Source organism: Achromobacter sp. 2789STDY5608621 (assembly GCF_001299375.1).
GTDB classification, from domain to species: domain Bacteria; phylum Pseudomonadota; class Gammaproteobacteria; order Burkholderiales; family Burkholderiaceae_B; genus Achromobacter; species Achromobacter insuavis.
Map to the genome: position 1 here is coordinate 1 of NZ_CYTU01000029.1, position 55,631 is coordinate 55,631.

Annotated in this window: 49 protein-coding genes and 1 tRNA gene; 18 read left to right on the forward strand and 32 right to left on the reverse strand. The window is 67.7% G+C overall.

From position 1 onward, the window contains the following. Window positions 1–458: 458 nt before the first annotated feature. On the reverse strand, window positions 459–884 hold the full coding sequence (locus AOZ53_RS22540) for an Lrp/AsnC family transcriptional regulator (RefSeq protein ID WP_054489441.1): 426 nt from the start codon (window positions 882–884) through the stop codon (window positions 459–461). Between the two features lie 299 nt (window positions 885–1,183). Here AOZ53_RS22540 and AOZ53_RS22545 point away from each other — a divergent pair, with 299 nt between their 5' ends. Next, window positions 1,184–1,492: a DUF1272 domain-containing protein gene (locus AOZ53_RS22545; protein ID WP_054489443.1), complete on the forward strand. Its 309-nt coding sequence runs from the start codon at window positions 1,184–1,186 to the stop codon at window positions 1,490–1,492. On the opposite strand, the gene ytfE is transcribed toward AOZ53_RS22545, so the two are convergent. Then, window positions 1,489–2,169 carry an iron-sulfur cluster repair protein YtfE gene (ytfE, locus tag AOZ53_RS22550; RefSeq protein ID WP_054433396.1) on the reverse strand — a complete coding sequence of 227 codons (681 nt, stop codon included), beginning with the start codon at window positions 2,167–2,169 and terminating at the stop codon, window positions 1,489–1,491. The genes AOZ53_RS22545 and ytfE overlap by 4 nt on opposite strands. A 150-nt stretch (window positions 2,170–2,319) precedes the next feature. Between ytfE and norR the strand changes: the two genes are divergently transcribed. After that, a complete protein-coding gene (norR, locus tag AOZ53_RS22555) occupies window positions 2,320–3,840 on the forward strand; it encodes a nitric oxide reductase transcriptional regulator NorR (RefSeq protein WP_054489445.1) in 1,521 nt (506 codons plus the stop codon). Between the two features lie 21 nt (window positions 3,841–3,861). Here norR and AOZ53_RS22560 read toward each other — a convergent pair whose 3' ends face one another. Next, window positions 3,862–4,206 carry a gamma-glutamylcyclotransferase family protein gene (locus AOZ53_RS22560; RefSeq protein WP_054433398.1) on the reverse strand — a complete coding sequence of 115 codons (345 nt, stop codon included), beginning with the start codon at window positions 4,204–4,206 and terminating at the stop codon, window positions 3,862–3,864. A gap of 239 nt (window positions 4,207–4,445) precedes the next feature. On the opposite strand from AOZ53_RS22560, the gene AOZ53_RS34785 reads away from it, so the two are divergent. Further along, window positions 4,446–4,616, forward strand: coding sequence for a hypothetical protein (locus AOZ53_RS34785; protein ID WP_180179996.1), 171 nt, complete (start codon window positions 4,446–4,448; stop codon window positions 4,614–4,616). A 168-nt stretch (window positions 4,617–4,784) separates the two neighbouring features. Here the strand turns inward: AOZ53_RS34785 and AOZ53_RS22565 are convergent, their stop codons facing one another. Then, on the reverse strand, window positions 4,785–5,144 hold the full coding sequence (locus AOZ53_RS22565; protein ID WP_231690664.1) for a hypothetical protein: 360 nt from the start codon (window positions 5,142–5,144) through the stop codon (window positions 4,785–4,787). Window positions 5,145–5,350: 206 nt separating this feature from the next. Between AOZ53_RS22565 and AOZ53_RS22570 the strand changes: the two genes are divergently transcribed. Then, window positions 5,351–6,115: an SDR family oxidoreductase gene (locus tag AOZ53_RS22570; RefSeq protein ID WP_054433399.1), complete on the forward strand. Its 765-nt coding sequence runs from the start codon at window positions 5,351–5,353 to the stop codon at window positions 6,113–6,115. A gap of 10 nt (window positions 6,116–6,125) precedes the next feature. Here the strand turns inward: AOZ53_RS22570 and phbB are convergent, their stop codons facing one another. Together phbB and AOZ53_RS22580 are read right to left on the reverse strand one after the other, a co-directional pair. Next, the gene (gene phbB, locus AOZ53_RS22575) at window positions 6,126–6,866 is read right to left on the reverse strand and encodes an acetoacetyl-CoA reductase (protein ID WP_006393355.1); all 741 of its coding nucleotides are present in this window, start codon (window positions 6,864–6,866) and stop codon (window positions 6,126–6,128) included. Window positions 6,867–6,905: 39 nt separating this feature from the next. Further along, entirely contained in the window at window positions 6,906–8,246 is a 1,341-nt protein-coding gene (locus AOZ53_RS22580; RefSeq protein WP_054489447.1) for a CitMHS family transporter, read from the reverse strand. A 538-nt stretch (window positions 8,247–8,784) separates the two neighbouring features. Here AOZ53_RS22580 and AOZ53_RS22585 point away from each other — a divergent pair. From AOZ53_RS22585 to AOZ53_RS22595, 3 genes are read left to right on the forward strand one after another with little or no spacing between them, the layout of a single operon-like run. Further along, complete coding sequence (locus tag AOZ53_RS22585; RefSeq protein WP_054433403.1) at window positions 8,785–9,483, forward strand: response regulator transcription factor; 699 nt, start codon at window positions 8,785–8,787, stop codon at window positions 9,481–9,483. Further along, entirely contained in the window at window positions 9,452–10,894 is a 1,443-nt protein-coding gene (locus tag AOZ53_RS22590; RefSeq protein ID WP_054489449.1) for a sensor histidine kinase, read from the forward strand. The genes AOZ53_RS22585 and AOZ53_RS22590 overlap by 32 nt, the downstream gene beginning before the upstream one ends. Beyond that, complete coding sequence (locus tag AOZ53_RS22595; RefSeq protein ID WP_054474908.1) at window positions 10,884–11,966, forward strand: ABC transporter substrate-binding protein; 1,083 nt, start codon at window positions 10,884–10,886, stop codon at window positions 11,964–11,966. The genes AOZ53_RS22590 and AOZ53_RS22595 overlap by 11 nt, the downstream gene beginning before the upstream one ends. Window positions 11,967–12,096: 130 nt before the next feature. On the opposite strand, the gene AOZ53_RS22600 is transcribed toward AOZ53_RS22595, so the two are convergent. The 8 genes from AOZ53_RS22600 to AOZ53_RS22630 all read right to left on the reverse strand — a co-directional run bounded on the left by AOZ53_RS22600 (window position 12,097) and on the right by AOZ53_RS22630 (window position 22,050). Next, window positions 12,097–12,720, reverse strand: coding sequence for a response regulator transcription factor (locus tag AOZ53_RS22600; protein WP_054433406.1), 624 nt, complete (start codon window positions 12,718–12,720; stop codon window positions 12,097–12,099). Further along, window positions 12,717–13,796: a sensor histidine kinase gene (locus AOZ53_RS22605; RefSeq protein ID WP_082385737.1), complete on the reverse strand. Its 1,080-nt coding sequence runs from the start codon at window positions 13,794–13,796 to the stop codon at window positions 12,717–12,719. The genes AOZ53_RS22600 and AOZ53_RS22605 overlap by 4 nt, the downstream gene beginning before the upstream one ends. 389 nt (window positions 13,797–14,185) lie before the next feature. Next, a complete protein-coding gene (locus tag AOZ53_RS22610; protein ID WP_054489451.1) occupies window positions 14,186–14,380 on the reverse strand; it encodes a hypothetical protein in 195 nt (64 codons plus the stop codon). 18 nt (window positions 14,381–14,398) lie between these two features. After that, window positions 14,399–17,170 carry a magnesium-translocating P-type ATPase gene (mgtA, locus tag AOZ53_RS22615; RefSeq protein ID WP_054489453.1) on the reverse strand — a complete coding sequence of 924 codons (2,772 nt, stop codon included), beginning with the start codon at window positions 17,168–17,170 and terminating at the stop codon, window positions 14,399–14,401. A 116-nt stretch (window positions 17,171–17,286) separates the two neighbouring features. Continuing rightward, window positions 17,287–17,628, reverse strand: coding sequence for a hypothetical protein (locus tag AOZ53_RS22620; RefSeq protein WP_054433408.1), 342 nt, complete (start codon window positions 17,626–17,628; stop codon window positions 17,287–17,289). 312 nt (window positions 17,629–17,940) lie between these two features. Further along, window positions 17,941–19,596, reverse strand: coding sequence for a TonB-dependent receptor domain-containing protein (locus AOZ53_RS34790; protein ID WP_231690666.1), 1,656 nt, complete (start codon window positions 19,594–19,596; stop codon window positions 17,941–17,943). Further along, entirely contained in the window at window positions 19,526–20,830 is a 1,305-nt protein-coding gene (locus AOZ53_RS35095; protein ID WP_231690665.1) for an STN domain-containing protein, read from the reverse strand. Before AOZ53_RS35095 ends, AOZ53_RS34790 begins: the two co-directional genes overlap by 71 nt. A gap of 164 nt (window positions 20,831–20,994) precedes the next feature. After that, a complete protein-coding gene (locus AOZ53_RS22630; RefSeq protein ID WP_054489455.1) occupies window positions 20,995–22,050 on the reverse strand; it encodes a hypothetical protein in 1,056 nt (351 codons plus the stop codon). A gap of 246 nt (window positions 22,051–22,296) precedes the next feature. On the opposite strand from AOZ53_RS22630, the gene AOZ53_RS22635 reads away from it, so the two are divergent. Next, entirely contained in the window at window positions 22,297–22,803 is a 507-nt protein-coding gene (locus tag AOZ53_RS22635; RefSeq protein WP_054433411.1) for a sigma-70 family RNA polymerase sigma factor, read from the forward strand. A gap of 27 nt (window positions 22,804–22,830) precedes the next feature. Next, window positions 22,831–23,757, forward strand: coding sequence for a FecR domain-containing protein (locus AOZ53_RS22640; RefSeq protein WP_054489457.1), 927 nt, complete (start codon window positions 22,831–22,833; stop codon window positions 23,755–23,757). Window positions 23,758–23,788: 31 nt separating this feature from the next. On the opposite strand, the gene AOZ53_RS22645 is transcribed toward AOZ53_RS22640, so the two are convergent. The 7 genes from AOZ53_RS22645 to AOZ53_RS22675 form a co-directional block, all read right to left on the reverse strand. Continuing rightward, on the reverse strand, window positions 23,789–26,203 hold the full coding sequence (locus tag AOZ53_RS22645; protein WP_054489458.1) for a TonB-dependent siderophore receptor: 2,415 nt from the start codon (window positions 26,201–26,203) through the stop codon (window positions 23,789–23,791). Between the two features lie 99 nt (window positions 26,204–26,302). Next, the gene (locus AOZ53_RS22650; RefSeq protein ID WP_054489460.1) at window positions 26,303–28,747 is read right to left on the reverse strand and encodes a TonB-dependent siderophore receptor; all 2,445 of its coding nucleotides are present in this window, start codon (window positions 28,745–28,747) and stop codon (window positions 26,303–26,305) included. 86 nt (window positions 28,748–28,833) lie between these two features. Beyond that, on the reverse strand, window positions 28,834–29,784 hold the full coding sequence (locus tag AOZ53_RS22655; protein WP_054489462.1) for a FecR domain-containing protein: 951 nt from the start codon (window positions 29,782–29,784) through the stop codon (window positions 28,834–28,836). A 6-nt stretch (window positions 29,785–29,790) separates the two neighbouring features. Continuing rightward, window positions 29,791–30,318, reverse strand: a complete 528-nt coding sequence (locus AOZ53_RS22660; protein ID WP_054433416.1) for a sigma-70 family RNA polymerase sigma factor — start codon at window positions 30,316–30,318, stop codon at window positions 29,791–29,793. Between the two features lie 117 nt (window positions 30,319–30,435). Continuing rightward, on the reverse strand, window positions 30,436–32,865 hold the full coding sequence (locus AOZ53_RS22665) for a TonB-dependent siderophore receptor (protein ID WP_054489464.1): 2,430 nt from the start codon (window positions 32,863–32,865) through the stop codon (window positions 30,436–30,438). A gap of 68 nt (window positions 32,866–32,933) precedes the next feature. Further along, window positions 32,934–33,923, reverse strand: a complete 990-nt coding sequence (locus AOZ53_RS22670) for a FecR domain-containing protein (RefSeq protein WP_054489466.1) — start codon at window positions 33,921–33,923, stop codon at window positions 32,934–32,936. Next, entirely contained in the window at window positions 33,920–34,426 is a 507-nt protein-coding gene (locus AOZ53_RS22675) for a sigma-70 family RNA polymerase sigma factor (RefSeq protein WP_054489468.1), read from the reverse strand. The genes AOZ53_RS22670 and AOZ53_RS22675 overlap by 4 nt, the downstream gene beginning before the upstream one ends. Before the next feature lie 304 nt (window positions 34,427–34,730). Here AOZ53_RS22675 and hxsB point away from each other — a divergent pair, with 304 nt between their 5' ends. The 3 genes from hxsB to hxsA are packed head-to-tail and all read left to right on the forward strand — an operon-like array spanning window position 34,731 to window position 37,956. Then, entirely contained in the window at window positions 34,731–36,179 is a 1,449-nt protein-coding gene (hxsB, locus tag AOZ53_RS22680) for a His-Xaa-Ser system radical SAM maturase HxsB (RefSeq protein ID WP_054489471.1), read from the forward strand. Beyond that, window positions 36,167–37,306 carry a His-Xaa-Ser system radical SAM maturase HxsC gene (hxsC, locus tag AOZ53_RS33715; protein WP_082385738.1) on the forward strand — a complete coding sequence of 380 codons (1,140 nt, stop codon included), beginning with the start codon at window positions 36,167–36,169 and terminating at the stop codon, window positions 37,304–37,306. Before hxsB ends, hxsC begins: the two co-directional genes overlap by 13 nt. Continuing rightward, the gene (hxsA, locus tag AOZ53_RS33720) at window positions 37,303–37,956 is read left to right on the forward strand and encodes a His-Xaa-Ser repeat protein HxsA (RefSeq protein ID WP_082380370.1); all 654 of its coding nucleotides are present in this window, start codon (window positions 37,303–37,305) and stop codon (window positions 37,954–37,956) included. The genes hxsC and hxsA overlap by 4 nt, the downstream gene beginning before the upstream one ends. Window positions 37,957–37,995: 39 nt before the next feature. On the opposite strand, the gene AOZ53_RS22685 is transcribed toward hxsA, so the two are convergent. The 5 genes from AOZ53_RS22685 to AOZ53_RS22705 all read right to left on the reverse strand — a co-directional run bounded on the left by AOZ53_RS22685 (window position 37,996) and on the right by AOZ53_RS22705 (window position 43,145). Beyond that, the gene (locus AOZ53_RS22685) at window positions 37,996–38,439 is read right to left on the reverse strand and encodes a CopD family copper resistance protein (RefSeq protein ID WP_054474899.1); all 444 of its coding nucleotides are present in this window, start codon (window positions 38,437–38,439) and stop codon (window positions 37,996–37,998) included. Between the two features lie 20 nt (window positions 38,440–38,459). After that, entirely contained in the window at window positions 38,460–40,589 is a 2,130-nt protein-coding gene (locus AOZ53_RS22690; RefSeq protein ID WP_054489473.1) for a TonB-dependent receptor family protein, read from the reverse strand. A 93-nt stretch (window positions 40,590–40,682) separates the two neighbouring features. After that, window positions 40,683–41,366, reverse strand: coding sequence for an ABC transporter ATP-binding protein (locus AOZ53_RS22695; protein WP_054489474.1), 684 nt, complete (start codon window positions 41,364–41,366; stop codon window positions 40,683–40,685). Next, window positions 41,359–42,153, reverse strand: coding sequence for an ABC transporter permease (locus AOZ53_RS22700; protein ID WP_054479569.1), 795 nt, complete (start codon window positions 42,151–42,153; stop codon window positions 41,359–41,361). The genes AOZ53_RS22695 and AOZ53_RS22700 overlap by 8 nt, the downstream gene beginning before the upstream one ends. After that, window positions 42,150–43,145 (reverse strand): ABC transporter substrate-binding protein, encoded by a 996-nt coding sequence (locus AOZ53_RS22705; protein WP_054489477.1) that lies wholly within the window; start codon window positions 43,143–43,145, stop codon window positions 42,150–42,152. The genes AOZ53_RS22700 and AOZ53_RS22705 overlap by 4 nt, the downstream gene beginning before the upstream one ends. A gap of 61 nt (window positions 43,146–43,206) precedes the next feature. On the opposite strand from AOZ53_RS22705, the gene AOZ53_RS22710 reads away from it, so the two are divergent. Beyond that, window positions 43,207–43,926, forward strand: coding sequence for a Crp/Fnr family transcriptional regulator (locus AOZ53_RS22710; protein ID WP_054489478.1), 720 nt, complete (start codon window positions 43,207–43,209; stop codon window positions 43,924–43,926). A 128-nt stretch (window positions 43,927–44,054) separates the two neighbouring features. After that, window positions 44,055–44,786, forward strand: coding sequence for a TehB-like domain-containing protein (locus AOZ53_RS22715; protein ID WP_054479575.1), 732 nt, complete (start codon window positions 44,055–44,057; stop codon window positions 44,784–44,786). Window positions 44,787–44,816: 30 nt separating this feature from the next. Here the strand turns inward: AOZ53_RS22715 and AOZ53_RS22720 are convergent, their stop codons facing one another. Further along, window positions 44,817–45,542, reverse strand: coding sequence for an META and DUF4377 domain-containing protein (locus AOZ53_RS22720; RefSeq protein WP_054489480.1), 726 nt, complete (start codon window positions 45,540–45,542; stop codon window positions 44,817–44,819). 566 nt (window positions 45,543–46,108) lie between these two features. Between AOZ53_RS22720 and AOZ53_RS22725 the strand changes: the two genes are divergently transcribed. Together AOZ53_RS22725 and AOZ53_RS22730 are read left to right on the forward strand one after the other, a co-directional pair. Further along, window positions 46,109–46,879: an extracellular solute-binding protein gene (locus AOZ53_RS22725; RefSeq protein ID WP_054489482.1), complete on the forward strand. Its 771-nt coding sequence runs from the start codon at window positions 46,109–46,111 to the stop codon at window positions 46,877–46,879. Window positions 46,880–46,958: 79 nt separating this feature from the next. Next, window positions 46,959–47,891, forward strand: coding sequence for a hypothetical protein (locus tag AOZ53_RS22730; protein ID WP_054433429.1), 933 nt, complete (start codon window positions 46,959–46,961; stop codon window positions 47,889–47,891). A gap of 5 nt (window positions 47,892–47,896) precedes the next feature. Here the strand turns inward: AOZ53_RS22730 and AOZ53_RS22735 are convergent, their stop codons facing one another. Next, window positions 47,897–48,511 carry a hypothetical protein gene (locus AOZ53_RS22735; protein ID WP_054479581.1) on the reverse strand — a complete coding sequence of 205 codons (615 nt, stop codon included), beginning with the start codon at window positions 48,509–48,511 and terminating at the stop codon, window positions 47,897–47,899. A 199-nt stretch (window positions 48,512–48,710) separates the two neighbouring features. Continuing rightward, complete coding sequence (locus AOZ53_RS22740; RefSeq protein WP_006393323.1) at window positions 48,711–49,310, reverse strand: nitroreductase family protein; 600 nt, start codon at window positions 49,308–49,310, stop codon at window positions 48,711–48,713. A gap of 372 nt (window positions 49,311–49,682) precedes the next feature. Between AOZ53_RS22740 and AOZ53_RS22745 the strand changes: the two genes are divergently transcribed. Beyond that, the gene (locus tag AOZ53_RS22745; RefSeq protein WP_054489484.1) at window positions 49,683–50,498 is read left to right on the forward strand and encodes an aminotransferase class IV family protein; all 816 of its coding nucleotides are present in this window, start codon (window positions 49,683–49,685) and stop codon (window positions 50,496–50,498) included. 36 nt (window positions 50,499–50,534) lie between these two features. Here AOZ53_RS22745 and AOZ53_RS22750 read toward each other — a convergent pair whose 3' ends face one another. Then, window positions 50,535–52,178 carry a methyl-accepting chemotaxis protein gene (locus AOZ53_RS22750; RefSeq protein ID WP_054489486.1) on the reverse strand — a complete coding sequence of 548 codons (1,644 nt, stop codon included), beginning with the start codon at window positions 52,176–52,178 and terminating at the stop codon, window positions 50,535–50,537. A 357-nt stretch (window positions 52,179–52,535) separates the two neighbouring features. On the opposite strand from AOZ53_RS22750, the gene AOZ53_RS22755 reads away from it, so the two are divergent. Further along, window positions 52,536–52,841 (forward strand): hypothetical protein, encoded by a 306-nt coding sequence (locus tag AOZ53_RS22755; protein WP_054433434.1) that lies wholly within the window; start codon window positions 52,536–52,538, stop codon window positions 52,839–52,841. Window positions 52,842–52,982: 141 nt separating this feature from the next. Here AOZ53_RS22755 and AOZ53_RS22760 read toward each other — a convergent pair whose 3' ends face one another. Together AOZ53_RS22760 and AOZ53_RS22765 are read right to left on the reverse strand one after the other, a co-directional pair. Then, window positions 52,983–55,079 carry a PhoX family protein gene (locus AOZ53_RS22760; protein WP_054433435.1) on the reverse strand — a complete coding sequence of 699 codons (2,097 nt, stop codon included), beginning with the start codon at window positions 55,077–55,079 and terminating at the stop codon, window positions 52,983–52,985. Window positions 55,080–55,291: 212 nt separating this feature from the next. Then, window positions 55,292–55,376, reverse strand: a tRNA-Leu gene (locus AOZ53_RS22765). Window positions 55,377–55,631: the final 255 nt, after the last annotated feature.

Here is a 55,631-nt window from a genome sequence, read left to right on the forward strand (position 1 = left end):
TACGGGGTCTGGCGCACCGGGCAAGCCTTCGATCCCGGGAGGTTGAACCTGAAAACAGCTTGATCCGGACCATAGAATCTCGTCTGCCTTCGGCTCCCTACGGATTCCCTCGGGCGCATCTACACGCCCCGCCCTCCCGCCCGGCCCGTCCGCCCCGCTGCGTCAGCGTGAATTTGGGCGCCGCTGGGGAGTAGCGGGTGCTTGGGCTTCGTGGCGGGCGGGTTCGTTGGATGGAAGGTCTTGCGGGGTTGCCCAAAGGCGGCCGCGCGGGCGGCCTGTTTGGGCGTTTGGGCGTTTGGGCGTGCCAGGGGGAGCGTTGAAGGGGGGCCTTCAACGGGACAGGGGTGGCGATTGGGCGCTTTCGACGGAAGGGTGGGCGCGGGGGCCGGGGTCGGAAGGTGTGGCGCGGGCGACATGTTCCGGGGCGGACCAGCTGACTGGCTTGGTCGCGCGGCCGGTCAATCGAGTTTGTAGCTTTTCAGGTGGATGCTGGTTTCCGTCGCGGAGATGGCCTTGATGAGGCGAACGCGGTCCAGGACGCGGGACATTTCCTCGATGTTGGCAACGCGCAGTTCGGCCAGCAGGTCCCAGCGGCCGTTGGTGTCGTGCAGGGCGACGACGGCGGGGTCGCCCAGGAGGATGCTGACGACGCGGCGGGTTTCGTTGCCGTCGACGGCGATGTTCATCCAGGCGCCGATCTGGTCGGGCTCGGATTCGGGGCGCAGCCTGACGGTGTAGCCGACGATGACGCCGTCGTCTTCCATCCGCGCGATGCGGTTGTTGATGGTGCCCCGTGAGACGTCGAGCTTTTTGGCCAGGGTTGCCACGGTTGCGCGTGCGTCGGCGCGCAACAGCCCCAGCAATTGCTGATCTAGTGTGTCCATGATTGTTCCCGCGTAAAAATTGGCGCCAATTTCGCATCTTATACGGATTCGGCACGATACAGGCGCGGGATGACCGGCAGGCCGGCGTGCCCGCGCCTGGGGCGCTGTTACCACGGCCCCAATTTACCGCGTTTCGCAGGATATTGATTTTGGGCGGATTTTTGGCTGGACAGGGCCGACCGGCGCGGCCCTGCCGCCTCGGCGCGTGACCGTTTCCGGCCGCGAATTGTCCGACCATGTCCTCGATCCGCCGGCGAGTGCAGGGTACGCTGGCTGACCATCCTTTTCAGGAATCCGCCATGCTTGAATTGCGCCCCAGCTGTGAACACTGCGACGCCGACCTGCCCCCGGCCAGCGCCGACGCGCGGATCTGCAGTTTCGAGTGCACGTTTTGCGTGCATTGCGCCGACGAGGTGCTGGGCAATGTCTGCCCCAACTGCGGCGGCGGCTTCGCGCCGCGGCCGGTCAGACCGGCCGCTGACTGGCGCAATGGCAATTTCCTGGGCAACTATCCGGCCACGACCGCGCGCAAGCACCGCCCGGCCGACCTGGCCGCGCACGCGACCTTGCTGCGCCGGCTGCGCGACCTTCCCGCGCAGGAACGCTAGCCGCGCGGCCGGACCGCCTCGGCCTCGGCGTTCTCGAACAGGATGTTGTTCTCCAGGTGGATGTGGGCCATCAGGTCCTGCTTGAACGTGCCGATTCCCAGGTACAGCGCGCGCCAGGTATTGCAGGCGGCGCGCGGCAGCGTCAGGTCGTGCGTCAGCGCCATCAGGCGCTCCAGCGCCACGCCGTGATCGTCGTGCTCCATGCGCATCATGGTGATCGGCATGACCGCCATGGCGCCATGGCCGCGCGCCAGCATCGGGAACAGCACCTGCTCTTCCTTCTGCATATGGCTTTCCAGCTCCTGGCGCATGTCGCGCAGGTGGTCGGCCAGGCCGGTCGGGCAATCGGGGCTGTCGGCATGCACCTGCTCGACCTTCATCGCCAGCCGGATCAGTTCGGGCAGCTGCTGCCGGTGGACCTCGTGGTAGCGCGCCAGGATGTGGTCGATCAGGTCGCCCGGGCTGGCCTGGCCCCAATCGCGCTCGTCCGACGCCGCGCCCGCCAGGGCCTGCAGGCGCGCCTCGATCTGGGCCGCGTCCAGCGAGCGCTGCGCCGCCGCCTCGGCCAGGCTTTTCTTGCCGCCACAGCAGAAGTCCAGCTGGTACTCGTGGAACACCTGGGTGGCGCCGGGAATGCTGCGGGCCAACTGGCCCAGGGACTGCTCAACCATGCTCATTGCGTTTCTCCATGCTTGATGAGGGTGCTTGAGCAGTAGCGAGATCCGTGCCAGGAAATGCTTGCGCCAAATCAAGGGCTTGCAAATTAAAGGGTGAAAACCACCCGGCCAGGATGCGGTATTTATGACCCGCAAGGGTACGATCAACCCATGCAAAGCCTGTTGCTTACCGACCTGGTCGTGGACCTGCCCGCCGCCGTGCGATTGCAGCGGCTGGCAGCCGGACTGCGGGCCCATTTCCGCTGCGGCGCCGTCGCCCTGCTGCAGCTGGAGGCCGACCACCTGCGGCCGATCGCCGTGGACGGCCTGACCCAGGATGCGCTCGGTCGCCGCTTCGCGGTCCAGCAGCATCCGCGGCTGGCAGCCATCCTGGCGCGCCGCGGCGTCACCTGTTTCCACCATGACAGCACCCTGCCCGATCCGTACGACGGCCTGATCAACGGCATGGCGGGCGAACCGCTGCCGGTGCACGACTGCATGGGCACCAGCCTGCATATCGAGGGCCAGCCCTGGGGCGTGCTGACGCTGGACGCGCTGGAGGTCGGCACCTTCGACGCCGAGGCGCAGTCGGACCTGCGCGAGATGATCGTGCTGGTCGAGGCAGCCCTGCGCGTGACCCGCCTGGAGGCCGAAACGCGCGCCCTGCGGCTGGCGCGCGGCGCCGCGCCGACGGACAGCGCGCTGGCCGACGACAGCGACATCCTTGGCCAGAGCGAGGCCATCGGCCGGCTGCTGCACGAGATCGAGGTGGTGGCGGACTCCGAGCTGCCGATCCTGCTGCTGGGCGAGACCGGCGTCGGCAAGGAATTGTTCGCGCATCGCGTGCACCGCCAGTCGCGCCGCCGCGGCAAGCCGCTGGTGCACGTGAACTGCGCGGCGCTGCCGGAATCGCTGGCCGAAAGCGAACTGTTCGGCCATGCCAAGGGCGCGTTCTCCGGCGCGATGAGCGAGCGGCCCGGCCGCTTCGAAGCCGCCAATGGCGGCACGCTGTTCCTGGACGAGGTGGGCGAATTGCCGCTGGCGGTGCAGGCCAAGCTGCTGCGCACGCTGCAGAACGGCGAAATCCAGCGGCTTGGCGACGACCGCCCGCGCACCGTGGACGTGCGCATCGTTGCCGCCACCAACCGCGACCTGCGCGATCGGGTGCGCCAGGGCGATTTCCGCGCCGACCTGTACCACCGCCTGTCGGTCTATCCGGTGCCGATCCCGCCGCTGCGCGAACGCGGCCGCGACGTGCTGCTGCTGGCCGGCCGCTACCTGGAACTGAATCGCGCCCGCCTGGGGCTGCGCAGCCTGCGGCTGTCACCCGAGGCCGAGGACATGCTGAGCCGCTACCGCTGGCCCGGCAACGTGCGCGAACTGGAACACGTCATCAGCCGCGCCGCCATCAAGGCCGTCAGCCATGGCGCTCATCGCAACGAGATCGTGACGCTGGGCGCTGGCCTGCTGGACCTGGAGGACGGCGCCCTGCCGGCGCCCCCGCCCGAACAACCGGCCCTGCCGGCCGGCGCCACGCAGACGCTGCGCGGCGCGGTCGACGCCTGCCAGCGCCAGGCGATCCGCCAGGCGCTCGAACGGCACCAGGGCAGCTGGGCCGGCGCCGCGCGCGCGCTTGAAATCGACGCCAGCAACCTGCACAAGCTGGCGCGCCGTCTCGGCCTGAAGGGCTGAGACGGCGCCATCCGCGCCGGCTCAGGCCTTGACGTACACCCAGGCCTGCGCGCCGGACTTCAGGCGCACCGAGACCCGCTTGTAGTCGGACACTTCGTAGCGGTCGGCGGCTTCGAGCTCCTGGCCGGTGATCTCGAACACCATGCCCGCCACCTCGTCGCGCGGGTCGTCGCTGGCGCTGACGATGGGATGTCGCGCCAGGCCGCTGGTCTTGATCACCTCGGGGTCGGTGATCTCGACCCAGCGCTGCACGTAGCCCAGCATGGCGTCGGCCCGGCCGTTGAGTTCGCGGCCGAAGTTGGCGCGCTGCACGGCCTTGTCCTGCAAGGTTCCATAGGAGAAAAGCAGCACGCCGGTTTCGTTCATTTCAGGCACCTTTGTGTCCTTCAGGAAATATGGTGTTCTCCACTTTACACCAGTTATCACGGCACGCCTGCGCTCGGACAGGCCCCGGGATCCGGCCCGACCGCTGTCAGCGCCCGCGCCTGCCACACGCACGTTTGCCGGCAAGATTGTTTGTTTCAAATGAACGTTAGGGGATATCACCGCAGCGGACTACCGTGGGTTGGTGGCATCTCGCCGCATCCAACCAAGAGGTACGCATCATGACTTTCCCCACCCGCTATCAGGCTTCGTCCAACCAACCGGACCAGAACCAGTCGCCCAACAAGCAACAGGAACAGCAGAGCCAGCAGCAGAAAGAAGACGCCGCGCGCAAGCAGGCGCAAACGGAAAAGGACAAGACGTCCGCCGCCGCCAATCCGCAACGCGCCTGACGCCGTTCGCGGCACGGTCCGCGCATCACCCCGCAGTATGACGGGCACATCGCCCGCAGCGCCCGCGGCCTTCCCGCCAACAGACTTGGCCAGGCCTGAGCACCGCTGAAAGACACGAAGGCCGCCCCGTCATCCAGGGCGGCCGTGTTGTTGGCGCCGCCGTGGCGCCTACAGGTCCGGAATCTGCTTCAGGCAGACATTGACCACGGCCATCACCTGCGCGCCCAGCTTCTCGCTTTCGGCGTTGTTGACCTTGGTGGCCAGCAGCTCGTCGTAGCGCAGGAAATCCTTCACCGGCACCTTGGACTGCAGGCCATCCATCACGCACTGGCAATAGCCCTTGGCCCTGGCGTCCACATCGCCGGCGGCGATGGCGGGCGGCGCCTTGGCCTTGAAGCCTGCCAGGCAGGAACCGTAGGTGGCGCGTTGCACCTCGGGCGGATATTCCGTCTTCTTGCCGCAAGCGGCCAACAGCAGCAGAGCCATTGCGCCCGCGCCCAGGGCGGCGCGGCGGGACCGGACTGTCATGGCGTTCCTCTGTATTCGATCAACCAGCGCCGATTGTGGCACGGCCCAGGCGCGGCCGCATGCCAGCGCGACCGCCTCGCCGGCTCGACCCGAGCAGACGCCGGAACCGCCCCTTCAGGCGCGACCGGCCGGGAACGCAAGAACCGGATAGCGCGGCCGACGCGGCCTGCCTATCGTGGCGGCTCATTCACCCACAAGGAACCATCATGCAGCAACTGACCGGCAAGGTCGCCATCATCACGGGCGCCAGTTCAGGCATCGGTTACGAGGCGGCCAAGCTGTTCGCGCGCGAGGGCGCGGACCTGGTCCTGGTGGCGCGGCGCCAGGCCGAACTGGAACGCCTGGTGGCGGACATCGAGGCCGCCGGCGGCCGCGCCGTGCCGCTGGCCGGCGACGTGCGCGACGAGGCCGTGGCCGAAGCCGCCGTCACCGTCGCCGAGCGCCGCTTCGGCGGACTGGACATCGCCTTCAACAACGCCGGCATGACCGGCGAGGCCGTGCCCCTGCACCAGCTCGCGCCCGACGCATGGCGCCAGATCCTGGACACCAACCTGGGCAGCGCCTTCCTCGGCGCGCGCCACCAGATCCCGGCCCTGTTGCGGCGCGGCGGCGGCTCGCTGGTCTTCACGTCCACGTTCGTCGGCCATACCGCGGGCTTTCCGGGCATGGGCGCCTACGCCGCCAGCAAGGCCGGCCTGATCGGCCTGGTCCAGGCCATCGCCGTGGAATACGGCGCCCAGGGCATCCGCGCCAACGCCCTGCTGCCCGGCGGCACCGACACGCCGATGGGCCGCGCCTCGATGGACTCGCCCGAGGCGCGCCGCTACATCGAAGGCCTGCACGCGCTCAAGCGCCTGGCCACGCCGGCCGAGATCGCGCGCTCGGCCCTGTACCTGGCCTCGGACGCGTCCAGCTTCACCACCGGCACGGCATTGCTGGTGGATGGCGGGGTGTCGGTCAATCGGGGGTGAGCGCTCCCCCTCAACTCATATACACGCCGCCATTGATCGCATAGTTGGCGCCCGTCACGAACGCCGCCTCGTCCGACGCCAGCCAGGCGCACAGCCCGGCCAGGTCCTTGGCGGTGCCCAGGCGGCCCACCGGCACGCTTTCGATGATGCGGTCCAGCAGCGCCGGCGGGAACGCCTTGACGGTGTCGTCGGCGATGAAGCCCGGCGACACCAGATTGACGGTGACGCCGCGCGCCGCCACTTCCTGCGCCAGCGAACGGGTGAAGCCGATGACGGCGCCCTTGGCGGTGGCGTAGTTGATCTGGCCGATCTGGCCCTTCTCGGCGGCGACCGAACCGATGTTGATGATGCGGCCCCAGCCGCGCTCGGCCATGCCGTCGACCACCTGCTTGGTGCTGTTGAACAGCGTGTCCAGGTTGCTGCGCAGCACCGCCGACCAGTCGGCGTGGCTCATCTGGCGAAAGCGCATGTCGAGCATGGCGCCGGCGTTGTTGACCAGCACGTCGATCTCGCCGACCTCGCGCCGCACCTTGGCGAAGGCCGCCTCGGTCGAGGCCCAGTCGGTGGCGTCGCCTTCCGAGGCGATGAAGTCGTAGCCCAGCGACTTCTGTTCCTTCAGCCAGTGGTCCTTGCGCGACGAGCGCGGCCCGCAGCCGGCGATGACGCGGTGGCCCGCGTGGTGCAGCGCCTGGCAGATCGCGGTGCCCGTGTGGCCCATCCCGCTGGTGACGTAAGCAATGCGCAAAGCCATGAACGTTCTCCTTTCAAGAAACGCGTAGAGGCGCGGCCGTCAGGCGACGGAACCGACCAGGGGGAACAGGCCGAACGCCAGCGCGGCCGCCAGCATCACCAGGCACACCATCGTGGCCCACTTGAGTGAATAGCGCTGGTGGTCGCCGAACTCGACGCCCGCCAGGCCCACCAGCAGGTAGGTCGACGGCACCAGCGGGCTGAGCAGGTGCACCGGCTGGCCGATCAGAGAGGCGCGCGCCATTTCCACCGGCGAGATGCCATAGCCTTGCGCGGCTTCGCTCAGGATCGGCAGCACGCCGAAGTAGAAGGCGTCGTTCGACATGAAGAAGGTGAACGGCAGGCTGACCAGCGCGGTGATGCCGGCCAGGTAAGGCCCGAGCGCGTCGGGGATCACCGCCAGCAGGCTGCGCGACATGGCTTCGACCATGCCCGTGCCCGACAGGATGCCGGTGAAGATGCCCGCCGCGAAGATCAGCGACACCACCGACAGCACGTTGCCGGCGTGTTGCGCCACGCGGCGGCGCTGCTCGGCCAGGTTCGGGTAGTTGATGATCAGGGCGATCGCGAAGGCGATCATGAACAGCACCGGCAGCGGCAGCACGCCCATCACCAGGCTCACCATCAGCGCCAGCGTCAGGCCGGCGTTGACCCACAGCAGCCTGGGACGGCGCAGGTCGTGGTCGACCTCGATCTCGGGCAGGTTCTTGGGACCGTCCTCGTCGTAGCCGGCGTGCAGCGAGGCGCCGTCGGGCAGCGACAGCACGCCCAGGCGGCGGCGTTCGCGCAGGCCCAGGAAGAAGGCCAGGACCAGGATCGCGACGATGGCCACGCCCATCACCGGCACCAGCGGCACGAAGATGTCGCCGGCGTCCACGTGCAGCGCGCTGGCGGCGCGCGCGGTCGGCCCGCCCCACGGCGTCAGGTTCATGACGCCGCTGGCCAGCATCGCCAGACAGGTCATGGACAGCGCGTTCATCTTCAGGCGGCGGTACAGCGGCAGCATCGACGCGACCACGATCATGTAGGTGGTGGAGCCGTCGCCATCCAGCGAGATCACCAGCGCCAGCACGGTGGTGCCGACCACGATCTTGAGCGGGTCGCCCTTCACGGCGCGCAGGATGCGGCCGACGATGGGGTCGAACAGGCCGGCGTCGATCATCACGCCGAAGTAGAGGATGGCGAACATCAGCATGACGCCGGTGGGCGCGATCTTGCGGATGCCGTCGAGCATCATCTTGTCGATGCCGGCGCCGAAGCCGCCGAGCAGGGCGAAGATGATGGGGACGAGGATCAGCGCCACCAGGGGCGACAGGCGCTTGGTCATGATCAGCGTCATGAACGTGATCACCATGCCGAAGCCAAGCAGGGTCAATAGCATGAGGGGTATCTCCGGGCTCGTTGTTATTTGCACGCCGGTGGGGCGCTGGGGCGGAAGACTAGGAAGAAAAGCTGTCTGGAACCTGTCGTTTTTTTTAGGGCCGGGGTCGGGTGGGGAGTGGGTGACAAAGGAGATGTAGGCCGTCCGGGGCGGGCGGGTGTCGCGGGGCGCGCCTGCGATTGCGGTCCGGAGCGTTCGCTCCGGACTGCCCCTTCCTCATCCTCGTCCTCGCCTTCGGCGACTCCTTCGGATTCCGTCGGGCGCATCTGACGGCGCGCTCCGCGACACCCGCCCCACCCCGGACTACCGGTGTCTTGGTTTGGTGCGTTGCTGGACCTCGGCGGCGTGGGAGCGGTTTGGGGGGCCCGCCTTTTTGGGCCGCGCGGGCGGCCCAAACGGCTTACGCGGTGGGGGATGGCGTGAGGGTGTTCGCTGCGCGCTGATGGGGAATCTGGGAGCTATGACAGGGCGTTACAAGGGGACGGATGTAGTCGCTGGGTGCGCGGGTGGCGTGGGGCGCTATGCGACAATCTCGCGCATGCGGATTCTGGTGATCGAAGATGATGAGGACCTGGCCGACGCGCTCGTACGCCGACTGCGTCGTCTTGGGCATGCCGTCGATTGCCAGATGGATGGGTTGAACGCGGACGGGGTGTTGCAGTACGAGACCTTTGACCTGGTGATCCTGGATATCGGGTTGCCGCGCATGTCGGGGTTCGAGATCCTGCATCGGTTGCGGGATCGGGGCAGCAAGACGCCGGTGCTGGCGTTGACGGCGCGGATCGATATCGAGGATCGGGTGCATGCGCTGGATACGGGGGCCGATGATTACCTGGCCAAGCCGTTCGACTTCCGCGAGCTGGAAGCGCGCTGCCGCGCGTTGCTGCGGCGGCCCAGCGTGCAGGCGGCGGGGGTGCTGCGGTTTGGCGAGCTGGTGATCGACAGCGCGGCGCGGCAGGTCAGCCTGGCGGGGCAGCGCATCGATCTGCCCAAGCGCGAGTACAGCCTGCTCGAGATCCTGCTGGCCGGCATGAACCGCGCGGTCAGCAAGGCCGAGATCGCCAACAAGCTGTTCGCGTTCGATGACGACGCCGCGCCCAATGCCATCGAGGTCTACATCGCGCGATTGCGCAAGAAGCTGGAAGGCTCGCCGCTGCGCATCGAGACGCAGCGCGGCACGGGTTATCTGCTGACGGCGGCCGGGGATGCCGACGCCGCCCTGGCGCCACGGGACTGAGGCGGTGCCGTCCCACCGCATTTCCGTGCGCCGGCGCCTGCTGGCGATGCTGCTGGCGCTGTTCGTGGTCGGGCTGAGCGCGCTGTACCTGTTGGTGCGCGGCTATGCGCAGCAGACCGCCGACACCACCTACGACCAACTGCTGCGCGCCTCGGTGCTGTCGATGGCGGACAGCCTGCAGCTGGTGCAGGGCGAGTGGCAGATGGACATGCCCTACGCCGCCCTGGCGCTGCTGGAACAGGCGCCGCGCGACCGCGTGTTCTACCGCGTGGCGGCCGCCGACGGCGCGCTGATCTCCGGTTACGCCGACCTGGCCGCCCCGCCCGGCCACGGCGCCGATGCCGCGGCCGCGCCGCAACTGTTCACCACCGGCTACCAGGGCCAGCCCGTGCGGGTGGCATGGATGGAGCGCAAGATCGCCGGCCCGCGCGCCACCGAAACCGCGCTGATCCAGGTGGCGCAAACGCGCGAGGCGCGCAACGCGCTGGCCGAGAGCATCCTGTGGCAGGGCACGCTGACGCTGATCGGCTTCACCGCCGCGGCGCTGGCGCTGGCCTATTGGGGCCTGCAGCGCTCGCTCTCGCCGATCCAGCGCATCGAGCGCGAGCTGGCCGCGCGCAGCGCCGCCGACCTGCATCCGATCGCCGCGCCGGTGCCCGAGGAACTGGACACGCTGGTGCATTCGCTCGACGGCTTCATGGCGCGCCTGTCCGAGAACCTCGATACCCTGCGCCTGTTCATCGCCGAGGCCGCGCACCAGCTGCGCACGCCGCTGGCGGCGCTGCACGCGCAGATGGAAGTGGCGCTGGACGAGGAAGACCCGGCCGAACAGCGCCGCAGCCTGCTGGCGGTGCTGCGCAACGCCGAAAAGCTGTCGCGGCTGGTGAACCAGCTGCTCAGCGACGCCAGCGTCATCCATCGCAGCAACGTGCGCAAGTTCGGCCCCGTGGATCTGGCCGAGCTGCTGTCCCAGGCCGTCTACGACACCGTGCCGCAGGCCGACCCGCAACCCGACGTGCGGCTGCGCCTGCCCGACGCGGAAGATGGCGCGCCGCCCCGCATCGCGGGCGACAGCCTGATGCTGCGCGAGGCCTTCAAGAACCTGATCGACAACGCCCTGCGCCATGGCGCCTCGGCCGACGGCCACATCGACGTGCGGCTCGAACGCCACGACGCCGGCTGGCGCATCACCGTGGCCGACCAGGGGCCCGGCATCCCGCCCGCGCTGGCGCAAAGCGCCTTCGAGCGTTTCTCGCGCGGCCCCAACCCGCGCACGCCCGGCGCCGGCCTGGGGCTGTCCATCATCAAGCGCGTGGTCGACATCCACCAGGGCCGGCTCAGTCTCAGCAACCGCCCCGGCGGCGGCCTCGAAGCCGTCGTCTACCTGCCCGTCAACGCCCATGACGCCTAGATTTCCCCTGCTCGCGCGCCTGGCCGCGGCCGGCGCCGCCCTGCTCCTGACGAGCGCCAGCCCCGCCGCCGAGACCAGCGCCGACGGCCTGACGCTGGGCCCGGCCGACAGCAAGCACGTGCTGGTGCTGCACGCCTCCAACAGCGTGCAGGTGTTTCGCGGCGTGCTGGAGGACTTCAGCCAGCTCAACCCCGGCGTGCGCCTCGAATACACGGAGCTGTCGACCCAGGCGCTGTATGCCGAAGTGACCGCCCGCGCCGCGCGGGCCCCGGGCGAGAAGGCCGGCCCCGACCTGGTCATCAGCAGCGCCATGGACCTGCAGACCAAGCTGGTCAACGACGGCCATGCGCAGCCGCACGTGTCGCCGGACACCCGCGCCCTGCCCGCCTGGGCCAACTGGCGCGACGAGGTCTTCAGCATCGGCACCGATCCCATCGTGATGGTCTACGACACCCGCACGCTAGACGCAGCGCGCGCGCCGCGCACCCGCCGCGAACTGCTGGCCCTGCTGCAGGCGCCCGACCAGCCGCTGGCCGGCCGCATCTCGACCTACGACGTCGAAGGCAGCGGCATCGGCTACCTGGCCGCCACCCAGGACGCGCGCCTGGACAGCCTGGCCGGCGCGCTGCTGGCCGCCTTCGGCCGCAACGGCGTGAGCGTCCACGAATCGACCGAGCACGCGCTCGACAAGCTCGAACGCGGCGAGATCACGCTGGCCTACAACCTGCTGGAATCCTATACCCGCCACCGCATCGACCAGGGCGCGCCGCTGGCCATCCTCTATCCGCAGGACTACACGCTGATGCTGTCACGCTCGGCCATCATTCCGCGGCAGGCGCCGCGCGCCGACCTGGGCGCGCGCTTTCTCGATTACCTGCTGTCGCCGCGCGGCCAGGACATGCTCGCGCGCCAATCCGGCATGCGGCCGGTCGGCGCCTCGGTGGTGCCGGCGGCGGGGGTGCGGCCGGTGGCGCTGGGCGTGGGCTTGCTGGTGTACCTGGATCCGCTGAAGAAGCGCCACTTCCTCGACCTGTGGCGCGCGGCGGCGCAACCGCCCGGCAAGGCGGACTGACAAGGTCGACTGACAAGGCGGCACGCACCGCGACGTCAGCGGTCCGTCAAGGCGGATTGAGGCCGCCTGTACACGGCGGCGACGGCCTGCCAGCCGCGACCGGAGGCTGGCCGTTCCATGGCCAGGGACGCTAGCCGCCCAGTTGCCCGCCCGCGCGCACCAGGTCCGCCAGCGTGCGCACCTGCATCTTGCGCATGACGCGCCCGCGCCGCACCTTGACCGTGATCTCGCTGACGTTGAGTTCGGCCGCGATCTGCTTGTTCAGCATGCCGCGCACCACCCGCTCCATCACCGCCTTCTCGCCGTCGGTCAAGCTGTCCCAGCGGGCCTGGACCTCGTCCGAACCCGACGCGCTGGCCAGTTGCGCGCGATCCTTCTCGACCGCCGCGTGGATGGTGTCCAGCAGGTCCTGGTCGCGGAAAGGCTTGGTCAGGAAGTCCACCGCGCCCAGCTTCATCGCCGCGACCGACATGGGGATGTCGCCGTGGCCGGTGATCATCACCACCGGCATGCGCCGCCGCGCCTGCTGCAGGCGCCGCAGCAGGTCCATGCCGCTCAATCCCGGCAGGCGCACGTCCAGCACCAGGCAGGCCGGGCCGGCGCCCGGATCGGCGTCCAGGAATTCCTGCGCCGAGCCATAGCCGCGCACCGGCAGGCCGACCGAATGCATCAGGTCCTCCAGCGACTCGCGCAGCGAGGCGTCGTCATCGACGATGTGGATGGTGGCCGGCTCGGGCCGCGTGCTTGCGATCATGAAGACTCATCCTCGGCCGCCGCCGGCAGCATGAAACAGAACACCGCGCCCTCGCGCGCGGCGGGCTCGGCCCACAACCTGCCGCCGTGGCTCTCGATGATGCCGCGGCTGATGGTCAGGCCCAGGCCGGTGCCCTCCGGCTTGGTGCTCCAGAAGGTATCGAACAGGCGCTCGCGCGCCTGTGGGTCCAGGCCCGGGCCGGTGTCGGTCAACGAACACTGCACCTGCCCCGGCTCCTGGCACGACAGGCGCAGCGTCAGATGGCGCGCGCCGGCCGGGGTCTGCTGCATCGCCTCGATGGCGTTGAGCACCAGGTTGACCAGCACCTGCCCCAGCTGCACGCGATCGCCCAGCACCGCCGGCACGCGCTCCTGGATGCGGGTGGACACCACCACTTCGTTGCGCGCCAGTTCGCCGCCGGCCAGTTCCAGCACCTCGCCGATCACGTCGGCCAGGTCCAGCCGCTCGCGTTGCGGCGCGGCATTGCGCGCATCGCGGCGGATGCGCGCCACCACCTCGCTGGCGCGATGCACGTCGCCGGTCATGCGCTGCAGCGCGCGCAGGGCCCGCTCGATGTTGGGCGGATCGTGCTCCAGCCAGCGCTGGCAGGCGCTGCCGCTGGTGGCGATGGCCGCCAGCGGCTGGTTGATCTCGTGGGCGATCGACGCGGTCAGCTCGCCCAGGCTGTGGATGCGCGCCATGCGCGCCAGCTGCGTGCGCGCCTCGAACGCCGCGTCCTCGGCCGCCGCCCGCTTGAGCGCCAGGTAGGTGGTCACGCCGATGGCGGCGATGCTGATGAGCGCATTGATCAGCCCCAGCTCGCGCAGCACGCCGCCGTTGGGCGTGAGGTACAGGCTGAGCAGCGTCAACGCCGCGCACGCCACCGCCACAATGGTGACGCCGCGCCGCGGCAGGAAGCTCAGCGCCGCCAGGATCACCGCCACGTAGAACACCGCCACGGCGATTTCCAGGCGGGTGAAGGTGTCCACCAGGAACACCAGCGCCATCAGCGCCACCAGCAACGCGACGCCCGCGCCGGGACGCTGCTTCAGATACCTGGCCGGCTTGAGGAACATGGCGCTGCCACCCCGTTGAATGGACGCCGGCGCCGGGCCCCGATGGCCGCGCGCCGCGAGACGCCATTGTAGAGACAGGCGCGGACCGCGGCGCACTTTCGGAAAGCCGGCATATACCAAGGTATATCCCCGCCATCCCAATGGCGCCTCGCCCGCGCCGGGGCCGGTTCCTATAATTTTCGGGTCCCCCAACGACGCGTCCGCAGGGCGCGCCGTCCCGCCAACGCCTACCGGCAGCCTCCCCATGAAACCGTCCATCAAGGCCCTCTGGATCGTCCGCGGCGCCGTGCTCGTCGGCATCTGGATCGCGCTCGGCGTGATCCAGGCGCTGCACCGCATCGCCTGAGGTAGCCAGGCGGCGCCTTGCCGCCCGCCTGCCCGTCCCGCCGTCAGGGCAGGAAACACAGGATCCCGCCCACGCCCAACGTCCACGCCAGCAGCATCGGCACCAACAGCCGCAGCGGGATCAGCGGACCGTCCGGCAGGTCCGGCGTCTGTCCGGGCCGGCGCAAGGCGGCCCGTTCGATCTCGTAGGCGTGCATGTCGCGCGAGAACTTGCGCATTTCCTCGAAAGCTTTTTCCATGTCGTCTCTCCCGGCATGTCAGTACCAGCGGCCGTAGCGGCGGATGTAGAAGGTCTTGACCTGCTGCGTCAGCGCGATGTAGCCCAGGATGGTCAGCGCCAGCCAGCCGAAGTAGATCGGCGGCAGGGCCACGAACCCGATCGACTCGGCGATCGGCGAAAACGGCAGCCAGCACGCCAGCGCGATCGCGGCGGTGGTCGACAACAGCACCGGCAGCGAAGCCGTGCTCTGCAGGAACGGGATCTTGCGGGTGCGCAGCATGTGCACCACGAAAGTCTGCGATACCAGGCCCTCGATGAACCAGCCCGAATTCATGATGGTCTGGCCGCCGTCGCCGCCGTGCAGGGCATAGGCCGCGCCCGCGCCGAACACCGTCCACATCAGGAAATACGTGGTGATGTCGAACACCGACGAGGTCGGCCCCAGCCACAGCATGAAGCGCTGGATATTGCCCGCTTCCCACTTGCGCGGCTTCTTCAGGAACTCATCGTCCATGCGGTCCCACGGCAGGGTCAGCTGCGAGATGTCGTACACCAGGTTCTGGATCAGCAGCTGCAGCGACAGCATCGGCTCCCACGGCAGCCAGGCCGACGCCACCAGCACCGAGAACACGTTGCCGAAGTTCGAGCTGGCGGTCATGTTCAGGTACTTGAGGATGTTGCCGAAGGTCTCGCGGCCCTTGATGACGCCCTGTTCCAGCACCATCAGGTCTTTTTCCAGCAACACGATGTCGGCGGTCTCCTTGGCGATGTCGGCGCCGCTGTCCACCGAGATGCCGACGTCGGCGTCGCGCAGCGCGGGGGCATCGTTGATGCCGTCGCCCAGGAAGCCCACGGTATGGCCGTTGGCCTGCAGCGCCTTGACCACCCGCGACTTCTGCAGCGGCGTCAGCTTGGCGAACAGCACCGCGGTCTCGGCGCGGCGGCACAGCGTCACGTCGTCCATCTGCTCGATGTCGGCGCCCAGCAGCACGCGCGCGTCGTCATCGCCCAGATCCAGGCCCACCTCGCGGCAGACCTTGGCCGCCACGATGGGGTTGTCGCCGGTCAGCACCTTCACCGCCACGCCGTAGTCGTTGAGCGCGCGGATCGCGGCCTGCGCCGAATCCTTGGGCGGATCCAGGAACGTCAGGAAGCCGCGCACCACCAGCCCGCTTTCATCGCTGGCCTGGAACTGCGTGCGGCCGCTGTCCTCGAGACGGCGCGAGGCCACCACCAGCACCCGGAAGCCATCGCGGTTGTAGGCCTCGGCGCTGCGCAGCAGGCGCTTGCGCATGGCCGCGTCCAGCGGCCGTTCCTGCCCGTCGATCATCACGCCCGTGCTCACCGCCAGCATTTCCTCGACCGCGCCCTTGGTGATCATCTCCAGGCCGCCATCGACGCTGCGCACCACCACCGACAGGCGCCGGCGCACGAAGTCGAACGGAATCTCGTCGACCTTCTCGTGATGCGCGCTGCGGTCCCAGCCGCGCAGCTCGCGCGCCCGGGCCAGGATGGCGCGGTCCATCAGGTTGCGCTGGCCGCTCTGGTTGGCGCTGTTCAGCCAGCCCAGGCGCAGCACCTGGTCATCGATATCGCCATCGACGTTGAAATGGTGTTCCAGGATGATGCGGTCCTGCGTCAGCGTGCCGGTCTTGTCGGTGCACAGCACATCCATCGCGCCGAAGTTCTGCACCGAGTTGAGCCGCTTGACCACCACCTTGCGCCGCGCCATCGCCACCGCGCCCTTGGCCAGGTTGGCCGAGACGATCATCGGCAGCATTTCCGGCGTCAGCCCCACCGCCACCGCCAGCGCGAAGGTCAGCGCGGTGACCCAGTCACCCTTGGTCACGCCGTTGATGACGAACACGATCGGCACCATCACCAGCATGAACTTGATGAGCAGCCACGACACGCTGTTGACGCCGCGGTCGAAGCTGGTCTCGACCCGCTTGGTCGACACCACGTTCTTGGCCAGCGAGCCGAAGTACGTATTCGGCCCGATGCCCACCACCACCGCGGTGGCGGTGCCGCTGACCACGTTGGTGCCCATGAAGCAGATGTTGGCCAGGTCCAGCAAGTCGGCGTTCTCGCCGGCTTGCGCCTCGGCGCGCTTGGCGCTGACGCTGCCCAGCGTGTCGTACTTCTCGACCGGCAGCGCCTCGCCCGTCAGGATGGCCTGGCTGATGAACAGGTCGCGCGATTGCAGCAGGCGGATGTCGGCCGGAATCATGTCGCCGGCCTGCAACTCGACGATGTCGCCCGGCACCAGTTCGTTCATCGGCAGTTCGCGCCGCACCGGCTCGCTGGAATGGCTGTCGCGGCGGACCACCGTGGCGGTGCTGCGCACCATCGACTTGAGCTTCTCGGCGGCGCGGCCCGAGCGGTATTCCTGGATGAAGCGCAGCAGGCCGCTGACCGACACCATGGTCAGCATGATGATGATGCCGGTCCAGTCGCGATCGGCCGGCGCCGCGAACTGGATGTCGGTCAGGTACGAGACCGCGGCCAGGCCCAGCAGCACCAGCACGAACGGATTGCGGAAGGCGCGCAGCAATTGCAGCCACGCGGGCGCCGGCTTGTCGTGCGCGACCTCGTTCAGGCCGTCGACGGCGCGGCGGGCCGCGACCTCGGCGTCGCTCAGGCCGGCGCGCTGCGTCTGCAGCGTCTGCAGGCTTTCGTGCACCGACAGGCCGGCATGGCGCGCCACCGGCATGGCGCGGTTCTTGCCCGGCGCGGCGCCGGACGCGGAGGTCTTCTCGCTGCGCGGCCCGCGCGGGGCCGGCAACGAGGCTTCTTGGACTTGCTTCATGTTCGCTGCTCCCGCCCGCGCGCCGTCGGCGGGAGCCCGCCCGGCTCAAGGCGCGAGCGTCCCCCGTCCACGGCCCGCGCGGGCTTGGTGGATAGTGAGAATGGGGTAAAGCGGGATCAATGCGGGACGGGAACGGCCGACGCCTGCGCGCGCGGCGCGGGCGCCACGCCGACACGCAGCGTATGCACACCGAGCTCGCGGCACAGGTCGCTGAGCCAGGTGATCACGGGCCACGGGTTGCCGCTGTCGCTGCGCAGGCTGATGGCGGTGCAGGCCTGCTCGCCGTCGGTCGAATAACGCACGTCGGCCACGGTCTCAGACCGCTGCCGCAGCTCCTCGTAGAGGCGCTTGCGGATCAGGGCCAGCACCGCGGGGCTGCCGTAGAACGTCAGGTTGATGAAGGCCGGCGCGGGGGCCGCGCGGCGCACGGGGTTGGGGGACAGGATATGGGACAGCATGCGCGTCTCCTGGAAACAGGCGGTTCCGCCCGCAGGGGTTCAGGTGGCGCATGCAAGCCGTCGCGGCTCCGGATCGATCCGGACGGGCGTGGCGGCTGGCAGAAAAAACGTGCAGACCCGCTAGACCCGGCGTGCGCCGTGGGTTCTGGTACTTCCGTCGTCTTCCACGGCGGGCTCCTATAGGGTTGCAACAGGCGGCAGTGTAGGTCTGGGGCGGCGTTCCGAACAGATCATGGGGCGTATACCTTGGTATAGATCCCGGCCCGGGCAGGCATCGCATGCTGGCTGCCCGTCCACGGACGCCGCACACGCTCAGAAGCGCGTCTGCATGCCGATCCGCACTGTCCGGCCTGGCGCCGGCATGAAACTCTGCGCCAGCGGATCCAGGTAGTAGCGGTTGGTGAGGTTCTGCGCCGAGACGTTCACCACCGTGTGTTCGCGCAACTGGTAGTTGAGGAACAGGTCGAACAGCGTCACCTGGTGATACACGACCTGCGGCACGGTCACGCCGGTCTGCCACGGCTTGTCGGCCTTGGCCGTGGGGCCGGACGTGTAGGTCATGCGCCCGCCCAACGTCAATGTCTCGTTGAAAAAGCGTAGCCCAGCGGTCAGGTTCAGCGCCAATTTCGGCGGATTCTGGGTATTGGTATACGAACCCATGAAACTACCAGGCGTGCAGTTTGGCGTATTTTTCGTCTCCCTGTAACGCGGCCGGTAGTTCTTGCGCAGCACCTGAGCGAACGCGGCATCGCAGGTCTCGGTCATCAGGTAGTAGGTCGCCGACAGGTCCGCGAACACCCTTCCCGCATCATAGTGAGACTGCAATTCGAGGCCGCGGGTCTGATAGCTGTCGGTATTGCTGAACGCCATGATCCCCCTTTTTTGCGGAGTAGGGTCGTAATAGCGCGTGATGTAGTTCTTGATCTTGTTGTTGAAGTAGGCCACCTTCAAGGCCGCCGAGTCACCGTCGACCAGCACATTGCCGCGCGACGTGCTGGCGCCCACTTCCCAATTGACCGAACGCTCGGGCTTCAGGTCCTTACCCCCGCGGGTCTGCAACGTGCCGATCGAAGTTTCGAACAGCGACGGCATGCGCAGGCCCTGCGTGTATGAAGCATAGACGAACGTCTCCGGCGCCAGTTCAAGGTTGAGCCCCGCCGATGGCGCGAAGCCGCCGCCGCTGCTGCGTAACTTCGGCGCATAGTCAAAGCCCGTCACCACCGGGATCACCTGCGTCGGATAAACGTTGGACGTGGTCGGGCCGTAGCTATCGTAAGACATGCCCTCGAAGGGATTGTTGGAGTCCCAGAATACGAAGCCATTGCGCAAACGAGGATCGGTGGCGTCGGTGAACTGGCCGTCGGCGTCCGGGAACCAGTACATGATGCCGCGCGGACCGCCCGGCCTGTTCAGCACCATCTGACGCAACCTGAGCCGCTCGCGATGCGCGGTCGCCAGCACATTGTTGTCCACCGAGCTGAAATGGCTGTAGCGGCCGCCGCCCCAAAAGGTCAACCGCTCCACCGGCTGGTATTCCAGTTTTCCATTCAGGCTGAATTCCTTGCGCGACGCATCGCGCAGGGTGCGGTGCATGTTGATGTCGTTGGCGGTCGTCACCACGCCGCGCTGCGGCCGGATGTCCTCGACCTGGAACGCGCCGCCCAGATCCAGCTTGAAGCCGCCGTAGCCGGTCCTCCAGCGCGAGGTATTGCCCAGATCGCCGCCAATGCGGCGATCTGCCATCCGGGTCCAGCCGCGATCATCCTTGTAGGCTTGCGACACCGGCACCTCCACCGAGTTCAGCTGGCTGGTCTTGGCGTCCGTCATCCACAGGTTGGCGGTCACGGCCACGAGCGGTTGGTCGGCCGGTTGGAATTGATAGCGCGCCGTGTAGGTGTCAATCTCGGTACGGCCCAGCGGATACTGCTTGATCCCCGCCGTGCCGAAACGAAAGATGTCCGACGGCATGATCTCGCCGATCTTGCCGTCGTAACGGCGATAGCCCAGCTCCAGCGTGTGGCCCGCGGCCGGCCGGATCGTCGCCTTCAGCAACATGGATTCGGTCTCGGCCGAGGAATTCAGCACTTCGTCGCCAGGGTTGTAGATCGTGGCCACGGTGGAGACTTCCCGCCCGCGGGTGTAGATCCGATAGCGATCCCGGCCCTTGTCGCCGGCGGCCTATGCCCTGCTTGCGCCGGGCATAGGCCGCCACCACATCCAGGTGGGCGTTGGCATAGGCAAACGCGGCGCTGCCCGCCTTGGCATCCGAACCGAACAGGCTGCCACGGTCGTCATGCGGCAGCGTGCGCAGGTCTTCGTTCCATTTGCCGGTGCGGTGGGGCGCCGCCACGCCGTTGTTCCACACATCGCCGGTCAGGCGCAAGCCGACGTGGCGGCCATCCACCAGGATGTCCTGCACGCCGATCGTACGCATCTCGACCGAGCCGCCGATGGCGCCGGACGTCATGGAAGGTCCTTTGTTGATCGTCACACTGCTGAGGAGGTCCGGGTCAATGTAGCTGCGTTGCTGGGTGCCCGCGTATCCCCGGTACACGTCCAGCGCCTGCTCGGAGCCATCGACCCGCACCGCCACCCGGCTCTGCCCCTGGATGCCGCGGATGTTGACGTCCAGCGCCCCGCCATTGCGGCTGTCGCCGACCTGCACGCCCGGTATGCCGGCCAGCAGGTCGCCGACCGACACGCGGCCGAACCGGTCGAGGTCCTGACTCGACAGGTACGCCGAGGAACGCGGCGCGGTGTACACCGCTTTCTCGGGCAAGGCGTCGGCGTCGACCTCGACCGGCGGCAGCACGACCGATCCGGCCGCTTCCCCCGGCACCGCCACCAGCACGTAACCCGACACACCCCGGCGGGCCGCCAGCCCCGTGTCGCGCAGCAGCTGCGCAAAGCCTTCATCCACCTCGTAGCGACCATGCAGCCCCGCGCTCTGTTGCCCGGCAACCTGCCCGGCGACCAGCGACAACGCCACGCCCGACTGCGCCGCGTAGCGGCTCAGCACCTGCGCCAGCGGCCCGGCGCTGATGTCGTACTGCACCCGCGCCGGCTGCGCCTGCGCCGCTGGCCAGGACGCGCCGCCCAGGACGGCGAGCGTCAGCCGGCAGGCCAGGGCCAATCCGGCGGCGGCGCGGGATCGCGGAAAAGGGGAACGGCGGCGCGGGCGCGCCCGGTACGGTCGGTGCATGGTCTGCCTCCTCGGCGTGAACGCCAGGGCGGATCCATGCAACAAGCAGGGCCCTGGTCATCGTCTTCAAGAGACATGACGCGCCGGGCCGCGAAACGCGAACGCAGAATGGGGAAGATGGCGGGTCAGCCGCCGTAAGCAGGACTGTTCCTACACTATCGCCCTCACGCCAGATACGCCGCCACCTCGTCCGGCGTCAGGTAGCGCGTGAACGTCATCGACGGCTGCTGCGCATCGTGGATCGCGCCGTTGAAGCCCGACCAGTTGCGCTTCATGCCCTCGTCGCTTTCCAGCGCGATCAGCACGCGCTTGCCGTGCCTGGCCAGGTTGTCGCGCAGCGCCGCCTCGCCCCAGGCCAAGCGCATGTCGTTGACCAGCGCGCCATTCGCATAGGCATCGGCCTGCAACCACTGGAAGTCGGCGCTGTCGCGCTCGGCGTCCGGCTCGCGCGCGGCGATCTCGCGGCGCACGCCCAGGGGCTGGACGTGGTCGCGCATCAGGTTCTGCAACAGCGTGAAGGCGTGGAAATTGTTGTTGATGCCGTGCGCCCGCGCCACGAAGCCCGTGCCGGAAGCGGGCAACACCACCACGAGCTCTTCCTCGTAGCTGATGCGCGAGGCCAGCCACAGGTAATGCAGCTGCTCGAACGGCAGGTTGTCGTTGAGCGTGGTCATGGCGTACAGCTGGTCCATCAGCCCGGCATCGGCCACGAAGGCCTGGTGATTGCGCTGGTCGCGCATCAGCATGGCCATCATCGGCAGCACCAGCGTATCGACCGCGCCGACCTGCGCATCGAGCTCCCAGCGCTGGTCCTCGGGAATGGCTTCGAGCCGCGCCACCGCCTCGTTCCAGGCCTGGCGGTCGGCCTCCTCCACGTCGGCGTCGCCCTCCTCGACCTCCAGCGCGCAATACGGCCGCAGGGTCTGCAGCCACGGGCCCAGCAACGCCTGCAACGTCGGGAACAGCAGCACGGGATCGGCGCCGTCCTCCACCAGCGAGCCGCACATCAGCGCCAGCGCCGACGCCCGGCTGGGATGCAGCGTCGGCAGCAGTTCGGCGCAGAAACGCAGGCCGGCGTCGGTGTGCGCCGGGTCCTGCGCATCCTCGTAGAACGCGCGGACCTCGGGGCGCTTGAAGAACGCATCGAGGGTTTCCACATCGTCGGCCGAGGTGACGGGGGAACGGAGCGCGGCGGCAAGCGAGGCATGGGTAGCGGACATGGCGGAAAACCGGAGAGTATCGTTGTCGGAGGCAGGGCGAGCCCCGCGTGCGAGCGCGATATTGCGCGCGGTCGGGCGGCGGGCATCGCCCCGCGGGCCAGTGTACAGAACCGCGGCGCGGCGTCGGCGCCACATCCGCGCCATCGCCCCCATGCGCCGCATTGCCTGGACGCGATGGATCTCCTAAAATGCGAAAAACTCTTATTTGCATTTAGGCTGCCCCCTCAGCCCCCCCGGGAGACGCCCATGGAGGCTGACCACTGCGATCCGCGGCAGCAAGTCCATACCCTGTACCGCGACCACCATGCCTGGCTGCAGCATTGGCTGCGGCGGCGCCTGGGCAATGTCGGCGATGCCGCCGACCTGGCCCACGACACCTTCGCCCGCATCCTCGATTCGCGCCTGCCGGCGGTGCTGCACGAGCCGCGCGCCTATCTCACCACCGTGGCCCGCGGCATCCTGGTCAACTGGTACCAGCGCCGCGCGCTGGAACAGGCCTACCTGGAAGCCCTGGCGCGCGTCCCCGAAGACGAAGCGCCCTCGCCCGAGCGCCAGCTCATCATCCTGCAGACCCTGCACGAGATCGACGCCATGCTGGACGCCCTGCCCGCGCCGGTGCGGCGCGCTTTCCTGCTGTCGCAGATCGAGGGGCTGACCTACGAGGCCATCGCGCGCGAGATCGGCGTGTCCCTCATCACGGTCAAGCGCTACATGGCGCGCGCCTTCCGCCTGTGCCTGGAATGCATGGAATAGGCCCATGAGCCCACTGGGAAACCTCGCATGAACGCCACGGACAACCCCCTCCTGGACGAAGCCGCCGAATGGCTGGTGGCGCTGCATGCCGGCGCCATTTCCACCGAGACGCGCCAGGCCTGGATGGCATGGCGCGCGCGCAGCCCCGCCCACGAGCACGCCTGGCAGCGCGCCGAGCGCCTGATGGCCCGGCTGGGCGACATGCCGGCCGCGCTCGCCATGCCGGCGCTGGACCGGCCGCGCGCGCGCCGCGCCGCCTTGGCCAAGCTGGCCGCGCTGCTGGCCGTCGCGCCCGCGGCCTGGGGCGCCTGGCGCTGGTCCGATGCCGAGGGCTGGACCGCCGACTACCGCAGCGCCACCGGCGAACGGCGCGACATCCGCCTGGACGACGGCACCCGCCTGACGCTGAACACCGGCTCGGCGGTCGACATCCGCTACGACGCCAGCCAGCGCACGGTGCTGCTGCGCGCCGGGGAAATCCACATCGAGACCGCCGGCGACGCCCGCCCCTTCGAAGTCCGCACCCGCGACGGCGTGCTGCGCGCCCTGGGCACGCGCTTCAACGTGCGCCAGCAGGACGACCACACCCGGCTCGCGGTACAGGAGGGCGCCGTGCGCGTCACCACCGGCCAGGACCTGCGCGTGGTGCGGGCCGGCGAACAGGCCGACTTCTCGGCGCGCGGCATCGACGCCGCGCCGCTCGACCCCGCCGCCACCGCCTGGACGCAAGGCATGCTGCTGGCCGATGGCCAGGCGCTGAACGACGTGGTGGCCGAGCTGGCGCGCTACCGCAGGGGCGTCGTGCGCTGCGATCCAGCCGTGGCGCGCCTGCGCGTCTCCGGCACCTTCCCACTGGCCGACACCGACCGCGCGCTGGCGATGCTGGCCGCCACCTATCCGGTGGCGATCGCCTCGCGCCTGGGCGGCTACTGGATCCTGGTGGGGCCGGCCTGACGGCCCGCCCCACGCGGCCCCGCCACCCGGCTCACCACTTGTACGTCACGTTGGCGACCACGCTGCGACCCGCGCCCAGCAGGCAGGCGCTGTTCAGGAAGCAGCCCGCCACGTAGTACTTGTCCGTCAGGTTGCGCACGTTGAGCGACGCGCTCAGGCCCCTGAGCGACGGCGTGGCGCGGCCGAAGTCATAGCCCACCATCGCATCCACCAGCGTGTAGGCCGGCACCTTGAAGGTGTTCTGCGCATCGCCGAACGTCGTGCCGGTGTAGCGCACGCCCGCGCCCAGCGTCAGGCCGTCCAGCGCGCCGCTGGACAAGGTGTAGTCGGTCCACAGCGACAACAGGTGGCGCGGCACCCGCACCGGCGCCTTGCCCTTGTTGCTCACCCCGGCGAAGTTGGGATTGTCCTTGGTGACCTCGACGTCGTTGTAGGTGTACGACGCGATCACGTTCCAGCCGCGCAGCGGCCGCAGCACGCCTTCCAGCTCGATCCCGCGCGAGGTCACCTCGCCTTCCTGCACGCTGAACGAGGTGTTCTGCGGGTTGGGCGTCAGCACGTTCTGGCGTCGCAGGTCGAATGCCGCCAGGGTCACGTAGCTGTCCGAGCCCGGCGCCTGGTACTTCACGCCCACCTCGTACTGCCGGGCGGTCTCCGGCTTGAACTGCGCGCCATTGATGTCCGAACCGCTCAGCGGCGAGAACGATTCGCTGTAGCTGACATACGGGAAGAAGCCGCTGTCGAAGGCATAGCCCAGGCCGGCCCGCCCGGTGAAGTCCTCGGCCGCCGAATCCGCGCGCGTGCCCAGCAGGCGGTTGCGGTTGCGCTGGTTGACCCAGTCGTAACGGCCGGCCAGCGTCGCCACCCAGCGGTCCAGCTTGACCTGGTCCTGCAGGTACACCCCCAGTTGGCGGGTGCTGTCTTGCGTGCTGAGCCGCGAGGTATAGCGCGACGTGTCGATGGCCACGCGCACCGGATGATAGATATTGATCGCCGGAGCATTGCCGGTCTGGGTATCGGCGTTGCGCGTGTTGTATTGGTAGTCCACGCCCGCCAGCAGCGTGTGCTCGAGCGGGCCGGTGGCGAACTTGCCCACCAGGCGGTTGTCGGCCGAATACGTATCGCTGTCGTAAGTGCGCAGCTGGTAGTAGCGCGCGATCATGGTGTCGTTGATCACGCCGCTATTGCGGAACAGCTGGTCCTCATAGCCCTTGAAATGGCCGTAGCGGAAGTTCTGCTGGAAGGTCCACGCATCCGAGAAGGCATGGCTCAGCTCGTAGCCGATGTTGGTCAGCTCGCCCTGCTCCTTGTCGAAACCCGGCTCGTTGAGCGAACGGTGGCGCGGCACGCGGCCATTGGGATTGGAGCCATCCAGCACCGCGTACGGCAGATTGCTGGTGAAGAGGTTGCGGTTCTTCTGGTACGAAGCCAGCAGCGTCACCGAAGTGCGCGCGCTGGGCGCCCAGGTCAGGCTGGGCGCCACGTAGACGCGGTCGTCGGCGATGCCGTCGATGTTGCTGTCGGCATTGCGGCCCAGCGCCACCAGGCGATAGGCCAACGTGCCCGGCGCGTCGATCACGTCGCCGATGTCCATCGTGCCCTGCAGCCGGTTGTTGCTGCCGGTCGACAGGCCCACTTCGCGATGCGACTCGAACAGCGGCCGCTTGGACACGATATTGATGATGCCGCCGGGCGAGCCCTGGCCATACATCACCGACGACGGCCCCTTGAGCACCTCGATCCGGTCCATGCCGTAGGGCTCGGGCGCGAAATACCCGGTGTTGTTGTTGCGCAGGCCGTCGGTGAAGGCATTGGTGGTGAGCTGCTGGAAGCCGCGCACCATCAGGGTGTTGTCGGTCGGATTGTCGCCCGCCACATTGGCGTGCACCCCGGCGGTATAGCTCAAGGCGTCCGTCACCGTCTGCGCGCCCTGCGCCGCCATGCGTTCCTGCGTCACCACCGAGATCGACTGCGTCGTCTCCATCAAGGGCGTGGCGGTCTTGGTGGCGGTGGTGGCGCCGCCGACCAGATAGGGATTGGCGCCGGCATAGCCCGACGCGCCCGTCACGGTGATGGCCGGCAGCGTCGTCGCGTCGGACACCGTCTTGCGCAGCGTGTAGCTGCCATCGGCGCGCGCCACCATCTCGAGCCCGCTTCCCGCCAGCAGGCGCCGCGCCGCCTCGGCCCGACTGAATTCGCCCGACACGCCGGGACTGTGCAGGCCGTCGGTCCAGGCCGGCTCGAACGCCAGCGACAGGCCGGAGGCCAGCGCGAAGCTGGCGATGGCCTTGCCCAGCGGGCCGGGCGGAATGTCGTAGGCCTGGCGGGCCTGGATGTCGACCGGAGAAGGCGCGGGCTGCGCGTGGACGGCCGCGCCCGTGGTCAGGCTGCCGGCCAGCAAGGCCACGGAAATCGCGCGGCAGCGCCTGGCGGAGGGGGAACGCATGGAATGAGCCTCTCGGACTGGGGAAGATACCTGCTATGCCAGCCGAGAAAGGAAAAGGTATCAGGCCCCACGCACTTTTTTTTCCTGCTCCCCTTCCTTTCAATAGCGGTAATTCACCCCCAGCATCGCACTGAACGGCGCCCCGTAGTAATTGCTGTAGACGTTGGTGCTGGCGTAGTACTTCTTATCCAGCACGTTGTTCAGGTTCAGCGTGGCCGACCACTGGCGGTTGAACTGGTAGCGCGCCATCAGGTCGACCAGCGCATAGCTGCTTTGCGAGGAATCCAATTGCTGGCCGCCGGGGCCGCGGCTGGTGAAACCGCTCTGGCTTTCCCAGCGCACGCCGCCGCCCACGGTCAGCGCGCTCCAGGCGCCGGGCAGGCGGTAGGTGGTGTAGAGCTTGGCGATGTGGCGCGGCAGGCCGACCTGGGTCGTGAAACCTGTCGGCAGGCGGCGGTCCACGTAGGCATACGACAGCTGCATCTGCCAGCCGGGCATGAGCTCGCCGCTGAGCTCGGCTTCCACGCCGCGCAGCACGGCGCCGTTGGCGGCGACATAGGCGCTGTCGCCATTGGGCGCCAGCTTGTCGCCGTCCAGCATGGCGTAGTTGTCCTGGCGGGTGCGGAACAGCGCCAGCGCGCCGTTCAGGCGGCCGTCCAGCCAGGCGCTCTTCAGGCCGATCTCGTAGGTATTGCCCTTGATCGGCGCGATGCCGCTGCCCGACACGGTCTGGGCCTGCTGCGGCAGGAAGATGCTGGTATAGCTGGCGTAGGCGGACAGCGTCGGCGTCAGGTCGTAGACCAGGCCGGCATACGGCGTGTACACGCCCTGCTCGCGCATGTTGTCCGGATAGGCCGAGCCGTCGTTGTAGGTGTATGAGGCCTGCTGGTCCCACCAGGTGATGCGCGAGCCCAGGATCACCGACAGCGCATCGGTCGGCCGCAGGCGCAATGCGCCATAGACCGCGTTCTGCTTCTCGGTGTAGTAGCGCTTGCCGGTGGCTTGCCACTGCGGCTGCGGCATGTCGCCATCCCAGGCGCGCACGTCCGGGATGACCGGGTCATAGCCGGGCGCGGTCCACAGCGGATAGGTGTCGTAGTCGGCCCTGGTGCGCGACAGGCTCACGCCCAGCACCAGGTCATGGCGGCGGCCCAGCGCGTCGAAGGCGCCGCTGAGGCTGGCGTCCAGCGCGTTCTGGGTCTTGGGGATCGGCCATTTGGCGATCCAGACCGAGGCGCCCTTCCCGGTCTGCGGATTGGCCCAGCCGTTGCTGCTGAACCAGCCATAGGTGCGGTCATTGTCGTCGCCGGTGCGCGACAGCGTCAGCGACCCCTTCCACGATGACGCGAACTCATGGTCGAGCGTGGCGAAGACGTTGTAGCGCGTGCGTTCCTGGCGGCTCCAGTTGGTGGCGGAATTGAACCGTTGCCGGAAGTCGGTCCGGGATCCGTCCGCGTAGTAGGCGGGAAAGCCGAAGTACGAGCACGCCGTGCACTTCTTGCGCTGGTATTCCGCGCCCAGGGTCAGCAAGGTGCGTTCGGTCAGGTCCGCCTCGACCACCCCATACAGCAGCTGCGAATCCTGTTTGACGCGGTCGATGAACGAACCGCCCTCCTGCCAGGCGCCCACCAGCCGCCCGCGCAGCTTGCCCGATGCATCCAGCGGACTGCCCAGGTCGAACTCGGTGCGCTTGTAGTCCCACGACCCGACGCTGGCGCCCACGCCGGCCTCGAACTCGCGGGTCGGCCGCTTGCGCACCAGGTTGATGGAGGCGGCCGGGTTGCCCGCCCCGCTCAGCAGGCCGGTGGAGCCGCGCACCACTTCGATGCGGTCATACAGCGCCGTGTCCAGCCCCAGGGCATTGAAGTCCTTGTGGGTCGGCACGCCGTCGACCTGCATGTTGGTGATCTCCATGCCGCGCGCATACAGGCCCTTCTCGTTGTCGTCGGCCGAGCCCTTCTTCTTGAAGACCAGGCCGGGGGTGTTGGCGATGGCGTCTTCCAGCGTGTTCAGGCCCTGATCGGTGAGCCGCTGGCGCGTCATCACCGAGACCGACTGCGGCGTCTCCCGCAGCGTCATCGGCAGGCGGGTGGCGGTGTTCGACACGCCGACCGTATACGAATCGGTGCCTTCGCTGGGCGCGGGTTCGCGCGCGCCCAGCACTTCGACCGGCGCCAGCGTCTGCGCATTGGCGACGCGCAAGCCATAGCGGTTGCCGCCCTGGTTGACGGCCTCCAGCCCGGTGCCCGACAGCATCGCCGCCAGGCCCGCGGCCACGCCATAGTCGCCCTGCAGGCCGGCGCTCTGGCGGCCCTGGGTGAGCGTGGCGTCGAACGACAGCACCACCCCGGCCTGGGCGGCGAACCGGCTCAGGGCCAGGCCCAGCGGGCCGGGCGGCACCTCGTAGTGGCGCGACGCCTGCGCGCTGGAAACGGCCTGCGCCTGCGCGGACGGCGTGGCGCCCAGGGCGGTCAAGGCGATGACAACGGCGCGCGCCAGGGGCGCGAGTTTGGTGGAGTGACGAAGCAAAGGGACAGAAGGCATGGACTCAGGTTTCCGTGTGGCAGATCCGACGTAATCCCTGCTAAGTCGGACGAGCGCGGAAAAAGGACAATGCCGAGCGAAAAAAATCAGTGGCGGGCGACGATGCGGACGTAATAACGGGTAAAGCGCACGATGTTCACGGGCAGCGCGCGCGTCACGGCGGCCAGCGCCTGGTCGGTGTCGTCGACCGGAAACGCCCCCGACAGGCGCAACGCCGCCACGGCATCGTCGCATCGCAGCAGCCCGGGCCGATAACGGTCGAGCCGGGCGATGAAGTCGTCCAAGCGCCAGTTATCGACCACCAGCAGGCCCCGCGTCCAGGCGTCGGGCTCGCCGGTGATGGCGCCGGCCGCCTGCGCCCCCGCCGGCGCCAGCGTGCCCTGCTCGCCCGCCTTCAGGATCACTGGCGCGCCGCCCGTCGCGGGTTCCAGCGCCACCGCATGGCGCAGCACCGCGACCCGCGTCAGGTCGTCCTGCCGCGTGACGATGAAACGCGTGCCCAGGGGACGCACCGCGCCGTGCGCGGTGAGCACGCGCAAGGGCGGCAGGCCGGGACGGACGTTTTCGGTATCGACCAGGATCTCGCCGGCATGCACGAAGATGCGCCGCTGGCCGGCGTCGACGGTCACGTCGACCGCGCTGGCGCTGTCCAGCCAGAGCAAGGTGCCATCCGCCAGCCGCAGTTCGCGGCGCTCGCCCGCCCCGGTGCGGTAGTCGGCCAGCATCCGCTCCATCGGCAGGGTGCGCCAGGCCGCCAGGCCGCCGGCGCCCAGCAGCGCCACCGCGCCCAGTCCGTTGCGCAGCGCCGCGCGGCGGCGCGAGAAATGCAGCTCGGCGCGGTTCAGGGTGTCGGCGGTCAGGCGCGCCGGCGCCGCGCCGAGGGTGCCGCGCAGGCGCTCCACCTGCCCCCAGACGCGCACGTGTTCAGGGTCGGCCGCCAGCCAGCGCCCGTGCGCCGCCAGGTCGGCCGCGCTGACGTCGTCCGCGCAGAGCCGCGCGTACCATTGCGCCGCCGCGGCGATGGTCTTGTCCGCCATGGCCGCCTACTGCCGGGCCAACGCGTACACCAGGCAATGCTCGGTGGCGCGCGCCATGTACTTCTTGACGGAACTGACCGTCACGCCCAGGCGGGCGGCGATCTCGGCGTAGCTGGCCCCTTCCAGCTGGGACATCAGGAAAGCGCGCCGCACCTTGTCGCCCAGGCCGTGCAGCATGGCGTCGATCTCGCGGATGGTCTCGAGCAGGATGGCCTGGGTCTCGGGCGACATCGCGCAGGCCTCGGGCTGCTGCGCCAGGGTTTCGAGCCAGGCGCGTTCCAGCACCTGGCGGCGGATGTGGTCGACCAGCGTGCGCTGCGCCACCGTGGCCAGGAAGCTGCGCGGCTGCCGCACGCCCTGCAATTGCGCCATCGACGCCGGCGAGGCCAGCAGGCGCAGGAAGGTGTCCTGGGCCAGGTCGGCGGCCTCGGCCGGCACGTTCAGGCGCCGCAGCAGCCAGCCGCGCAGCCAGCCGTGATGGTCGCGGTACAGCCTGCCAAGCTCGCGGTGTTCCAGGGATTCCGTGGACGACATGGCCGTCGCGTCAGCGCCTTGTGAATTTCGGGAATGGGAATTGTAATCATTATTGATGAAGGCGTTCAATCGCCCGCCTTCCCACTCCCGCCGCGACGGCTACCCGCGTCGCGAGGCCTAGAACCTGTAGCTCACCTTCATCCACACGTTCCGCGGCGTCCCGTAGTTGTAGCCGTTGTACCCGCCCAGCCCGCTGTAGTAGCGCTTGTCGGTCAGGTTGTCGATATTGATCGACGCCGTCACCTGCTTGCTGAACTCATACCGCGCCATCAGCCCCAGCAGGGTCACGCCCCCTTGCGAGGCGCGGCCCAGGCCGCTCGACTCGTCGTAGTAGATGCCGCTCTGGTAATTGACGCTGCCGCCCACCGTCAGCTTGCTCCAGGCACCCGGCAGCCGGTAGCTGGCCGCCACCCGGAACAGGCGTTCGGGATAATTGGGCAACAGCAGCGCGCCCTCGTTGTCGCGCTTGGCGAAGTAGGTGTAGCCGCCCATCACCTGCAGGCCGCGCGCCACTTCGCCCGCCACCGTCACCTCGAAGCCCTTGCTGCGCGCGCCGGCCACCGACCGGTACGGCGTGCTGCCATCGGGCAGCGGCGGCGCGCTGGGGTCCTCGACCGGCACGTTCGCTTCCTGGGTGCGGAAGACGGCGAAGCTGGTGTTGAGCTTGCCGTCCAGGTGCTCGCCCTTCAGGCCCAGTTCGTAGTTCTTGCCGGTCTGCGGCGGCAGCAGCGCGTTCGACGAATCGCGCTCCGAACGCGGAATGAAGATGCGGGTGTAGCTGGCGTAGGCCGAGAAGTTGTCGTTCAGGTCCACCACCGTGCCGGCATACGGCGTGAACTCGCCATTGACCTTGGCGGTGGGGTTGGTGGTCCAGAGATTGGCGGGGCCGTTGTAGGAAGAAGACTTTTCCTCATACCAGGTGGCGCGGCCGCCCAGCACCAGCGACACCGGCTCGGCCAGCTTCAGGCGGGTGGAACCATATACGGCGGTTTCCTTGGCGTCCAGGAAGGTGTTGAAGTAGGTGTAGAAACGGCTCGGCTTCGGGAAACTCTGCAGCTGGTAGAAGTTCAGCGGACGCCGGTCCCAGCCGTTCGGATTGGCCGAATTCAGGTTGAGTTCGCTGGTGTAGTCGTTGACGCTGACGCCCAGCGCGGCCTGGTGCTCCATGCCGAACGCCTGGAAGGGGCCGGTGGCGTAGAGATCGAACGACTTGTTGGTCGAAGTGGCCGGGTTCTGGCGGATCTCGATGGTCGAATCGCCATTCTGCTCGACCGGGAAATACTCGAACAGGTAGCCCCAGAGGGCCTTGCGTTCGTTCTTCAGGCGGCTGGCGTCCATCTTGACGCGCCAGCCGTTGGCGAAGCGATGGTCCAGCGTGACGAAGATCTTGTCGCTGTACATGTCCCACTGGCTCCACGGCGTGCCGGGGTTGAACGAGCGCGAGAAATGGGTGCGGCTGCCGTCGCTGTAGAACAGCGGCGCCTGGCCGAAGTTGGCGCCATCGATGGCGGTCTTCTGGTGTTCGAAGCCCAGGCTCAAGGTGGTGTTGGACGCGACATCCGCCTCGAGGATGCCGTAGAAGACGTCGTCGGAGCGCTTCTTGTCGTTGATGAAGCTGTCGCCCGCGGTGCGCGAGCCGATGACCCGGCCGCGCAGGCTGCCGCTGTCGTTCAGCGGGCCGCCGACGTCCAGCTCCAGGTTGTAGTTGTTCCAGCGGCCCACGCCCGCCGTGGCGTGACCGGCGAATTCGGCGGTGGGCCGCTTGCGCACCAGGTTGACCGAGCCGCCCGGCTCGCCCACGCCGTTGAGCAGCCCGGCCGCGCCGCGCACCACCTCGACGCGGTCGTAGATCACGGTATTGATCATGCCGATCTCGGCCGCCGGCGTCTTGAACGCGAACGTCGGCACGCCGTCGATCATGGTGCTCAAGGCAAAGCCGCGCGAGGTGAAAGTGACGCGCTCGTCGAGCTTGTCGGCGACCACGCCAGGCGTCTGCCGCATCACGTCGTCCAGGGTGACCAGGTTCTGGTCGTCCATCTGCTGGCGCGTGACGACGCTGACCGATTGCGGGGTTTCGCGCAGGGACAGATCCATGCGCGTGGCGGAGGTGGCCACCCGCGTCGTGTACGAACCGGTGCCTTCGCTGGGCGCGTCGCCGTCGCGGCTGCCGGTCACGGTGACGGCCGGCAGCGCGGTCACGCTCGAGGCAGGCATGCGCCGCAGCGTGTAGCCGCCATCGGCCCGCCGCACGGGCTCCAGGCCGCTGCCCTGGAGCAGTTGGCGCAAGCCCTCTTCAAATCCGTAGCTGCCGTTCAGGCCCTCGGTCGTCAAGTCCCGCGTCAGCGCCGGATCGAATGACAGCAGGACGCCGGCGCGCGCGGCATAGGCCGAGAGCGCCGCGCTGAGCGGGCCGGGCGCAATCGCCACGGCGGGGGTCTGCGCCTGCAGGGGCGCGGCCAGGACGGCCAGCGGCAAGGCGAACAGGCGGGCGCCGCGCACGGCGCGGCGGGACGCGCTTGCGCGCAGGCGGGGGAAACGCGGGGGCATGACGGGGTAACTCCTCACGGTGGGTCTTACCCTCGTAGCCAATCGAAGCGCGAAAAGTGCTAATCGCGTTACAAATTCGTTTCGCTGGCGCTGCGCGGCAGCACCGATACCCAGTAGCGCGTGCGGTAGCGCAGGCGCAACGGCAGCGTGTCGGCCACCGTGGCCAGGACGCGGTCGGTGTCCTCCAGCGGAAAGGCGCCCGAGATCGGCAGGTGCGCCACTTCCGGGGCGCAGTCGATCCAGCCGCTGCGGTAGCGCTGCAGTTCCGCCAGGAAGGTCCGCAGCGGCATGCCATCCACCTGCAGCATGCCGCGCTGCCAGGCCGACGGGTCCCCGGCCACCGGCGCCAGGCCCTCGTCGATGCCGTCGCCAAAGCGCAGGCTCATGCCTGCCGGCACCTGCCGCGCGTGGTCGGACGCGGCGCCGCGGGGCGCCACCCGCACCGCCCCGTCCAGCACCTGCACGATCGACACGCCATCGTCGCGCCGCACCACGAAGCGCGTGCCCAGCGCGGTGATGCTGCCTTCGCGGGTCCGCACGATGAAGGGCCGCGCGACGGGCGCCGGATCGGGCGAGGTCTCGACCAGGATCTCGCCGGCGTGCAGCGCAATCAGGCGTTGCCGGGCGTCGAACAGCACGTCCATGGCGGTCGCGGCATTGAGCACGATGCGGCTGTGATCGGCCAGCATCACCTCGCGGCGCGCGCCGACGGCGGTGCGGTATTGGGCCGTCCAGCCGCGCCAGGCATCGTCGCGGTACGCCAGCCAGCCGGCGCCGCCAGCGCTGGCCAGCAACACCAGCTTGCCCAGCGCGCGCCGACGCCCGGCCGAGCGCGGCTGGCCCAGCACCGGCAGCACGCCCTTGGGCAAGGCCTCGAAGCGGCGCGTCAGGGCCTCGGTGCGCAGCCAGGCGCGTTCATGTTCGGGATCGGCGCGGCGCCAGGCCAGCCAGGCCTCGTGGTCGGCCTGGCTGGCGGTGCCGGACGTCAGCCGCAGGAACCATTCCACCGCCCCATCCAGCGCGCGCGGATCGATGCGCTCCGCCCCGCTCGCGCTCACGGCGCCAGCTCCAGGCACTGGCGCAGGGCGCGCGCGATGTAGAGGCGCACCGAGCCCACCGACACGCGCAGCGTGCTGGCGATCTCGGCATGCGTCATGCCTTCGAGCTGGCACAGCAGGAACGCGCGCCGCGCCGCCACCGGCAGGCCATCGAGCATGGTGTCGATCTCGACCAGGGCTTCCAGCGCCAGCGCGCGCGCCTCGGGCGACGGCGCCAGCGGCTCGGGCAATTGCGCCAACGTTTCCAGGTAGGCGCGCTCCAGGTCCTTGCGCCGCAGGTGGTTGACCATCAGCCCGTGGGCGATGGTGGCCAGATACGAGCGGGGTTCGCGGATCTCGCCGGGTTCGCGCCGGCTCAGCACCCGCAGGTAGGTGTCATGCACCAGGTCGGCGGCATCCAGGGCGCACCCCAGTTTCTTGCGCAGCCAGCCTTGCAGCCAACCCTGGTGATCCTGGTAGAGCGTATGCAAGGGATGCTGCGGAGAGGGGTCGGAGGCAGCCATGGGGGGTCGCGCGGGCAGAGATGAGAATCACTACAATTTACAACATTGCATCAGAGGCTGGGAGATAAGCGACTTCCAAACTTCAAGTGCGAGTCCCGTCCCCCGTTGTTTCAAAAAAGTAGCCTGGTATCACGCGCCTGCGATTGAGCCTGCTATCAGTGCCACTAACGCAGTGGCACCCAAAACGAGAGACTTTCCCAGAAGATATTTCCAATTAGATTTAGCAACCAATATGTGCAATTATGTTGCTAAATAAAATTAGATGTGCCGGCCATGGGAGCCGCGCTAGGAGAAGCGCGTGAATATGTACGCCGTAAAGACAATGCCCTATCAGACCAGGCCACTCGCAGGTGAGTGGTTGGCGGTCAGCTCTGCTGGTGACTATGTTTTTCTGAACAAGGAACAGGCCGAGTTGTTGGCGCAAGGTCGAGTGTCTGACCTCCCCCTGTCGATGCAGGCAGACCTGAAGGCGCGCTACTTCATAGCAAGCCAGAGCGGAAGCGGTACTCGTCGCCTGTTGGCTTCGCGCCAGGTAACCAAACGTGAGACCGTCACGAGTGGTCCCAGCCTACATATTATCGTTCCCACCTTGCAATGCGCCCACTCCTGTCAATACTGCCAAGTTAGTCGATCGTTGACAGATACGGGCCACACGATATTGCACAAAGACCTATTGGCAGCATGTGACAGAATTTTTGAAAGCAAGGCTCCAACCTTGACGATCGAATTCCAGGGAGGCGACCCTTTACTGCGGTTCGACTTGGTACAGGAAGCCGTAATACGTATTCAACAACGGAACCGAACAGAAGGGCGACAGTTGCGATTCGTTATCGCCTCGACACTCCACCAACTGACCTCGGACATGTGCGATTTCCTTGCACAACATTCTGTATTTCTCTCCACAAGTATCGACGGTCCGGCTGAACTGCATAACCGCAATCGACCTATTCCCGGCCGTAACTCCTATGAACGCACCGTTGCGGGAATCGAACTGGCGAGAAACAGGCTGGGAAAGGATGCGGTGGCGGCATTGATGACGACAACCAAGGCCTCTCTCGCTCATCCGGAGGCCATAGTCGATGAGTACGTAAAACTTGGATTTCAGGAGATCTTTGTTCGACCGCTCAGCAGCTATGGCTTTGCCAAGCGCAACCAGCTACTGCTTGGATATAAGCCCACTCAATTCTATGATTTTTACCGTCGCGCGCTTGACCGTGTTTTTTATTGGAACAAACAAGGCATCGCTTTGCGCGAAGTCTACGCGTCGATCATCCTGAACAAGATCCTGTCTCCCTTCGACTCGGGATATGTCGACCTTCAAAGCCCCACGGGGGCGGGCCAGAGTGTCCTGGTCTACAACTACGACGGCTTTGTGTACCCGAGCGACGAAGCCCGCATGCTGGCAGAAAGCGGAGATTCATCGCTTCGTTTGGGCCCAATTGGGGCCACCTTGGCCTCATTGAAGCACTCCGACGTGCAACAAATGCTGATTGCCTCCAGTCAAGTCGAGTTGATGTCCGATTGTCGGAATTGCGCGTACCAAACATTCTGCGCCCCAAATCCGGTCGATGCTCAGGCCCAGTTTGGCAAGATGGACGTCTCTCCTCACCTCACTGAGCATTGTCAACGGCACCAATGGCTATTTGACTATTTCTTTTCTGCAGTAAGAGAAGCAGACACAGATCGCTTGGATTTGTTCCACTCATGGGCGCGTCCTGTCATTGCAACGGAGGCGATTCAATGCGACGTTTGAAAGCAGTTTTTGGTCCGAACGCAACGAATGATCGCCATGTGTGGAGAATAGTCGACGCCGATCTATTGGCATCGCAATGGCAGCCCGATCTGCAATTTCTGATTCCGGCCCTCACTCCGTCACAACGAGACCTAGTTGCGCACTATCGAGCTTCAGGCCTATCCAATGTCGAGTGGGTGGATGCAATCGGCCTTCAGTCCGGGGACATTGTCTCAGCCACTCCAGAGCGATGTGAAGCTTCCATCCTGTATCGCGAATCAGACTTGCATCATGGTCTCCAGATGACTAACCGATGCAATAGCTACTGCTTGATGTGCTCACAACCCCCCACCCCGCAAGAAGACTCGTGGATGGTTCGGGAAGCGATTGACGTAATACGACATATGGAGAATTCGCCAACAGTACTCGGCCTTAGTGGAGGAGAGCCTCTGCTCTTGGGCCCCCATCTCAGAACGGTACTGGATTCCCTTACAAAAAAGCACCCAAGCACCCGAGTAGAAATTTTGACCAATGGTCGACTACTCGCTAATTCTGATCAGAGCAAACTCCTGCTAGACGGCTTGAACACACCAACAACTTGGTTAGTACCGCTGTATGGACATGCGGACTTTCTACACGACTTCGTGGTTCAAGCACAGGGCGCCTTCGAACAGACTATTGCAGGGCTACTGAATCTTCAGCAGTACCACCAACCTATTCAACTTCGGATAGTGTTAATTCGCCCTGTTCTGGAGGTACTTCCAGAACTTTGCATGTTCATCGGCCGAAACTTGCCGTTCGTCAAGGAAGTGGCGTTAATGGCGTGCGAACCCATTGGCTTTGCACTTGCCAATCGCGAGCACTGCGAGGTAGATCTGCTTGAATGGGAAGACGTCATTCAACAAGCAGCCCTTCAGCTAACCCGCCATTCAATCCCCTTTCTATTCATGAATACGCCGCTATGCGCTTTGTCGAAGCCGCTACGGCGACATGCTCACCGTAGTATCTCGGACTGGAAAAACGTTTACACCCCCACCTGCGACACCTGTGACATGAAGCAGGATTGTTCTGGATTTTTTTCCTGGCATGAGCGCGGCTGGAAACCGTCCAAAGTCATCAAAGTTCTGAACGAGGAATATGCGACATGAGTCGCTTCATAAAAAGCATTAGTGTATTTATCGCCGGACTTACCGCTATCGGAACCAAACCCATAAGTGCGGCACCGTCTGCCGAAAAACTCGTATTAGATGCGCTCAATGAACCGCAAGCTGTGCCGCTGCGCCCTCTGAATTTTGGGTACGACAACCTGTTTGCGGGTCATCGATCGCACTCAAGCCACCGATCTCACTCCAGCCATAGCTCACATTACTCCGGCTCCGGTAGCCGCGGATCATCTGGCTACTACTCCGCTCCCGCCACGCCGGTATCACCACCTGCCAAACCCAGTCCACTCTACACCCCTTCAGGCTCGTCATCAGGAAGCAATGGCGGAGTGCCAAGTGCTGGATCAGCCCCAAGATCAAATGCCAACCCCTCGGCAAGCGACACCTCAAAAAAAAGCGGAAGCGCATCGCAAGATACTGTGGATTTGAGTCGTTCCGAAAAACTCAAACTGCAAATCATCCGCGTGCAGATAAAGCTAACTTCGCTCCATCTCTACGAGGGTCCAATCAATGGCGTATTAGGGCCTGCTACGACTGCCGCGCTCAAGCATTTTCAAACAGTCAAGTCATTGCCAGCTACCGGTCTAATGACCACAGAAACAATGAACGCGCTGGGAGTTGTCGTGGCACGATAAAACGTTATGACCCTTGCTGGAGATACGCTCAATAGCGTGTCACCAGGTCACATAAAACATCGCCTTGGCCAGCACCACGATGCCGATCATGTGACAGAACACGCTGAGATGCACGCGCCGCTGCCATGCCGGGGTCAGCCGCCGCTTGCGCGACAGCGCCAGCGCCGTGACGACGTGCGCCGCCACGCTCACGGCCAGCGCGATCTTGACCGACAGCAGGATACCCAGCGGCGAGCCGGCCGGATGCGCCAGCACGCCGCGGTATTGCCAGGCCAGCCCCAGGCCGGCCAGATACAGCGCCAGCACGGCCCACGGCACCGTCCCCCGCACCCGCGGGCCGAGCTGGGCGCCAAGCGCCTTGCGCACCTCCGGCGGCAGGCGCCGGTGCACCGGTTCCAGGAACAGCACCTCGAAAGTCACCGTGCCGACGAAGACGAAGGCGGCCAGCAGGTGCAGGATCAACAGCAAGGGATAGGTGTTCATGGCGGTGCCCGGATAAGTCGTCAGAAGCGGTAGGCCACGCCGGCGCTGAACGCCCGGCCGTTGCCCGGCAGGAAGATCGGCATGGCCGCCGTCGCGCTGTTGCGGATGGCGTAGCTGCTGGCGTAGGTCTTGTCGGTCAGGTTGTCGGCCTGCAAGAAGGCGCTCCAGTGCGCGTCATACTCGTAAGCGATCTTGAAACCCAGCAGCGCATAGGCATTCTGCTGCGTGCCCGGCGCGTTGGCGTGGTTGGTTTCAGTGTCGCTCATCAGCCAGCGCAGGTTGGGCCCGACGCGCCAGCCGCCCTTGCGATACATCAACTCGGCGCTCAGCAAGTGGCGCGGCACACCGGCGATGCGGTTGCCCTGGAACTCGCCGTCGCGGAAGCGGAAGTCGCTGAAGGTGTAGGCGACGCGGTAGTCCAGCAGGCCGTCGCCCGGCGCGGGCAGGCTGCCGGACAGGCCGGCCTCGATGCCCTGGTGGCGGGTGCGGCCGCGATAGTTGTAGGTGCCGGCCGGCGTGCCGTTGGCGTTGGTGACGGACATCAGTTCGTCCTCGACCCGGCTGCGATAGAGCGACACGGTCCAGCGCAGGTCGCGGCCCGCCACGGCGAAGGTGCCATCGCCGCCCACCTCGTAGGTCAGCGCGCGCTGCAGGTCGAGCTTGCTCATGGAGGTCACGGCCGTGGCGGGGTTCATCGGCGCGGGCACTTCACCGTTGACGATCTCCCAGAAGGTCGGCGCCTCGTTGCTGCGGCTGACGTTGGCATACCAGCGCTGCGTCTGCGCCGGCTGCCAGACGATGCCCAGGCGCGGGGTGGCGTAGTTCCAGTCCTGGTCGAGGGTCTTGCCGCTGCCGCGCTCGCGGGCGTCGCGCACCGCCTGCGTGTACTTCAGGTCGCCGACCAGGCTGAGCTGCCCGGTGACATGCCAGTCCAGGCCCACCAGCGCGCTGCGGTTCTCGGCGGTGAGCGCATAGTTGCCGAAGCGCTGCAGGCGGCGGCCATCGGCCGGACGGATGGCGTAGAGGTCGCGGTCCATGTCGCTGCGCTGCCAGTCCAGCGCGATGCGGTAGTCGACGCTGCCGGCCTTGCCGGCCAATTGCCACGCCAGGCCGTAGGTGTCGCCGTCGGTGACGTTGGCGACCTGCGGATTGGTGAAGTCGTCGTTGGTGCGCTGCCAATAAAGGCCGGCGGTCTGGTTCAGGTCATCGCCGCCCCAATAGCTGCGGTTGGCGATGCGGAACTGGCTGGTGTCGCGGTGCGGATCGCGGTTGTAGACGTTGTTGGCCAGGTCCTGCGGCGAATTGCCGTCGCCCAGCACGCCGCGCGGATCCGCATACATGCGGGCCTTGGGCACCGGCTGGGGAATGTCGAACTTGAGGTCGGTGTATGACAGATAGGTGCGGTTCTCGAAGGTCCCGCGACGAAAGCCCAGGTTGCCCTGGAAACTCGAACGTTCGGACGCGGAGTGATGGCGGTAGCCATCCGACTTGTCGTAGCCGAAGCTGAAGCGGCCATCCAGGCGCTCGTCCTCGAAGCCCTTGGACAGCGTGACCGAACGCGTGCCGAAGCTGCCTGTGCCGAGCCGGACCTGGTCGCTCTGGGTGCCGGTGAGCGACTGGAAATCGACCTCGCCGCCCAGCGTCGTGGCGCCGGGCGAGAGCGCGTTGGCGCCGCGCCGCACGGCGATCAGGCCGGCATTGCGCGGCTCCAGCAGGCTGATGACGAAGGAGCCGTCCGCATCGTTCAGCGGCAGGCCGTCCTGCATCAACAGGATGCCGCGGCTGAGCGGATTGCTCTGGATGCCGGAACCGCGGATGTTCAAGCGCGGCTGGTCCAGCCCGCCGAAGAATTCCTGCACCACCACGCCGGGCTGGTAGTCGAGCGCGTCGCGCAGCGTGATCAGGCGCACCTCCTGCTGCGGCAGGATCAGGTTGGCGCCGCCCGGCACGGCCTGCTGTTCGGCCCGGACCCGCTGGGGGCCGGGGTCGAGCCCGCGCGTGGCGGACTCGCCGGACACGATCACCGGCGACAGCGACGGCACGGCCTGGCCGGCCGCGGCGGGGGGCTGGGACTGGGCATGGGCCGCGGACAGGCCGAGCACACCCAGGGTAAGGCTGGACGCCAACTGGCGCAGGAGGGGGGACGTCATGCGAATACTTCCACGTGGCAAGGAAAGAAAACGTTCATGGCAAGGCCGGCGAACGGAGAAATCGGAACGGCGCGAACGCCCGGGATGCCCGCGTCAGGGCGCGGCGCCGGCCTCCAGCAACAGCGCGCGCAAACGCGCGGCGGACAAGCCGCCGGCGGCATCGGGCTCGATCGGCATGACGCGGCCCTGCCGCACCAGCACGCAACGATCGACCAGGCCCAGCAGTTCCTCGGGGTCATGGCTGATGCACAGCAAGGCGGCGCCGCTGCGGGCCAGCTCGTCGCGGCAACAAGCGGCCAGCTGGCGCCGCAACGCCGGATCGAGCGCGCTGAAGGGTTCGTCCAGCATCAACAGGTCCGGCCCCAGCGCCAGCGCGCGGGCCAGGGCGACGCGCTGCGCCATGCCGCCCGACAGCTCGCCGGGCCACGCCTGCATCGCCGCGTCCAGGCCCACGCGGGACAGCCATTGCGCCGCCAGCGCCCGCGCCCTGGCGGGCGCATGGCCGGCGGCGCGCAACGGCAGCGCCACGTTGTCCAGCGCATGGCGCCAGGGCAGCAGCCGCGGTTCCTGGAACATCAGCACGGCGTGGCGGAAATCGTTGCGCAAGACGCCGGCGCTGGGCCGCGCCAGGCCTGCGGCCAGGCGCAACAGGCTGCTCTTGCCGGCGCCGCTGGGGCCGATCAGCCCCAGCCGCTCGCCCGGCCGCAGGCGCAGGTCGACATCGCGCAGCACGGATTGCGCGCCGTAGCGCAGGGACAGGCCGCGCAGCTCAAGCATGGCTCGGCTCCATCCAGCGCCCCAGGCGGCGCTGCAGCGGTTGCAGGAAAACGAACTCCAGCAAGGCCACCAGGCCCAGGATCAGCAGCACCCAGGCATACAGCTCGGCGGTGTCGAAGGTGCCGCGGGCATTGGCCAGCGCGTAGCCCACGCCGTTCTCGGCCCCCAGCACCTCGGCCATGACCACCAGCCGCACGCCGCCGCAGGCGGCGATCAGCAGGGCCGCCAGCAACGGCGCGCTGAGCGCGGGCAGGTACAGGTGCCGCAGGCGCAACCATGCGCCATAGCGGTAGACCTGCGTCATCTCGATCAGCTTGCGGTCCACGTGCAGCATGCCCTTGACGGTGTTGACGTACATGCCCGGCGCCATCATCAACGTGGTGATGAAGATCACCATCGACGAGCCCAGCCCGAACCACAGCATCGCCAGCACCACCACGACCACCGGCGGCATCGCCATCAACAGCCAGCGCAACGGCTCGATCAGGCCGCGTAGCCGGGCGCTGTGGCCGGCCAGCATGCCCAGCGTGAAGCCCAGCGACGCGCCAGCCAGCACGCCCACGCCAATGCGCATCAGGCTGACGCCAGCGTTGGCGAAGAACTGCGGACTGCGCACCAGCGGGCCGATGGCGCGCAGCGCCTCCCAGGGCGTCGCCATCAGCAGCGGCCCGAGCTGGCGCGCGGCCAGATGCCAGGCCAGCACCAGCAGCAACACGCCGGCCACGCTCCAGGCGCGCGAGGTGCGCAGGACGGGCGCGTTCAGGCGCGACGAAGAGGGGCCGCTCATGGTCCGTAGAAGCCGACGGCCGGCAGGCCGCCGCCGATGGCTTGGGGATAGCGGTTGGCCAGCAACTGGTACAGGGCTTCGATCTCGGGCCGCGCCTCGCGCGCGCTGCGGCTCTGCAGGCGCGTCTGGCGGATGGCGGCTTCGAGCGCGGCCTGCGGCATGTGCGGCAGATGCTCTCGCACCAGCGTCGCGCATTCGGCCGGGTGATCCATGCACCAGCGCGCCGAGGCCGCATAGGCCGCGTCGACCGCCTGGCACAGCGCCGCGTCGTCGGCCACGCCGACGGCGGCCATGACGCCCGCCTGCGGCAGGGACGGCTGCGCGGGAAACGCGGCGCGCCAGGCCTGCTCCAGGCTGGGGCCGCGATGCAGCGCGGGCGCGCCGGCCTGCTGCCGCGCACGCCACAACAGCAGCGACGCCATGGGCTCCACCAGCAGCGCGTGTTCGGCCTGGCCGCCGAGCATCAACGCGATCGCGTCCTGGCCGTCGCGTGTGCGGCGCAGCTTGACAGGCGCCAGGCCTCGCGCGGCCTGGGCCTCGAGCAGCGTGTCCAGCAGCACGGCAGGCAGGTCGCGTTGGAACGGCACCGCCAGTTCGTGGCCGGCCAGGTCCTCGAACGACTGGATGGCCGGATCGCGGCTGACCAGCCAGAGAATGCCCCAGACGGAAATGTTCAGCAGGCGCACCGGCAGGCCGCGGTTGCGCAGCAGGGCCGGCAGCGTGCTGGGCGCGGCGCTGAAGTCGACGTCGCCGTTCACCAGCAGCGCGCGCAACTGGTCGGCGCTCTGCCACAGCCGAAAACGCACCGAATCCGCCTGCCCGGCCAGGGCGCCGGTCGCGGCCATGTGCATCAACGGGTAGCTGACCACGGCGCCGGGTCCGGCCAGCGTCAGCGTGGCGCGCGGGCGGGCGCGGGCCGCGCCCCAACCCGGCAGCAGCGCCGCGGCGGTGATCGCGGCGCAGAAATGGCGGCGCGTCAGGGTGTTTTTCATTGGATTTCAAATGGGAATTGTTATCGTTTAAAATTCTCCCATTCACGCCGAAAGACCCAGAATGACAAATATCAATCTGCCCGACCCGGTCGCGGCGGACCTGCTTTCCCGCCATCCGCTGCTGCGCGGCCTGCCGCCCCAGGCGGCCGCCGAGGTTGCCGCGTACCTGGCGGGCGACGCCGTGCCGCTACATGCCGATGCCGGGCAGATCCTGTTCGGCGAAGGCGATGTTGCCCGCCACTACCTGCTGGTCGGCCACGGTCAGGCCGAGGTCATGCGCTATGGCTACAACGGCGACGAACGCGTCTTCCGCGTGTTCGAACCGGGCACGCTGATGGCGCACGCCGCCATGTTCATGCCGCATGGCCGCTATCCGATGCAGGCGCGCGCGCGCACCGCCTTCCAGGGCTGGCGGCTGTGCCGCCGCCGGCTGCACGACGCCTGCCGTCAATGGCCGGACCTGGCGCTGGCGCTACTGGCGGGGCTGAGCAAGAACCTGTACGACCAGGTCAACAAGGTCGACTGGATGACGTCCAGCTCGGCGCCCGAGCGCTTGGCCAACTATCTGATGGGACTGCGCGAGCGCCAGGGCGACGCGGTGACGCTGCCGCTGAACCAGCGCCAGCTGGCCGCGCACCTGGGCATCCGCGCCGAAACCCTGAGCCGGCTGCTGAACGACTGGCAGACCCAGGGCCACGTCAGCGGCAAGCGCCGCGACTGGGTGCTGCACACGCCGGCCTATCTGGAAAAACTGGCGACCACGGCCAAGCGGCCATTCTGACGCGCACGCCCGGCGCGCCCGGGATGGCGCGCGGGCCGCGATGCCGGCCCCGCCCGCCAATGACATTCGTCATCGGCGCCGTCCCTCTCCCGGGCGGACAATGCGGCGATCCTGTTCCTTGCCCAGTCATGCCGCCCGCCTCCCCCGACCTGCCCGCCGCCCCGATCACCGAGGACGACATACAACGCCTGGTGCACCGGTTCTACGCCCGCGTGCGCCAGGATGCCGCGCTGGGGCCGATCTTCAACGCGCGGGTGACCGACTGGCCGGCGCACCTGTCCATGCTGTGTGACTTCTGGTCCGCCCTGCTGCTGGAGACGCGCCGCTTCAAGGGCGCGCCGATTCCCGCGCATGCGCGCATTCCAGACCTGTCGTGGCCGCTGTTCCAGCGTTGGCTGGCGCTGTTCCACGAGGTCACCGCGGAACTCGGGCCGCCGGCGCTGCAGGCACGCGCCGATGCCATGGCCGAACGCATCGCCGCCAAGTTGTGGCATGTCTGGCAGCACCGGCAAACCGCGCCCGGCCTGCCGGACGCCCTGCCCGCGGGCGTGCGGCCCTACCGCGACAGTCCGATGTTCACGCCCGAGAATCTGCCGGCCGCGCTGCGCTCGGCCCATGCGACCAAGGCGGGAACCTGGGGACTGTTGACCGTGCACAGCGGCGTGCTGCGCTACACGCTGGACGACCCGCCGCACACCGAGGTGGTGCTGGCCGCCGGACAGCGCGTGTTGATCGCGCCGCAAGTGCGGCACCACGTCGCCTTCGAACTGCCGGGGAGTTTCCAGATCGCGTTCTGCCGGGCGGACGAGGCGTCGCCGGATGACGCGGACCGCCCGGCGGAGAACCCGCCGGGCGCATGACGCATCGCGCCCGCGCGGGGCGCGACCGCCTTACTTCTTCTTGCCCGAGGCGTCCTGCTCGACCACCAGGTCCAGCACGTACACCTTCGACGGCGCGTCGGCCGGCGGGTTCTTCCAGTCGTAGCGCTTGACGCGCAGCACGGTGCGCACGCCGTCGCGGTGATCGTAGCCTTCGATCGACTGGTACAGCGGATGCCAGTCTTCCTGCGGCGGCAGTTGCACGCCGGCGTCGTTGTAGCGGCGCTCGCGCACCATCAGGCACTGGTAGCGCGGGATCATGGGATGGCTGCAATCGGCGCGCTTGGGCGCCACTTCCAGGAACATGATCTCGCCTGCGCTGCCGTACAGGGTTTCCGGCGTCGGCTCGCCGACGAACTTCAGCACGCTGCCGTCCTGCGCCACCAGTTCCAGGGCCGGTTCGGTGGACTCGCCGCTGAGCGTGGCGCGCAGGTCGCCCTTCAGGCGCTGGCCGATCTCGGCATCCAGTTTCATCAGGCCGGGTTCGCACGCCTTCATCGTCGAAGCGAGGTTGGCGACATGCAGCACGCCGTCCTTATAGGTGTAGCCGCCGAACTGCGTGTTGCAGCCGCCGCGGATGTTCATGCCATCGGCCGAGAACGACAGGCGCAGCGGTTGTTCGATGCCCTTCTGCAAGGCGGGAATGGCCTTGCCCGAGGCATCGGTGGCGGACGCCAGGCGCCAGTAGTAGGCCGGCAGGCTCACGGCGGACTGGGACGACGACGCGGTGGTGGGCATGGTGGATGATCCTTCGCCAGGAGAGGAAACCGGCGCGCATGCCTGCAGCAGCGCGGCGCAGACGGACGCCAGGAGAATTGTTTTTTTCATGGGTTGTTCCTATCAAGCGTGTGGCACTGGTGAAAACCCGGATTCTACGTCCGCGTCGTGGACGAAAAGGGCCGACGGGACGCCAGGACGTATCAAGATCTTGCCGCAAAACGTCCGATTCCGGCGACGCCGCGGGCAGCCAGGCAAGCTGTCTTCCCGCTGAAAATGACAGCTTGAACGCCTACTGTCATGCGGGTTTTCCCTGATCCGCGGTATTACAGTCAGACACTTTCCTCGCACATCCGCCGCAACACTATTGCGGCCACGCGCAAGCCGATGCCCGGCGCGCAAGGATCGCGGCGGCCCGCCCTCGCCATGGCGACGACCGCCAGCCCGCCGCGCGGAATATTCGCCCCCTCGCTCGTGTCCACCCTTTCGAGGCGACGCGCAGCCCGATGCGGCGCCGCCCCCGCCCGCCACCATCCGCTGGCCGCGCGTCGTCCTGGCGCGGGCCGGTACAACCGGAGCATTCCCGCATGAAGTCGAACAAGCGATTGGCCAGCATCCTGCTGGCGCTGGCCTCCCTGGCCGCCCACGGCGCCTGGGCCGCGCAGGACCTGAACGTCTACGGCCCGGGCGGCCCCGCCCCCGCCATGAAGGAAGCCGCCGAAGCTTTCGGCAAGCAGCACGGCATCCAGGTCAAGGTCACCGCCGGCCCCACGCCGGCCTGGGCCGAACAGGCCAAACAGAACGCCGACGTGCTGTTCAGCGGCGCCGAGAACATGATGAGCGGCTTCGCCGCCACCCTGCCCGGCGTGTTCGACCTGCGCGATGCGCGCACCCTCTACCTGCGACCGTCCGCGATCCTGGTGCGGCCGGGCAACCCCAAGGGCATCCAGGGCTTCAAAGACCTGCTCAAGCCCGGCGTCAAGGTCATGGCGGTGTCCGGCGCCGGCCAGACCGGCCTGTGGGAAGACGTGGCCGGCCGCCTCGGCGACATCGAGACCGTGCGCGCGTTCCGCGCCAACCTGGTGCTGCCCGAGGCCGGCAACAGCGCGCAGGCGCGCAGTCAGTGGACCGAGGACAAGAGCATCGACGCGTGGCTGATCTGGAACATCTGGCAGGTCTCCAACCCCACGCTGGCCGACGTGGTGGCGGTGGAAGAGCCCTACCGCATCTACCGCGACGCGGGCGCGGTCGTGACCCGCCATGGCAAATCCAATCCGCAGGCGCAGGCCTTTGTCGACTTCCTGGCCTCGGCCGAGGGCCGCGCGATCTTCAAGAAGTGGGGCTGGAAAACGGACTGACGCGACGGGCGCGCGTCAGCGGCGTTCAGCGATAATCGGTCAACTCCACTACCGTCTGGTTCATCGCCAGGCCACGCCGATGCGTATCCGCGCCGCTTTGCTGCTTTGCCCGCTGGTCCTCGCCCTGCACGCGCCGGCCGCCCTGGCCGACACCCGGGTGCAATCGCTGGACCAGGTTCCCGGCGCCATCAAGACCCAGGACGCCCGCAAGATGTACGACAGCCAGATGAGCGGCGCGCCCCGGCCCGATGGCCTGGGCACGCAGTTGCCGGCCGGCTTCAGCAGCGATTTCCTGCTGCGGCAGCTGGCGCCCGGCCAGAACCCCAAGCGCCTGCTGGTGGCCGGCGCCAAGGCCTGGCCGCAGCGCCCCGGCGCCTACGTGGCGCTGGTGTGCCTGGCGGCCAGCGCCGAGCGCGCGGAACGGCTCAAACAGTACGGCGGCGGCGACTGCAACAGCCTGTCGCAAGACGAAGACCGGACCGACGTCTGGGTCGGCGTCTTCGACACGGCGCCCGGCGCCGCGCCCAGGCTGGTGGCGCGCACCGAATCTCCTGTGACCACGCCGACCGACTGGAGCGACACCAATATCGACCCGCCCATCGACCTGGCGATGCAGGACGCCGGCGCCCCCATGTTGTCCGCCCCGGCAAGCTGGAAACGCTTCGACCTGGCGCCCTACAAGATCGCGCCGGACAGCACCGCGTTCGGCCTGCGCGCCGGCTGGAGCGAAGGCTACGCGGGCGGCGGCGCCGACTTCGAGGCCCTGTATCTGTTCCGCATCGACGGCGCGACGCTGCGCGTCGCGTTCGCCCGGCCCATGTCGTTCGTCAAGACCATCGCCGGCGACTGGAATCCCGACGGCACGCGCGAGCATGACGAATCCGACGCCAGCAATTCCCTGGTGATCCTGTCGGGCAAGACCGGCGGCTATTTCGACCTCCAGCTGCGCCAGCAAGGCGGCAAATGGAAGCGCACGTTCAAGTGGTCGGCGGACAGGCAGGCCTACGAATAGGCGTCTCAGGCCGCATCCACATAATTCGGTTTGCCGCTCAGGAACTTCAGCAATTCCTCGGGCTGGCTGACCTGCGCCAGCGGAATGAAATACACCTCGTCCGGCACGTCCTGGCGCTGCACCGGAATGATCTGCAGATAATCCGGCGTCAGCGCCATCAGTTCGATCTTGTCGTTTTCATAGTCGGACTCGAAGTGGCTGCCATTCTGGTCCAGCACGAAGCGGTCCGGATAAAAGCGCGCCGATCCCTTCAGGCTCGCGGCGCCCTTGAAAATGGTCTTGCGGATCATGCGCTTGAGCACCCACTTCGGCGTCGGCTGGCCGTTGCCCAGGCCCTTGATGATGCGGCGGGTCTTGGCGGCGGCGATGAAACTCAGCGCCATCAGCAGCATCACGCTGGCGAAGACCGCCGTGTGCGCGCCGACCTTGCCGGTGGTCAGCTTCTCGATGCCGACGATGACGATCGACGCCAGGAACGCGCCGTGGCGTATCCAGGTCCAGGTGCGCGTGGCCGCGTTGACCACGTCGGCGGCGCGCTGGCGCTGGGCCAGCAGATGGGCCTCCAGCGTCTCGAGGGGCAGGTCGTAGTCGGCTTGGCTGATGGGTACGGCGTCGGTCACGGAAGGGCCTTTCTGGATACGGACAAAACCCCGGATTATGCCTGCCCGCCGTCCGCCCAACCCCGCGGTTGCGCCCGCTCGCCCACGGTCCGCGGGTTTTCCCGCCCCATGCCGGGCAGACGCATGCCATGAAAAAACCCGCAGGTCCCGTGACGGGGACGTGCGGGTTTTTCGGTCCGGGCGCCAGGCGCCCGCCGGATCAGCCGATCACGCGGAAGCGTTCGGCGTCGTCCATGAAGCCCTTTTCGCCGAAGCCGTTTTCGTTCGAGCCGAACGGCATCTGCGCGCGCAGCTTCCAGCTGGCGGGGATGTTCCATTCACGCGCCACGGCGGCGTCGATCAGCGGGTTGTAGTGCTGCAGGCTGGCGCCCACGCCGGCGTTGGCCAGCGCGGTCCAGACCGACAGCTGGGCCATGCCGCCCGCCTGTTCCGACCACACGGGGAAGTTGTCGGCGTACAGCGCGAATTTCTCCTGCAGGCTGCGCACCACGTCCTGGTCTTCGAAGAACAGCACGGTGCCGACGCCGGCGGCAAAGCTCTTGAGCTTGGCTTCGGTCTTGTCGAAGCCTTCGGCCGGGGCGACCTTGCGCACTTCCTCGATGGCCAGGTTCCACAGCTTGTCGCTTTCGGCGCCAAACAGGACCACGGCGCGCGAGCTCTGCGAATTGAACGACGAGGGGCTGTGCTTGATCGCTTCCTGGATCAGGGACGCCAGTTCCTCTTTCGAGGCGGACAGGTTGCGGCCCAGCGAATATTGCGTACGGCGCTTCTTCAGTGCGTCGAGGTATGCGTTGCTCATGAGGATATGCCTTTCGACTGGTAGATAGAGGGTAACGAGTGAGCAAATTCTACTGGCCGAGGCCGCGAGCGGCCACCTTTCCGGGCCCTAAAACGGCGCTTTTTCCCGGAACAAACTGTTCCAGTTTTGTAGCGAATGCCGCTCGACCGGAAGGATGGTGCACCGATTCGCCTGGCATGCCATGCGCATGCCAACGCCCTCCCGCATCGCGCCAATCTTCAAGTTCCGCTTGAAGATCGGTTGAAAATCATTCGTTTCCCAGGCCCGCCGCGATCGCGGATAGTGCTCGTACCGCACAGGCCCTGCGCCTCGATCCCGACTCTTCGCCCGCCCGGCAATCCGCGGCGCGGCGCCCCTTCCTGGAGATTTCCCATGCCGGCAGACGCCGATTCCTTTGTCGTTGAACTCGATGGCCAGGCCGCCACCCCGGCGGAACTGGCGCCGCTGGCGTTCGCCGGCTATGCCCATTTCACGGCGCTGCAGGTGCGCGGGCGCCAGGTGCGCGGCCTGGACCTGCACCTGGGACGGCTGCGCGCCGCCTCGCAGACGCTGTTCGGCCAGGCCTTGCCGGACGACGAGATCCGCGCCCGCCTGCGCGCGGCGATCCAGGCCGGCCCGGCCGACCAGTCGTTGACCGCCACGCTCTATTCCCCCGCTGGCGAATTCACCGTGGCCGGCCCGGACGCGCGGCCGCGGGTGCTGGTGCGCACCGGTCCGCCCGCCAACGGTCCGGCCGGTCCGCTGGCGCTGGCCACGGTCGCGCACGAACGCCTGGTGCCGTCGATCAAGCACGTGGGCGAGGCCGCCAAGACCTACTACCTGCGGCAGGCCGCCGAGGCCGGCTACGACGACGTCGCGTTCGTCGACCGCCAGGGCCGCCTGAGCGAGGCCTCGATCTGGAACCTGGCGTTCTGGGATGGCGAAGCGGTGGTGTGGCCCGAGGCGGAGATGCTGGTCGGCACCACCATGGGCATCGTGCAGCGGCAGCTGGCGCGGATGGGCGTGCCGCAGCGGACCCGCCCCATCGCGCCCGCCGACGTCGCCGGGCTGCAAGGCGCGGCGGTCATGAATTCCTGGACGCCGGGCATCGCGGTCAGCCGGGTCGCCGGCATCGCCCTGCCCCCGGCGGACGCCTTCATCGAGCGGCTGCACCGCGCCTACCAGGCGGAACCGCTGGCCGCCGTGTAGCGCGCCCGGCCGCCCGCGCCGGCGGCCGCGACGCGATCAGGCCGGCAGCAGCCGCCCATTGCCCGCGGGCGCGATGCGCACATCCGCCCTTGCCCCCGCGCCGCCCACGCGGAACGCGGAAACCGCCTGCCGCAGGTCCGCGGCCTGCTCGCGCAGCGCCTCGGCCCCGGCCGACGCTTCCTCGACGCGTTGCGCGTTCTTCTGCGTATCCTCGTCCAGCTGCGCGATGACCCGCGCCACGTGCTCGATGCGCCCGGTCTGCTCGACCGAGGCCTGCACGATGCCGTGCATGGTCGCGGTGGTCTGGGTGATCGAGTCCAGGATCAGGTCCATGGTCTCGCCCGCGGCGCCGACGCGCTCGACGCCCTGGCGCACCGTCTCGGCCGACTGGCTGATCAGCGTGTTGATCTCCTTGGCCGCGGTGGCCGAGCGCTGCGCCAGCGAGCGCACTTCGCTGGCGACCACGGCGAAGCCCTTGCCCTGCTCGCCCGCGCGCGCCGCCTCGACCGCGGCGTTCAACGCCAGGATGTTGGTCTGGAAGGCGATGCCCTCGATCACCGACGTGATCTCGGAGATCTGCGCCGACGCCTTCGACAGGTGTTCCATGGTATCGACCACCGCATGCATGGTCTGGCTGCCCTGGCGCGCCGCGTCCATGGCCTGGCCCGCCATGACGCCGGCCTCCTGCGCGTCGTGCGCATTGCGCTTGACCGCGCCGGTCAGCTCTTCCATCGAGTCGGCCGTCTGGCGCAGGGCGCGGGCCTCGTCGCTGGTGCGGGCCGACAGATCGGCATTGCCCTCGGCCAGTTGCACGCTCACCACCGACACCGCGTCGGCATGCTGGCGCACGCCGCCCACCACCGAGGCCAGGTTGCGCTGCATGCCCGCCAGCGTCGCCAGGATGCTGCTCTCGTCCCCCGGCTTGACCGCGATCGGGCTGGCCAGGTCGCCGGCGCTGACCGATTGCGCGATGCGCTTGAGCGCGGCCGGTTCGGCGCCCAGCGCGCGGGTGATGCAGCGGGCGATCAGCCAGGCCAGGCCCGCGCCCAGCAGGATGGCGGCGCCGGTCAAGGCCAGCATCAGCTGCTGGAAGTCGATCCCCACGCGGCGCGCCATGTCGCTCTGGTCCTTCATCAGGCGCTCTTCCAGGTCGATCATGCGGTTGATGGCGGCCAGCCACTGCACGAACAGCGGCCGCGCCTGATCCAGCAAGGGCCGCGCCTGCGCCGCGTCACCCCGTTCCAGCGCCGCCAGCAGGCGCTGCACCACGGGCAGCGTGCGTGTCTCGACATCCTTGATGCCGGCCAGCGTGTCGCGCTCCTGCTGCGACACCTGCGCGCCCGGCGCGAACAACGCATCCATCGGCGCGGCGGCCTCATCGTATTGCCGCTTCAGGCGCTCGATGTCGGCGGCCAGCGCGCGCAGCTCGCCGGGATTGGCCAGCACCGCGTCGCGCAGCGCGATCGAACGGTCGTGGACGCTGCCGCGGAAGGTGATGGCGTAGCGCTGCTTGACGCCATGGACGTCGTTGATGGCGCTGAGCGCGCCATTCATCCGGTTCACCTGGGTGATGCCGACCACGGTCAGCAGCACCATCAGGCAAAGGACGACGGTGAACCCGAGCATGATCAAACCGCCCGTGCTGCGCAGGGAGCGTGAGGGGGAATGGGAATCCTGCATGAAACCTCCTGCGGCAACCGGCCTGGCCGGGAATGCCTATCTGGTGAATTTATTAAAACTATTAAATACGTATGATTAATTATATATAACTATGATTACAAAAAATACCCTAGTCCATGGCGTGAACGCCGCAGTGATCCGCGGCGCGCGTGCAGGGTGGACGATGGGACGGGCATGGATATTCCGTCGGCCGGCACCGCGGACTGGTCGCGACTGGCGCCGTGATGCTGTCATGCCGTGATGCCGCGACGCCGTAATGCGGTAATGCGGTAATGCCGCGATGCCGGCAAACCGCCGGGTTTCGGCGCCGGCGCATCGGTGTCAGACTAGGCGCGTGCCAACCCGGAGATCCCATCGATGCTGAAAGACCGACGATTCCTGATCTGGCTTGCCGTGTTCGTCGTGATCGCGGGCTGGCATGTCGCCCTGCTCTGGCCCAAAAGCCCCGGCTATCGGTCCATCGGCGGCGGCGGCTACGATCTTTCGAACTTCGTCTACACGCTGACCCTGCTGGCGTTCACGGCGCTGTGGTCGCTGGTGGCGGCGCTGATCGGCATGGCGCGGCGCGATGCCCTGGCGGCCAGGCGCGCCAACTGGCTGGCGGCGGCGGGCGCCATCACCTTCGTGGTGGCGGCCATCGCCTTCGGCCACCATCTGCGATAGCGGCGGCCCGCGCTCGCGCGGTCGTCCCCCATCGGCGGACAAGACGCCCGCGCAAGAAAAAGCCGGCGCACAAGGCGCCGGCCGATACATCATCAGGCATGCCGGCGGCCACGGGACAGGTCCGCGGCCGCGCTCGCGGCTTCAGCTGCCGACGGCCGTGCCGTCCTGCTTCCAAATCACCACCGTGGCCGGACGCGGCCGGCTGGCGCTGGCGTCGTCGGGCCACTTCGAGGCCATCAGCGGGTTATTCTGCGCATCCGTCACGCTCGGGCCTTCGCCCGGGTGCTGGATGTTGATGAACAGGTACTTCTGGTCGGGCGTCCAGGTCAGGCCGGTCACTTCGCAACCGACCGGGCCGGTCATGAAGCGGCGGATCTCCTTGGTGGCCGGGTTGGCCACCAGCATCTGGTTGTTGCCCTGGCCGGCGTAGACGCCGGTGTTGGAGTAGTTGCCGTCCGTCTCGATCCACAGCAGGCCGCGCTTGTCGAAGGCCAGGCCGTCGGGGCTGTTGAAGGTGTTGTCGGCGGTGACGTTGGCCGAGCCGCTGCGCAGGTCGGTGCGCGGGTACAGCGTCGGGTTGCCGGCCAGCACGAAGATGTCCCACTCGAAGGTCAGCGACGCCGGGTCGCCGTTCTTCTCGCGCCAGCGCACGATCTGGCCGTACTGGTTGCCGGTGCGGGGGTTGGCGTCATTGGCGCCCGGGTGGTTGGGGCCGCCCGGATAGCGCGCGCTGCCGCTGCCGCGCGAGCTGTTGTTGGTCAGCGTGACGTAGGCTTCGCGGGTGGTCGGATGGGTGGTGATCCACTCGGGCCGGTCCATCGGCGTCGCGCCCACGGCGTCGGCGGCCTGGCGCGTCTTGACCAGCAGTTCGCCCATGTCCTGGTTGAACAGCGCGCCCAGCGTGCCGCCGGCCTGCGCCGGGGTGTCGAGCTTCAGAGGAATCCACTCGCCCACGCCCATGGCGTCGCCCTGCGCCGCGCCGTCCAGGAAGCGCGCGACGTACAGCGTGCCCTTGTCCAGCAACAGGCGGTTCAGCGCCGGGCGGGCCGGGTCGTACTTGCCGTCGGACACGAACTTGTAGATGTATTCGCTGACCTGGTCGTCGCCCATGTAGACCACCACGCGCTTGTCGTCGGCGAGCGTCATCGCGGCGTTCTCGTGCTTGAAGCGGCCCAGCGCGGTCAGCTTCTTGGGCGTGGAGTTCGGATCGAACGGATCGATTTCCACCACCCAGCCGCAACGGTTGTATTCATTGGGCTCCTGCGCCCAGTTGAAGCGATTGTCGTAGTGGTCCCAGCGGTACGAGCTGCTGGAGGTCTTGCCCGAGCCCTTGTAGCGCTCCATGTGCGCCTGGTATTCGGCGTCGGGGTAGTTCACCGTGGCCGGGTCGGCCGTGCCGACGCCGAAGTAGTCGGTGAAGTTCTCTTCGCAAGTCAGGTACGTGTTCCACAGCGTGTAGCCGTTGCCGCAGTTGCCGAAGGTGCCGAAGCAGCGCGTGCCCGACGGGTCGGCGTTGGTGCGCACCAGGCGGTTGCCCGCGGCCGGGCCGACCAGCTGCATGGCGACGTTGGCGTTGACGCTGCGGTTGAACGGCGAATCCAGCACCGCTTCCCACTTGCCGTTGGCCAGGCGCAGGTGGCGCACCGACACGCCGTGCGCGTGCTGCGACTTGCGCACCCAGTCCAGGTTCCACTGCGCGTTGCCGGGCTGCACGCCGACGGGGTAGAAGTATTCCGGCGTGGTGTATTCGTGGTTGGTGACCATCAGGCCTTCCACGCTGCTGCCGTTGACGCTGTCGCTGCCGTCGATCGGGAAGAAGTGCAGGCCGTCGTGGTTGTAGCCCAGCTGGCGGGCCTGGTCGTCGCCGCCGTTGCTGGCGTCGGCCTTGAATGCCGGCGCGCCGGTGAAGAGCGGATCGCCCCAGCGGCTGATCACGGCGAACTGGTAGCCCTCGGGGACCACCACGGTGTCGGCGGTGCTGATGGGCACGGCCTTGAAATTGAGCTCCACCGGCTTGGCGGGCGTCTCGCCGCCCGGGTTGCCAGGGTTGCCATTGGACGAATCATCGTCGTCATCGCCGCCACAGGCCGTCAGGCCCGCGCCCATGAAACCGACGGCGCCGGCGCCCAGGCCGGCCTTGAGAAAGCCGCGCCGCGACACGGCGCGTCGTACCACTTCGTTGAAATGCGGTGCCGTGGAGGGGTTGGACGGGATATCGTCCTGGTCCGAAGAACTCATCAGTTTTCCTGTCAATGTCGCTGTTATCGACTGGCTCACCCGCGACCCAGCCTGCCGGCATGATCGCTGTCAAAGATGACGGCGCAATAACAGATAAATGAAAGGTTTGATGCGGACGTGGAAATCGTTCCGCCCTAGGCAGCGAGAGCGCGCTGCAAAAGTAAAAGGCCCGCTGAAACTTGCGTTTCAGCGGGCCTTTTACGAGGAATCCTTGGTGCCGACGGCGAGACTCGAACTCGCACAGCTTTCGCCACTACCCCCTCAAGATAGCGTGTCTACCAATTTCACCACGTCGGCTAACTTCACCCAGAAAAGCAGTGCTTTCCTGGAAAGTCGAACATTCTATCACGCAATTGCCGTTTCGCGTCAATTCGTCCCGGCACGCCGGTCACCCCGCCGCTGCCGGGCACGCCGTTCCCGCCCGGGCAACAAGCCCTTACAAGCCGCTCCGCGCCTGGCATCAATCTGTCATGTCGGTCGGCAATACTGGCTTCGCCGCGCGCACACCCGGGCCATGCCCGGGGAATTCCTCCCGGATATTCATATGAAAGG

Bases quoted from the DNA above. Each gene is read 5' to 3' on its own strand.
- AOZ53_RS22540 (WP_054489441.1), bottom strand. From the start codon at position 884: ATGGACACACTAGATCAGCAATTGCTGGGGCTGTTGCGCGCCGACGCA.
- AOZ53_RS22545 (WP_054489443.1), top strand. From the start codon at position 1,184: ATGCTTGAATTGCGCCCCAGCTGTGAACACTGCGACGCCGACCTGCCC.
- ytfE (WP_054433396.1), bottom strand. From the start codon at position 2,169: ATGAGCATGGTTGAGCAGTCCCTGGGCCAGTTGGCCCGCAGCATTCCC.
- norR (WP_054489445.1), top strand. From the start codon at position 2,320: ATGCAAAGCCTGTTGCTTACCGACCTGGTCGTGGACCTGCCCGCCGCC.
- AOZ53_RS22560 (WP_054433398.1), bottom strand. From the start codon at position 4,206: ATGAACGAAACCGGCGTGCTGCTTTTCTCCTATGGAACCTTGCAGGAC.
- AOZ53_RS34785 (WP_180179996.1), top strand. From the start codon at position 4,446: ATGACTTTCCCCACCCGCTATCAGGCTTCGTCCAACCAACCGGACCAG.
- AOZ53_RS22565 (WP_231690664.1), bottom strand. From the start codon at position 5,144: ATGACAGTCCGGTCCCGCCGCGCCGCCCTGGGCGCGGGCGCAATGGCT.
- AOZ53_RS22570 (WP_054433399.1), top strand. From the start codon at position 5,351: ATGCAGCAACTGACCGGCAAGGTCGCCATCATCACGGGCGCCAGTTCA.
- phbB (WP_006393355.1), bottom strand. From the start codon at position 6,866: ATGGCTTTGCGCATTGCTTACGTCACCAGCGGGATGGGCCACACGGGC.
- AOZ53_RS22580 (WP_054489447.1), bottom strand. From the start codon at position 8,246: ATGCTATTGACCCTGCTTGGCTTCGGCATGGTGATCACGTTCATGACG.
- AOZ53_RS22585 (WP_054433403.1), top strand. From the start codon at position 8,785: ATGCGGATTCTGGTGATCGAAGATGATGAGGACCTGGCCGACGCGCTC.
- AOZ53_RS22590 (WP_054489449.1), top strand. From the start codon at position 9,452: ATGCCGACGCCGCCCTGGCGCCACGGGACTGAGGCGGTGCCGTCCCAC.
- AOZ53_RS22595 (WP_054474908.1), top strand. From the start codon at position 10,884: ATGACGCCTAGATTTCCCCTGCTCGCGCGCCTGGCCGCGGCCGGCGCC.
- AOZ53_RS22600 (WP_054433406.1), bottom strand. From the start codon at position 12,720: ATGATCGCAAGCACGCGGCCCGAGCCGGCCACCATCCACATCGTCGAT.
- AOZ53_RS22605 (WP_082385737.1), bottom strand. From the start codon at position 13,796: ATGTTCCTCAAGCCGGCCAGGTATCTGAAGCAGCGTCCCGGCGCGGGC.
- AOZ53_RS22610 (WP_054489451.1), bottom strand. From the start codon at position 14,380: ATGGAAAAAGCTTTCGAGGAAATGCGCAAGTTCTCGCGCGACATGCAC.
- mgtA (WP_054489453.1), bottom strand. From the start codon at position 17,170: ATGAAGCAAGTCCAAGAAGCCTCGTTGCCGGCCCCGCGCGGGCCGCGC.
- AOZ53_RS22620 (WP_054433408.1), bottom strand. From the start codon at position 17,628: ATGCTGTCCCATATCCTGTCCCCCAACCCCGTGCGCCGCGCGGCCCCC.
- AOZ53_RS34790 (WP_231690666.1), bottom strand. From the start codon at position 19,596: ATGCCGTCGGACATCTTTCGTTTCGGCACGGCGGGGATCAAGCAGTAT.
- AOZ53_RS35095 (WP_231690665.1), bottom strand. From the start codon at position 20,830: ATGCACCGACCGTACCGGGCGCGCCCGCGCCGCCGTTCCCCTTTTCCG.
- AOZ53_RS22630 (WP_054489455.1), bottom strand. From the start codon at position 22,050: ATGTCCGCTACCCATGCCTCGCTTGCCGCCGCGCTCCGTTCCCCCGTC.
- AOZ53_RS22635 (WP_054433411.1), top strand. From the start codon at position 22,297: ATGGAGGCTGACCACTGCGATCCGCGGCAGCAAGTCCATACCCTGTAC.
- AOZ53_RS22640 (WP_054489457.1), top strand. From the start codon at position 22,831: ATGAACGCCACGGACAACCCCCTCCTGGACGAAGCCGCCGAATGGCTG.
- AOZ53_RS22645 (WP_054489458.1), bottom strand. From the start codon at position 26,203: ATGCGTTCCCCCTCCGCCAGGCGCTGCCGCGCGATTTCCGTGGCCTTG.
- AOZ53_RS22650 (WP_054489460.1), bottom strand. From the start codon at position 28,747: ATGCCTTCTGTCCCTTTGCTTCGTCACTCCACCAAACTCGCGCCCCTG.
- AOZ53_RS22655 (WP_054489462.1), bottom strand. From the start codon at position 29,784: ATGGCGGACAAGACCATCGCCGCGGCGGCGCAATGGTACGCGCGGCTC.
- AOZ53_RS22660 (WP_054433416.1), bottom strand. From the start codon at position 30,318: ATGTCGTCCACGGAATCCCTGGAACACCGCGAGCTTGGCAGGCTGTAC.
- AOZ53_RS22665 (WP_054489464.1), bottom strand. From the start codon at position 32,865: ATGCCCCCGCGTTTCCCCCGCCTGCGCGCAAGCGCGTCCCGCCGCGCC.
- AOZ53_RS22675 (WP_054489468.1), bottom strand. From the start codon at position 34,426: ATGGCTGCCTCCGACCCCTCTCCGCAGCATCCCTTGCATACGCTCTAC.
- hxsB (WP_054489471.1), top strand. From the start codon at position 34,731: ATGTACGCCGTAAAGACAATGCCCTATCAGACCAGGCCACTCGCAGGT.
- hxsC (WP_082385738.1), top strand. From the start codon at position 36,167: ATGCGACGTTTGAAAGCAGTTTTTGGTCCGAACGCAACGAATGATCGC.
- hxsA (WP_082380370.1), top strand. From the start codon at position 37,303: ATGAGTCGCTTCATAAAAAGCATTAGTGTATTTATCGCCGGACTTACC.
- AOZ53_RS22685 (WP_054474899.1), bottom strand. From the start codon at position 38,439: ATGAACACCTATCCCTTGCTGTTGATCCTGCACCTGCTGGCCGCCTTC.
- AOZ53_RS22690 (WP_054489473.1), bottom strand. From the start codon at position 40,589: ATGACGTCCCCCCTCCTGCGCCAGTTGGCGTCCAGCCTTACCCTGGGT.
- AOZ53_RS22695 (WP_054489474.1), bottom strand. From the start codon at position 41,366: ATGCTTGAGCTGCGCGGCCTGTCCCTGCGCTACGGCGCGCAATCCGTG.
- AOZ53_RS22700 (WP_054479569.1), bottom strand. From the start codon at position 42,153: ATGAGCGGCCCCTCTTCGTCGCGCCTGAACGCGCCCGTCCTGCGCACC.
- AOZ53_RS22705 (WP_054489477.1), bottom strand. From the start codon at position 43,145: ATGAAAAACACCCTGACGCGCCGCCATTTCTGCGCCGCGATCACCGCC.
- AOZ53_RS22710 (WP_054489478.1), top strand. From the start codon at position 43,207: ATGACAAATATCAATCTGCCCGACCCGGTCGCGGCGGACCTGCTTTCC.
- AOZ53_RS22715 (WP_054479575.1), top strand. From the start codon at position 44,055: ATGCCGCCCGCCTCCCCCGACCTGCCCGCCGCCCCGATCACCGAGGAC.
- AOZ53_RS22720 (WP_054489480.1), bottom strand. From the start codon at position 45,542: ATGCCCACCACCGCGTCGTCGTCCCAGTCCGCCGTGAGCCTGCCGGCC.
- AOZ53_RS22725 (WP_054489482.1), top strand. From the start codon at position 46,109: ATGAAGTCGAACAAGCGATTGGCCAGCATCCTGCTGGCGCTGGCCTCC.
- AOZ53_RS22730 (WP_054433429.1), top strand. From the start codon at position 46,959: ATGCGTATCCGCGCCGCTTTGCTGCTTTGCCCGCTGGTCCTCGCCCTG.
- AOZ53_RS22740 (WP_006393323.1), bottom strand. From the start codon at position 49,310: ATGAGCAACGCATACCTCGACGCACTGAAGAAGCGCCGTACGCAATAT.
- AOZ53_RS22745 (WP_054489484.1), top strand. From the start codon at position 49,683: ATGCCGGCAGACGCCGATTCCTTTGTCGTTGAACTCGATGGCCAGGCC.
- AOZ53_RS22750 (WP_054489486.1), bottom strand. From the start codon at position 52,178: ATGCAGGATTCCCATTCCCCCTCACGCTCCCTGCGCAGCACGGGCGGT.
- AOZ53_RS22755 (WP_054433434.1), top strand. From the start codon at position 52,536: ATGCTGAAAGACCGACGATTCCTGATCTGGCTTGCCGTGTTCGTCGTG.
- AOZ53_RS22760 (WP_054433435.1), bottom strand. From the start codon at position 55,079: ATGAGTTCTTCGGACCAGGACGATATCCCGTCCAACCCCTCCACGGCA.